This is a genomic window from Pedococcus sp., from assembly GCF_036000045.1.
In the GTDB taxonomy this organism is placed as follows: domain Bacteria; phylum Actinomycetota; class Actinomycetes; order Actinomycetales; family Dermatophilaceae; genus Pedococcus.
Genome location: NZ_DASYGF010000046.1, coordinates 1 through 57,671, shown reverse-complemented (window position 1 = coordinate 57,671; position 57,671 = coordinate 1). Strand labels below are relative to the sequence as shown.

52 protein-coding genes (1 of these 52 running past the window's edge) are annotated in these 57,671 nt (G+C 70.2%); 17 read left to right on the top strand and 35 right to left on the bottom strand.

What is annotated here, in order from left to right:
* The 3 genes in view from VGN50_RS07670 to VGN50_RS07660 are tightly spaced (at most 33 nt apart) and all read right to left on the bottom strand, a layout consistent with a single transcriptional unit that may run on beyond the window.
* A protein-coding gene (locus tag VGN50_RS07670) for a tetratricopeptide repeat protein (protein WP_327444138.1) crosses the window boundary here: on the bottom strand, positions 1-485 show its start. The gene continues 505 nt to the left of window position 1, outside the view; the window shows 485 of its 990 coding nt (coding positions 1-485); it begins with the start codon at positions 483-485; its stop codon lies beyond the left edge, outside the window.
* Between the two features lie 33 nt (positions 486-518).
* On the bottom strand, positions 519-1,508 hold the full coding sequence (locus VGN50_RS07665; RefSeq protein WP_327444137.1) for a hypothetical protein: 990 nt from the start codon (positions 1,506-1,508) through the stop codon (positions 519-521).
* The gene (locus VGN50_RS07660; protein ID WP_327444136.1) at positions 1,508-2,128 is read right to left on the bottom strand and encodes a hypothetical protein; all 621 of its coding nucleotides are present in this window, start codon (positions 2,126-2,128) and stop codon (positions 1,508-1,510) included. Before VGN50_RS07660 ends, VGN50_RS07665 begins: the two co-directional genes overlap by 1 nt.
* A gap of 171 nt (positions 2,129-2,299) precedes the next feature.
* Between VGN50_RS07660 and VGN50_RS07655 the strand changes: the two genes are divergently transcribed.
* Entirely contained in the window at positions 2,300-2,971 is a 672-nt protein-coding gene (locus tag VGN50_RS07655; RefSeq protein ID WP_327444135.1) for a TetR/AcrR family transcriptional regulator, read from the top strand.
* Here the strand turns inward: VGN50_RS07655 and VGN50_RS07650 are convergent.
* The 14 genes from VGN50_RS07650 to VGN50_RS07585 form a co-directional block, all read right to left on the bottom strand.
* Positions 2,947-4,674, bottom strand: coding sequence for an acyl-CoA mutase large subunit family protein (locus tag VGN50_RS07650; RefSeq protein ID WP_327444134.1), 1,728 nt, complete (start codon positions 4,672-4,674; stop codon positions 2,947-2,949). The genes VGN50_RS07655 and VGN50_RS07650 overlap by 25 nt on opposite strands.
* Positions 4,675-4,731: 57 nt before the next feature.
* Positions 4,732-5,247 (bottom strand): MarR family winged helix-turn-helix transcriptional regulator, encoded by a 516-nt coding sequence (locus VGN50_RS07645; RefSeq protein ID WP_327444133.1) that lies wholly within the window; start codon positions 5,245-5,247, stop codon positions 4,732-4,734.
* A 58-nt stretch (positions 5,248-5,305) separates the two neighbouring features.
* Positions 5,306-5,614 carry a thiamine-binding protein gene (locus VGN50_RS07640; protein WP_327444132.1) on the bottom strand — a complete coding sequence of 103 codons (309 nt, stop codon included), beginning with the start codon at positions 5,612-5,614 and terminating at the stop codon, positions 5,306-5,308.
* A 2-nt stretch (positions 5,615-5,616) separates the two neighbouring features.
* Entirely contained in the window at positions 5,617-6,636 is a 1,020-nt protein-coding gene (locus tag VGN50_RS07635) for a GNAT family N-acetyltransferase (RefSeq protein ID WP_327444131.1), read from the bottom strand.
* Between the two features lie 85 nt (positions 6,637-6,721).
* Entirely contained in the window at positions 6,722-8,287 is a 1,566-nt protein-coding gene (locus VGN50_RS07630; RefSeq protein WP_327444130.1) for a serine/threonine-protein kinase, read from the bottom strand.
* A 96-nt stretch (positions 8,288-8,383) separates the two neighbouring features.
* A complete protein-coding gene (meaB, locus tag VGN50_RS07625; protein WP_327444129.1) occupies positions 8,384-9,346 on the bottom strand; it encodes a methylmalonyl Co-A mutase-associated GTPase MeaB in 963 nt (320 codons plus the stop codon).
* A 3-nt stretch (positions 9,347-9,349) separates the two neighbouring features.
* Positions 9,350-10,567 (bottom strand): acetyl-CoA C-acetyltransferase, encoded by a 1,218-nt coding sequence (locus tag VGN50_RS07620; RefSeq protein WP_327444128.1) that lies wholly within the window; start codon positions 10,565-10,567, stop codon positions 9,350-9,352.
* A gap of 1,496 nt (positions 10,568-12,063) precedes the next feature.
* A complete protein-coding gene (locus VGN50_RS07615) occupies positions 12,064-12,480 on the bottom strand; it encodes a pilus assembly protein TadG-related protein (protein ID WP_327444127.1) in 417 nt (138 codons plus the stop codon).
* Positions 12,481-12,545: 65 nt separating this feature from the next.
* Positions 12,546-12,947: a pilus assembly protein gene (locus VGN50_RS07610; RefSeq protein ID WP_327444126.1), complete on the bottom strand. Its 402-nt coding sequence runs from the start codon at positions 12,945-12,947 to the stop codon at positions 12,546-12,548.
* Positions 12,948-13,024: 77 nt separating this feature from the next.
* Positions 13,025-13,420 (bottom strand): TadE family protein, encoded by a 396-nt coding sequence (locus tag VGN50_RS07605; RefSeq protein ID WP_327444125.1) that lies wholly within the window; start codon positions 13,418-13,420, stop codon positions 13,025-13,027.
* A 3-nt stretch (positions 13,421-13,423) separates the two neighbouring features.
* The gene (locus VGN50_RS07600; RefSeq protein ID WP_327444148.1) at positions 13,424-13,654 is read right to left on the bottom strand and encodes a hypothetical protein; all 231 of its coding nucleotides are present in this window, start codon (positions 13,652-13,654) and stop codon (positions 13,424-13,426) included.
* Between the two features lie 28 nt (positions 13,655-13,682).
* Complete coding sequence (locus VGN50_RS07595) at positions 13,683-14,642, bottom strand: type II secretion system F family protein (RefSeq protein WP_327444124.1); 960 nt, start codon at positions 14,640-14,642, stop codon at positions 13,683-13,685.
* Positions 14,639-15,502: a type II secretion system F family protein gene (locus VGN50_RS07590; RefSeq protein WP_327444123.1), complete on the bottom strand. Its 864-nt coding sequence runs from the start codon at positions 15,500-15,502 to the stop codon at positions 14,639-14,641. Before VGN50_RS07590 ends, VGN50_RS07595 begins: the two co-directional genes overlap by 4 nt.
* The gene (locus VGN50_RS07585) at positions 15,499-16,731 is read right to left on the bottom strand and encodes a CpaF family protein (protein ID WP_327444122.1); all 1,233 of its coding nucleotides are present in this window, start codon (positions 16,729-16,731) and stop codon (positions 15,499-15,501) included. The genes VGN50_RS07590 and VGN50_RS07585 overlap by 4 nt, the downstream gene beginning before the upstream one ends.
* A 216-nt stretch (positions 16,732-16,947) precedes the next feature.
* Here VGN50_RS07585 and VGN50_RS07580 point away from each other — a divergent pair, with 216 nt between their 5' ends.
* Together VGN50_RS07580 and VGN50_RS07575 are read left to right on the top strand one after the other, a co-directional pair.
* Positions 16,948-18,372 (top strand): sialidase family protein, encoded by a 1,425-nt coding sequence (locus VGN50_RS07580; RefSeq protein WP_327444121.1) that lies wholly within the window; start codon positions 16,948-16,950, stop codon positions 18,370-18,372.
* 144 nt (positions 18,373-18,516) lie between these two features.
* Positions 18,517-22,680: an FtsK/SpoIIIE domain-containing protein gene (locus VGN50_RS07575; protein ID WP_327444120.1), complete on the top strand. Its 4,164-nt coding sequence runs from the start codon at positions 18,517-18,519 to the stop codon at positions 22,678-22,680.
* 3 nt (positions 22,681-22,683) lie between these two features.
* Here the strand turns inward: VGN50_RS07575 and VGN50_RS07570 are convergent, their stop codons facing one another.
* On the bottom strand, positions 22,684-23,058 hold the full coding sequence (locus VGN50_RS07570) for a hypothetical protein (RefSeq protein WP_327444119.1): 375 nt from the start codon (positions 23,056-23,058) through the stop codon (positions 22,684-22,686).
* A gap of 439 nt (positions 23,059-23,497) precedes the next feature.
* Here VGN50_RS07570 and VGN50_RS07565 point away from each other — a divergent pair, with 439 nt between their 5' ends.
* A complete protein-coding gene (locus tag VGN50_RS07565; RefSeq protein ID WP_327444117.1) occupies positions 23,498-23,746 on the top strand; it encodes a WhiB family transcriptional regulator in 249 nt (82 codons plus the stop codon).
* Positions 23,747-23,819: 73 nt separating this feature from the next.
* Here the strand turns inward: VGN50_RS07565 and VGN50_RS07560 are convergent, their stop codons facing one another.
* From VGN50_RS07560 to VGN50_RS07550, 3 genes are read right to left on the bottom strand one after another with little or no spacing between them, the layout of a single operon-like run.
* Positions 23,820-25,313, bottom strand: coding sequence for a sensor histidine kinase (locus VGN50_RS07560; RefSeq protein ID WP_327444115.1), 1,494 nt, complete (start codon positions 25,311-25,313; stop codon positions 23,820-23,822).
* Between the two features lie 4 nt (positions 25,314-25,317).
* Positions 25,318-26,040 (bottom strand): MOSC domain-containing protein, encoded by a 723-nt coding sequence (locus VGN50_RS07555; protein ID WP_327444114.1) that lies wholly within the window; start codon positions 26,038-26,040, stop codon positions 25,318-25,320.
* Entirely contained in the window at positions 26,037-30,905 is a 4,869-nt protein-coding gene (locus VGN50_RS07550; protein ID WP_327444112.1) for an NAD-glutamate dehydrogenase, read from the bottom strand. Before VGN50_RS07550 ends, VGN50_RS07555 begins: the two co-directional genes overlap by 4 nt.
* Positions 30,906-31,160: 255 nt before the next feature.
* On the opposite strand from VGN50_RS07550, the gene VGN50_RS07545 reads away from it, so the two are divergent.
* From VGN50_RS07545 to VGN50_RS07520, 6 genes are all read left to right on the top strand, one after another.
* Entirely contained in the window at positions 31,161-31,316 is a 156-nt protein-coding gene (locus tag VGN50_RS07545) for a DUF6131 family protein (protein WP_327444111.1), read from the top strand.
* A 90-nt stretch (positions 31,317-31,406) separates the two neighbouring features.
* Complete coding sequence (locus tag VGN50_RS07540) at positions 31,407-31,709, top strand: hypothetical protein (protein WP_327444110.1); 303 nt, start codon at positions 31,407-31,409, stop codon at positions 31,707-31,709.
* Positions 31,706-32,245 carry a hypothetical protein gene (locus VGN50_RS07535; RefSeq protein WP_327444109.1) on the top strand — a complete coding sequence of 180 codons (540 nt, stop codon included), beginning with the start codon at positions 31,706-31,708 and terminating at the stop codon, positions 32,243-32,245. Before VGN50_RS07540 ends, VGN50_RS07535 begins: the two co-directional genes overlap by 4 nt.
* Positions 32,242-33,012 carry a 5-oxoprolinase subunit PxpA gene (locus VGN50_RS07530; RefSeq protein WP_327444108.1) on the top strand — a complete coding sequence of 257 codons (771 nt, stop codon included), beginning with the start codon at positions 32,242-32,244 and terminating at the stop codon, positions 33,010-33,012. Before VGN50_RS07535 ends, VGN50_RS07530 begins: the two co-directional genes overlap by 4 nt.
* 4 nt (positions 33,013-33,016) lie before the next feature.
* Positions 33,017-34,600, top strand: coding sequence for an urea amidolyase family protein (locus VGN50_RS07525; RefSeq protein ID WP_327444107.1), 1,584 nt, complete (start codon positions 33,017-33,019; stop codon positions 34,598-34,600).
* Between the two features lie 63 nt (positions 34,601-34,663).
* A complete protein-coding gene (locus VGN50_RS07520; protein ID WP_327444106.1) occupies positions 34,664-35,155 on the top strand; it encodes a DUF2505 domain-containing protein in 492 nt (163 codons plus the stop codon).
* A gap of 46 nt (positions 35,156-35,201) precedes the next feature.
* Here VGN50_RS07520 and pruA read toward each other — a convergent pair whose 3' ends face one another.
* The gene (gene pruA, locus VGN50_RS07515) at positions 35,202-36,839 is read right to left on the bottom strand and encodes an L-glutamate gamma-semialdehyde dehydrogenase (RefSeq protein WP_327444105.1); all 1,638 of its coding nucleotides are present in this window, start codon (positions 36,837-36,839) and stop codon (positions 35,202-35,204) included.
* A gap of 68 nt (positions 36,840-36,907) precedes the next feature.
* Here pruA and VGN50_RS07510 point away from each other — a divergent pair, with 68 nt between their 5' ends.
* On the top strand, positions 36,908-37,735 hold the full coding sequence (locus VGN50_RS07510) for an alpha/beta fold hydrolase (RefSeq protein ID WP_327444104.1): 828 nt from the start codon (positions 36,908-36,910) through the stop codon (positions 37,733-37,735).
* On the opposite strand, the gene VGN50_RS07505 is transcribed toward VGN50_RS07510, so the two are convergent.
* Genes VGN50_RS07505 through VGN50_RS07495 form a run of 3 tightly spaced genes read right to left on the bottom strand, consistent with a single transcriptional unit; the run spans position 37,722 to position 40,554 of the window.
* Positions 37,722-38,135 carry a DUF6912 family protein gene (locus VGN50_RS07505; RefSeq protein ID WP_327444103.1) on the bottom strand — a complete coding sequence of 138 codons (414 nt, stop codon included), beginning with the start codon at positions 38,133-38,135 and terminating at the stop codon, positions 37,722-37,724. The two genes, VGN50_RS07510 and VGN50_RS07505, sit on opposite strands and share 14 nt — an antisense overlap.
* Complete coding sequence (locus tag VGN50_RS07500; protein WP_327444102.1) at positions 38,132-39,133, bottom strand: patatin-like phospholipase family protein; 1,002 nt, start codon at positions 39,131-39,133, stop codon at positions 38,132-38,134. Before VGN50_RS07500 ends, VGN50_RS07505 begins: the two co-directional genes overlap by 4 nt.
* Complete coding sequence (locus VGN50_RS07495) at positions 39,130-40,554, bottom strand: wax ester/triacylglycerol synthase family O-acyltransferase (RefSeq protein WP_327444101.1); 1,425 nt, start codon at positions 40,552-40,554, stop codon at positions 39,130-39,132. Before VGN50_RS07495 ends, VGN50_RS07500 begins: the two co-directional genes overlap by 4 nt.
* Positions 40,555-40,603: 49 nt before the next feature.
* On the opposite strand from VGN50_RS07495, the gene VGN50_RS07490 reads away from it, so the two are divergent.
* Positions 40,604-41,929 (top strand): hypothetical protein, encoded by a 1,326-nt coding sequence (locus tag VGN50_RS07490; protein ID WP_327444146.1) that lies wholly within the window; start codon positions 40,604-40,606, stop codon positions 41,927-41,929.
* Here the strand turns inward: VGN50_RS07490 and VGN50_RS07485 are convergent.
* On the bottom strand, positions 41,919-43,259 hold the full coding sequence (locus tag VGN50_RS07485) for a hypothetical protein (RefSeq protein WP_327444100.1): 1,341 nt from the start codon (positions 43,257-43,259) through the stop codon (positions 41,919-41,921). The genes VGN50_RS07490 and VGN50_RS07485 overlap by 11 nt on opposite strands.
* Complete coding sequence (locus VGN50_RS07480; protein WP_327444099.1) at positions 43,256-43,930, bottom strand: hypothetical protein; 675 nt, start codon at positions 43,928-43,930, stop codon at positions 43,256-43,258. The genes VGN50_RS07485 and VGN50_RS07480 overlap by 4 nt, the downstream gene beginning before the upstream one ends.
* Positions 43,931-44,184: 254 nt before the next feature.
* Between VGN50_RS07480 and VGN50_RS07475 the strand changes: the two genes are divergently transcribed.
* Complete coding sequence (locus VGN50_RS07475) at positions 44,185-44,409, top strand: helix-turn-helix domain-containing protein (RefSeq protein WP_327444098.1); 225 nt, start codon at positions 44,185-44,187, stop codon at positions 44,407-44,409.
* Positions 44,410-44,454: 45 nt separating this feature from the next.
* On the opposite strand, the gene VGN50_RS07470 is transcribed toward VGN50_RS07475, so the two are convergent.
* Complete coding sequence (locus VGN50_RS07470; protein WP_327444097.1) at positions 44,455-45,003, bottom strand: hypothetical protein; 549 nt, start codon at positions 45,001-45,003, stop codon at positions 44,455-44,457.
* Positions 45,004-45,204: 201 nt separating this feature from the next.
* Between VGN50_RS07470 and VGN50_RS07465 the strand changes: the two genes are divergently transcribed.
* Entirely contained in the window at positions 45,205-45,939 is a 735-nt protein-coding gene (locus VGN50_RS07465) for a hypothetical protein (RefSeq protein ID WP_327444096.1), read from the top strand.
* Complete coding sequence (locus VGN50_RS07460; protein ID WP_327444095.1) at positions 45,936-46,508, top strand: Rv3235 family protein; 573 nt, start codon at positions 45,936-45,938, stop codon at positions 46,506-46,508. The genes VGN50_RS07465 and VGN50_RS07460 overlap by 4 nt, the downstream gene beginning before the upstream one ends.
* A 47-nt stretch (positions 46,509-46,555) precedes the next feature.
* Here VGN50_RS07460 and secA read toward each other — a convergent pair whose 3' ends face one another.
* The 7 genes from secA to VGN50_RS07425 all read right to left on the bottom strand — a co-directional run bounded on the left by secA (position 46,556) and on the right by VGN50_RS07425 (position 55,204).
* Positions 46,556-49,549: a preprotein translocase subunit SecA gene (secA, locus tag VGN50_RS07455; protein ID WP_327444094.1), complete on the bottom strand. Its 2,994-nt coding sequence runs from the start codon at positions 49,547-49,549 to the stop codon at positions 46,556-46,558.
* Between the two features lie 216 nt (positions 49,550-49,765).
* The gene (locus VGN50_RS07450) at positions 49,766-50,050 is read right to left on the bottom strand and encodes a GNAT family N-acetyltransferase (RefSeq protein ID WP_327444092.1); all 285 of its coding nucleotides are present in this window, start codon (positions 50,048-50,050) and stop codon (positions 49,766-49,768) included.
* Between the two features lie 8 nt (positions 50,051-50,058).
* Positions 50,059-51,420 carry an MFS transporter gene (locus VGN50_RS07445; RefSeq protein ID WP_327444091.1) on the bottom strand — a complete coding sequence of 454 codons (1,362 nt, stop codon included), beginning with the start codon at positions 51,418-51,420 and terminating at the stop codon, positions 50,059-50,061.
* A gap of 108 nt (positions 51,421-51,528) precedes the next feature.
* Complete coding sequence (locus tag VGN50_RS07440; protein ID WP_327444090.1) at positions 51,529-52,725, bottom strand: winged helix-turn-helix domain-containing protein; 1,197 nt, start codon at positions 52,723-52,725, stop codon at positions 51,529-51,531.
* Positions 52,722-53,426: a response regulator transcription factor gene (locus VGN50_RS07435; RefSeq protein WP_327444089.1), complete on the bottom strand. Its 705-nt coding sequence runs from the start codon at positions 53,424-53,426 to the stop codon at positions 52,722-52,724. Before VGN50_RS07435 ends, VGN50_RS07440 begins: the two co-directional genes overlap by 4 nt.
* Before the next feature lie 114 nt (positions 53,427-53,540).
* Positions 53,541-54,197 (bottom strand): ribosome hibernation-promoting factor, HPF/YfiA family, encoded by a 657-nt coding sequence (gene hpf / locus VGN50_RS07430; protein WP_327444088.1) that lies wholly within the window; start codon positions 54,195-54,197, stop codon positions 53,541-53,543.
* A gap of 233 nt (positions 54,198-54,430) precedes the next feature.
* The gene (locus VGN50_RS07425; RefSeq protein ID WP_327444087.1) at positions 54,431-55,204 is read right to left on the bottom strand and encodes a ComF family protein; all 774 of its coding nucleotides are present in this window, start codon (positions 55,202-55,204) and stop codon (positions 54,431-54,433) included.
* Between the two features lie 129 nt (positions 55,205-55,333).
* Between VGN50_RS07425 and VGN50_RS07420 the strand changes: the two genes are divergently transcribed.
* The gene (locus VGN50_RS07420) at positions 55,334-56,947 is read left to right on the top strand and encodes a sensor histidine kinase (protein WP_327444086.1); all 1,614 of its coding nucleotides are present in this window, start codon (positions 55,334-55,336) and stop codon (positions 56,945-56,947) included.
* Positions 56,948-57,023: 76 nt separating this feature from the next.
* Positions 57,024-57,671, top strand: a complete 648-nt coding sequence (locus VGN50_RS07415) for a response regulator transcription factor (RefSeq protein WP_327444084.1) — start codon at positions 57,024-57,026, stop codon at positions 57,669-57,671.

The following is a 57,671-nucleotide window of genomic DNA, read 5'->3' as shown; positions in this document are numbered from 1 at the left end:
AGCTCGTCGATGACCGGGCGCAGCTGCTCCGCGGGCTGCGGGCCGGCGAACAGCGGCACGGGCTGCTGCTGGATCAGCCCCATCGTCACCGGGACGGTCTGGACCTGGAAGGCGCGCAGGAGGCCGGGGTTGGCCTCGACATCGATGCTCACGACCTGCACCCGGCCGCCGTAGGCCTGCGCGACCGTCGCGACCGTGTCGAGGTAGTCACGCGACTCGGGGATCTGCGCGGCCCAGAGCACCAACAGCAGCGGCACGCTGACCGAGACGTTGACGATCTCGGAGAACGTCGCGTCGCTCGCCTCCACCACCAGGCCGGAGCGCCCCGGAACGGCGGCAGCCGACGCACCTGCAGGCGTCTGCCGGGCAGCCGAGGCGCCAGCGCCGGTAGCGGTCTGACCGGCGGCGGGCGGTCGCGACGGCGCGCCGAGCCTGGCGAGGTCGATGGCGCCACGCAGTCCAGGGGTGGTGGGCTGATCAGTCATGACGGGATTGTCCCTCACGGTCCCCCGCGGCGCTCAGGCACCCTTGGCCGACACCAGCGTCTCGTCGGCCGCGACGACGGAGGCCTGACCCTGTGGCGGCACGGCGAACACGACGGTCTCGTAGGTCTTGAGCTCGGCGCTCTGCGTGAGCGTCTTCTTCCCGACCAGCTTCTGGAACTGCGGGCTCGGCGTCAGGGACTTGCCGCCGGAGGCGAGGGTGATGTCGTCCGTCCGCTCCAGTAGTGCGAACACCAGGGCACCCCCGCCCTTGAGCGCGATGGACACGGTCTGGCTGGGCTGGGGCCGATGCGTCCGGGTCAAGGACGCCAACGCCCCGAAGGCCTTGGCCTGGGCGGCTGCGTTGGCTTGCACTCCGGTCGAGAACGGGTCGTTGGTGCTCACGTGCGCAGAGGGCTGGGGCTTCGGGTAGGCGAGGCTCGCCGCATACTCCGAGACGAGCTCCTCCGGAGCGACCGCTACCGCGCCCGGGGGCACGGACAGGGCCGAGCCGGCCGTCAGCGGGTCGAGGGCCGGCACTGTGGCGCCGGCGTGCATGGTCGCCCTCGCAGCCAGCTTGAACGGCGTGCGGACATCGGGCGACGACAGCAGGTTGAGCACCGAGGCGCCACTGGGGTCGGTGGTCTGCACGAGGATCACCCGGGGCCATCCGGTGCCTCGGGAGATGGCCAGCACCCGGGGCTGTGGGGGCACGTTCACGGGGTTCAGGCTGGCAGCGCTCGTGACGCCCAGCTGGTCCGCGGCCGTGGCCACGGTCAGCGCGCTGCCCGTCATCGACGCGGCCCGAAGCGCCTTCGCAGCGGACGCCGGCGCGCTCGTCGCGGTGCCGACATCGGTCAGCACGCGGGTCGCGATGACGTCGGCCTGCTCCGGGGACAGGGCGACAGCGGTGCGCGCGGCGCCCGGCGCGTCGTGGATACCGACGGCGGCGGCACACCCAGCGGCTGTCGACACCGCGAGGGTGACCGCGAGCGCGGCGCCGGCCTTCGTCAGGGTCGCTCGCATCAGGACTCCTTCCGCGAGGTCGGGGAGTGGGCGCGCCAGAGGCCGAACGCTCCTGCTACCAGGGCCAGCAGCCCGACTACGGCGACGAGCAGCGACTCGAGGAACCACGCCGGCCGATGCATGGTGACGGTCAGCGACGACAGCTCGGCGGAGCCGCCGTCCTGCCCGGTGACCACCACGGACTCCGGGGCGGCGGTCTGGCTGATACTGAGGCGGACGGTGCCCGCACCCCTTCCGACAGCGCGCCAGATATCTGCCGACCCGAGGGCCGGGGCCGGCCCGTGACCGGAATGCGAGGTGCGCAGCGACCAGTCGCGGAGGCGCAGGCCACTGACGGTCGTCCGCTGGGCGCCGTCCACGATGGCCTCGGCGTCCTCGGGAGTGGCCACCCCCAGGAAGAGCGGCTGCCCGTGGGCGCCCCGCGCGGCGACGGTCACCGGGCCGTCCACCCGGTTGAGGACGGACGGCTCGAGGACGACGACGCCGTCTCGCGGGGTCGTCCGGAACGACGCAGTTCCCGACACGCCGAGGTGCACGGTGAACCACGTCCCCAGGACGAGCAGCACCAGACCTGCCACGGTCAGCGCCGCGTGCAGGGCTGGTCGGGCCAGCTTGGACACAGGACAGATCCTTACGTGAGCGGGCCGGCGCGGGCGGTCTCCACGCAGCCGGCAGTCCATCCACCATGACCCAGACCGCCTCGCCAGGACAAATCTGGAGCGCATGAGAAGCGATGAGAAAGGGGTCGATGGCGACGCCCGCGGAAGCGGTCGATGGCATGATCGCCCGTGATGACTCTACGAGCGAAGTCCTCACGCACCCGCCGGCCCGGACGGCCCCGCGAGGAGGCCACCGAGCAGGCGATCACCCAGGCTGCGCGTCAGGTGCTCGCCGACAAGGGCGTGGCACGCATGTCGATGGAGGTCGTGGCCCACAAGGCCGGTGTGGCCAAAAGCACGCTCTACCGCCGGTGGCCGTCCAAGGTCGAGCTCGCGATCCACGCCGTGGCCGTGACCTTCGACACGATCGATGTCGAGGACCACGGGTCGTTGGCGGCGGACATGCGTGCGGGCATCGGCGAGGCGGCGCGGCTCATGCGCGACCCCTCGATCGGAGCCGCGTATGCCGCGCTGCTCGCCGAGTCGGCCCGCGACCCCGGCGGCGTCGGGCGCCAGGTGCGTGAGTCACTGTCGACGCGGCTCCAGGCCCTGGTGGCGACCTCGGTCGAGCGAGCCATCGGGCGCGGCGAGATCCGCGCGGAGATGGTCGACGTGGACCTGCTGGCCGACGTGGTCGTGGGCTCTGTCATGCACCGCGCGCTGGCCACGGGCGAGCCGGACGACGCCTTCGTGGACGCTCTCATCGAGCTACTGGCGGACGTCGCCTACGCGCGGCTACGCCGAGCGCAGCGTGAGGACGCTGCGCTCGACGCGGCGTCTCAGAACCGCGCCGGCTCGCGGTAGACGCCCCACTCGTCGCGCAGAGCGTCACAGATCTCGCCCAGGGTCGCCTCGGCCCGGACCGCGTCGAGCATGGCGGGCACCATGTTGTCGTCGGTGCGCGCCACCTCGACCAAGTGGCGCACTGCGGCGGCCACAGCCGCCTCGTCCCGCGCGCTGCGGCGGCCCTTGAGCGTGGCGACCTGCTCGCGCTCGACCTCGTGGCTCACGCGCAGGATCTCGAGCTCGTGGGTGATCGAGGCGGTGTGACAGTTGACGCCGACGACCTTCTTGTCGCCCTTCTCCAGCGCCACCTGGTACTGGAAGGCGGCCTCGGCGATCTCGGACATGAACCAGCCGTCCTCGATCCCGCGCAGGATGCCGGACGTCATGGGCCCGACAGCGTGGTCGACGTCGCCCTGGGCGTTGCGGGGCTTGCCCAGCTCGCCCATGGCTTTGATCGTCTCGAAGATCTTCTCGGCCTCGGCCTCGATCTGGTCGGTCAGGGCCTCGACGTACCAGCTACCGCCGAGCGGGTCGGCGACGTTGACGACGCCGGTCTCCTCCATGATGACCTGCTGGGTGCGCAGGGCGATCTCGGCGGCCTGCTCGCTGGGCAGCGCCAGCGTCTCGTCGAGCGCGTTGGTGTGCAAGGAGTTCGTGCCGCCGAGGACGGCCGCGAGGGCCTCGACGGCGGTGCGCACGACGTTGTTGTAGGGCTGCTGGGCCGTCAGGCTCACGCCGGCGGTCTGGGTGTGGAACCGCAGCCACTGGGCCTTGTCGGTCTTCGCCCCGTAGACGTCGCGCATCCACCGCGCCCAGATGCGACGGGCCGCGCGGAACTTGGCGATCTCCTCGAAGAAGTCGAGGTGGCTGTCGAAGAAGAAGGACAGGCCGGGGGCGAACTTCTCGATGTCGAGCCCCCGGGACAGGCCCAGCTCCACGTAGCCGAAGCCGTCGGCGAGGGTGAAGGCGAGCTCCTGCGCGGCCGTGGAGCCGGCCTCGCGGATGTGGTAGCCGGAGACGGACAGCGGCTTGTATGCCGGGATGTGCTCGGCGCAGTACTCCATCAGGTCGCCGATCAGGCGCAGGTGCGGCTCAGGCGCGAACAGCCACTCCTTCTGGGCGATGTACTCCTTGAAGATGTCGGTCTGCAGCGTGCCGTTGAGCACGCCCAGGTCGACGCCTTGGCGCTCGGCCGCGACGAGGTACATGCAGAAGACGGGAACTGCCGGGCCACTGATCGTCATCGACGTCGTGATGTCCTCGAGTGGGAGGTCGTTGAACAGCACCTCCATGTCCTGGGCGGAGTCGATGGCCACACCGCAGTGGCCCACCTCGCCCAGGCTCATGGGGTCGTCGGAGTCGCGACCCATGAGCGTCGGCATGTCGAACGCGACCGACAGACCGCCGCCGCCGCGCTCGAGGATCATCTTGTAGCGCTCGTTGGTCTGCACCGCGTTGCCGAAGCCGGCGAACTGACGGATCGTCCAGGTCCGTCCGCGGTAGCCCGTCGGGTACAGGCCACGGGTGAACGGGTACTCCCCCGGCCAGCCGATCCGCTCGGGGACCTCGGAGCCGTCTGCGGGACCGTAGACCGGTTCCACGTGCATCTGCGAGAGCGTGGTGAAGTCAGCATCGCGCACCTGCCCCTTGGCCTGGGCGGCGTCGTAGCGGGCCTGCCAGCGGGCGGCACCGGTCGTCTGAGAGTCAGGGCTCGAGGTCATAGGCCCGAATTTACTAGGACGTCCTAGTAAATTCCAGTCCGGCTCACGACGCGAGGCTCAGGCCTGGAAGTCGCTGGCCCCCAGCCGCACCTTGCGGAGCAGGTCGAAGAGCTGCTCGTGCTCCGCCGCGGTCAGCATGCCCAGACCGAACCTGGCGTTGACCAGGTCTGTCGTGGCCGCCTCCATCGCCTCGCGACCGGCGTCGGTGATGACCGCCAGCGTGCCGCGGCCGTCGTCGGGGTTCGGGACACGCTGCACGAAGCCCTGGGCATCAAGCCGCTGGATGATGTTGGTGGCGCTGGTGGGGTGCACCATGAGGCGCTGGCCGATCTTGCTCATCCCCAGGCGGCCGTCGCGGCTGAACGCCAACAGCACCAACGCCTCGTAGCGCGCGAACGTCAGCCCGTGGCGACCGACGATCGCGTCGTAGTCGGTGATCAGCAGCTGTTGCACGCGCATGATCGACGTGGCGCTCGCCATCGCCAGCGGTTGGGAGGTACGCCCCCAGCGACGCGTCCACAGCTGAGCCGCCCGGGTGATCGGGTCGAACGGCAGGCGGATCGGCTTCGGCACGAAGGCAGGTTAGTGGGCAGGACCACGCCGCGGCGGGACCATCTCAGCGCGGCTCGGCTTACGCCCGCTCGCGCAGCGCAGACTCCAGCCGTTCGACCTTCGCGGTGAGCTCACCGGCATACCCAGGACGGATGTCCGCCTTGAGCACGAGGCTCACGCGCGGGCCGAACTGGGCCACCGCGTCGACCGCAGACTTGACCACGGCCATGCACTCGTCCCACTCACCTTCGATGGTGGTGAACATGGCGTCGGTGCGGTTGGGCAGACCTGAGGAACGGACCACCTCGACGGCGGCAGCGACGGCAGCGCTCACCGACCCTTCGGAGTCGGCGGCAGCGGATGGGGCGACGGAGAAGGCGACGAGCATGCCTACACCGTATGCCGCCGCAGGAGGAAGGCCGGCGTCACCTCCACCGTGCGGAAGCCGAGCCGCTCGTTGATCGACACCATGTAGCCGTTCTGCTCGGCGTTGCAGGTGAGGACGCGCGTGCGCTCGGGCCCCACCCGAAGCTGGAGCTCCTTCAGCCCGCGAGCCTTGATGGCCAGACCCAGACGATGCCCCCGGTGCGCCGCGACCACGAGCGTGCCCCACTGCCAGACGTTGGGGAGGTTCTCGTCCTGGGCCGGGACCACGAGCTCGCTGTATGCCGCGACCTCACCGGTCGAGGTGAGGGCCAGCGTTGTGACCTTGCGCCGCCCCTGGCGTCGTCGTTGCTCCTCGTGGCGGCGCACGAGAGCCGGCGTCAGAGCCTCGGGTTCGAAGCTCAGGTCGCCGCCTGGGGCATCGACCGCGAGCCGGTTGTAGGCGTCACACAGGGACGGCAGCAGCTCCTCGGGGAGGGGTGCGTCGAAGGTCTCGATGCGGTAGCCGGGGTGGTGCCCAGCCGCCTCGGCGATGAAGGCGTCGAGGTCGACGTCGTCCACCGGCAGGGAGCGGGCCCTGGCGATCTCGGTGTTGGCGAGCTGGAAGCCGTTCTTCTCGGCGAACCGGCGGTACGGGTGGTCCTCGCGCCACTCGAACGGGTAGGCCGTCTCCATGGCTAGATCCGTGCGGCCGTCCGCCTGGGCGAGCGCCACGAGCTCCGCGAGCACGGCCGAGCCGATCCCCTGACGCCTGTGCTCCGGCGCCACCCAGGGCATGAGCCACGACATGTGGCGGTTGTCGGTCAGCGGCGACCAGGCTATCCCGGCGCCGACCAGCTCATCGCCGTCCACGGCGACGACAGCGTCGGTGCGCTGGGTGGGGTCCTCGTCGGTGAGCTCGACGCACATCTCCCGCAACCCCCACGTGGGCGCGTGCGGGCGCTCGAACCCCTCCGCGGCGACGCTGACGGCGTGGAACCGCGCCAGCTCGGCCTCGTCGTGGCGGTTGAGGGGGCGGATCTCCATGCGCACCACGGTAGGGACGCGGGAGCGCGTGAAGCCAATGGTTTTCGTACCGGCTTCAACCCTGGACGGGATAGGCGCCAGGCCGTCAGACCCGTGTGTCGCTGTTGATGAGGTACGGTTGGCCGCCGCTCACCAGCTCGAGCCGGTGCGTCTCGTCGCTGGTGCCGCCGGTGACCAGGTGGAAGGTCAGCTGAGCGGTCACGATCCCGGTCTTCGGGTCAGCCGTCATGCCGTGGACGTCCACCTTCGAGATCGTGCTCCAGAACCCCTCGTAGCCGGCCCGGCCGCCCGCCTGGGACTGCATCGCCGGCGTGAGCTCGGCCCACGTCTGGTCGCGCTTGTTGGCATCGGTGACGTCGCGGTAGTAGGTCTTGATGAAGTCCTGCATCTGAGCCGCGCTCTTGGGCGGCGCGGTCGTCGTGCTGGTCGTCGTGGTGGGCGGCGGCGTCGTCGTCGACGTCGTCGAGGTCGACGACGACGAGCTGGACGTGTGCGTGGTCGAGGGTGAGACCGTCTGTGTCCGTGTGCTCGTCGAGGTCACCGTGGTGGTCGTCCCGGGGGTGGGCGCCTTGCTGGCGAACCCGCCGGACAGCGCGTAGGCCAAGCCGACAATGAGCAGGAGCAGCAGGATCGCGCCGAGGACCCACCAGCCGGCCCGCGACCGCGGCTCCTGGCCGGAAGGGCCCGCCGGTGAGGAGGGCCCGCCGGGGCCGACGGGACCTGGGTCGTATTCCGAGGGTGGCACGACGGGCGGTCCGCCGAGGGCCTGCGTCGCTCCGGCATCGGGGATCACCTCGGTCGCCGCGGCTCCGGCGCCAAAGGCGGCCCCGACGGGCAACGCCATGGTGGAGTCTCCGCCGGCGATGCGGCCGAGGTACTGGGCAGCAGTCGCCATGTCCCAGCGACGGTGCACGTCCGGCTCCATCATGGCGGCGATGGCACCGCCGAGCGGCCCGGCGAGGTCCATGGGACGTGGCGCACCCGAGGCGATCGTCTGCAAGGTGGCCAGCGGGTTGGCCTGCGCCTCGTAGGCCGGCTCCCCCTCGACCGCGGAGTAGAGGGTCGCGCCCAAGGCCCATACGTCGGACGCCGGTGTCGGGTCGCCGCCACGGGCCAGCTCGGGCGAGAGGTAGCTGGGAGTCCCGGTCATGAACCCGGTCTGGGTGAGCTGGTCGTCCGCATGGGCTCGGGCGATGCCGAAGTCGCTGACCTTGGGGGTCCCGGACGAGGTGATGAGGATGTTTCCGGGCTTGACGTCACGGTGGACGATGCCGCGCTGGTGAGCCTTGGCCAAGGCGCCGGCCACGGCTGCCCCGATGGCCGCGACGCGGCGCGGCGGCAACGGGCCCTCGTCGCGGATCTGCTCGGCGAGGCTCTGGCCGTCGACGTACTCCATCACGAGCCAGTGGGCGTCGTCCTCGTCGACGATGTCGTAGACCCCGACCACATGGACGTCGTTCAGCGAGGCAGCGATCCGCGCCTCGCGCATCGCCCGGGCGGCGGCAGCAGGGTCGCCCGGCAGCGCGCCGACTCGCTTGATGGCGACCTCGCGTCCGAGCACGGTGTCGCGAGCGAGCCAGACGGTGCCCATGCCACCGCTGCCGATGGCTCGCACCACCTCATAGCGGCCGGCGATCACCTGGGGATGCACGCGTGCGTTCCTCTCGTCGGGTCGGGGATCACCCTACGACGCAGTCCCCCACCTTGGCACTCAGCCCTGCCGTGAGCCTCCCCCCGAGCGTGGCACTCAGGCCAGCGCGGCGACGATCTGGTCGGCCGCGGCATACGGGTCGGTCGTGCCGTCCACCACGGCGGCCGCGAGCTCGTCCACACCGTTGCCGTGGCGCAGGTCGCCCATCTTGGCGCGCAGCTGCTGGAGAGCGATCGACTCGATCTCGTCGCCTGCGCGAGCGACCCGGCGGTCGCGCAGGGTGCCGGACTCCTCCATCCACGACGTGTGCTTCTCGATCGCCTCGATGACCTCGTCGACGCCTTGGCCCTGTGCCGCAACGGTTTTCACCACGGGAGGACGCCAGAGGCCGGGCTCGGTGCGGTCGCCGAGAGAGATCATGTGGCGGATGTCGCGGACGGTCGCATCCGCCCCCTCGCGGTCGGCCTTGTTGACGACGAACACGTCACCGATCTCGAGGATGCCCGCCTTGGCAGCCTGGATGCCGTCGCCCATGCCCGGGGCGAGCAGCACGATGGTGGTGTCGGCCAGGCCCGCGACCTCGACCTCGGACTGCCCGACACCCACCGTCTCGATGAGGATGACCTCGCAGCCTGCGGCGTCGAGCACGCGCAGCGCCTGGGGGGTCGTCCACGACAGGCCGCCGAGGTGGCCCCGGCTGGCCATGGAGCGGATGTAGACCTCAGGGTCGAGTGCGTGGTCCTGCATGCGGACCCGGTCGCCGAGCAGCGCTCCGCCGGAGAAGGGGGAGGACGGGTCCACGGCGAGCACGCCGATGCGCTTGCCCTGGGCCCGGTATGCCGCGACGAGGGCGTTCGTCGACGTGGACTTGCCGACCCCCGGGCTACCGGTGACGCCGATGATGTGGGCGTTGCCGGTGTGGGGTGCCAGCGCAGCCATCACCTCGCGCAGGGCAGGGTGGGCGTCCTCGACCAGCGAGATGAGGCGGGCCACGGCGCGAGGCGACCCTGCCCTGGCCGACTCGACCAGGGCAGGGACATCGACGGTGCGGGGGGCCAAGCGTCAGCCGTTCTCGGAGCGGGGCACGCGCACGATCAGGGCGTCACCCTGGCCACCGCCACCGCACAGGGCGGCAGCGCCGATGCCACCCCCGCGACGCTTGAGCTCGAGCGCGAGGTGCAGGGCGATCCGGGCGCCGGACATGCCGATGGGGTGGCCCATCGCGATGGCGCCGCCGTTGACGTTGACCTTGTCGAGCTCGATGCCGAGCTCCTTGGCCGAGGCGAGGCCGACGGCGGCGAACGCCTCGTTGATCTCGACCAGGTCGAGGTCGGCCGGGGTGATGCCCTCGCGCTCGCATGCCTTGGCGATGGCGCGAGCCGGCTGCTGCTGGAGGGTCGAGTCGGGGCCGGCCACCATGCCGTGCGAGCCGATCTCGGCGAGCCAGGTCAGGCCCAGCTCCTCCGCCTTGGCCTTGCTCATCACGACCACGGCAGCGGCACCGTCGCTGATCTGGGAGGCGGAGCCGGCGGTGATGGTGCCGTCCTTGGAGAACGCCGGGCGCAGCTTGCCCAGCGTCTCGGTCGTCGTGTCGGCGCGGACGCCCTCGTCGGTCTTGAACTCGACCGGGTCACCCTTGCGCTGGGGGATGGAGACCGCGACGACCTCGTCCTCGAACAGGCCGTCCTTCCACGCCCGAGCGGCGAGCTGGTGGCTGCGCGCGGAGAACTCGTCCTGCTGCTCGCGGGTGAACTGCTGGTCACCGGAGTTCGCCTGCTCGGTGAGCAGTCCCATGGCCTGGTCGGTGAAGGCGTCCCACAGGCCGTCGAAGGCCATGTGGTCGCGCAGCGGCACATCGCCGTACTTGTAGCCCTCGCGGGACTTGGTGAGCAGGTGGGGAGCGTTGGTCATGGACTCCTGACCACCGGCGACCACCACGTCGACCTCGCCGGCTCGGATCAGCTGGTCGGCCATGGCGATGGCGTTGATGCCGGAGAGACAGACCTTGTTGATGGTCAGGGCCGGGACGGTCATAGGGATGCCCGCCTTCGCGGCCGCCTGGCGCGCAGGGATCTGGCCCGCGCCGGCCTGGAGCACCTGGCCCATGATCACGTAGTCGACCTGCTCGGGGCTGACACCGGCCTTGTCGAGCGCGCCCTTGATGGCGAAGCCGCCGAGGTCTGCGCCCGAGAAGTCCTTGAGTGAGCCGAGCAACCGGCCCATGGGCGTACGTGCGCCCGCAACGATGACTGAGACCGGTCGGTCAGGCTGTGTCGTCATGAAAATGTGCCTCCAGCGCCGTGAGTGATGTCCGTCTTGCACTCTAGTGCGGCCAGAGGCGCGTGAACCTGGCCGGGCGGGTGGCGCTGACCACAACGCAGGTATGCCGCGTGAGGCCGGCACGCTCCCCTCCCCGTTGACTTCTGGCGCGTGACAGGGCCCCGTCTCGGCGGGTGTAGTCGGCGCCCGCAGGCGGCGGTTTGGACGTGTGAACCGCCATGCCGTCCTGGTGGGCTACTTCTTCGGCCGTCGCCGTGACGGCATCCCGCTCCTGGCCGGGGTGGCGACATTTCGATCGTCGGTGGCTCCGGCCACGCTTGGGTACGCCGCGTGGCACGGTCCATGCCACGCGGCGCACCAGATTGAAATTCGTGAATCGCGGGTGGCTCGGCGGAGGGTTCAGCTTCGTTGGCGTTGCCTCGATTTCATACCGGCGAATACGCCCGCTCCAACGACCAGGACGCACATGAGAAGAAGGCCGAATTCGTCGACTGGGCGGTTCAGCCCGATCACCACAAGCACGAGAATGACAGTCACGACGAGTGAGGCCGACAGCGCCTGGAGAACCCTCTTCGTAGTCATATCATTGCCTCTGCACGATGTGATAGGTCCCGTCGAAATACACCCTGAACTGGGTGAATGGGTTGCCCGAAGCAACGCAGCCATACTTCATGACGCACTGTTCCCAGGTGGCCTGCATCGTCACCGTGTAAGCACAGGGTCCAGGAAGGTTGGCATACGCCGCGTTGTTGGTGAATCCCCGATCGTAAATTCCGGGTGCGGATCGAGGAATACTGAATGTAGCGGCCAGCCGAGCTTGACCGCGTTGCGTATGTCGCTGCCGCGAGGCGGAGCGGACCATCGGGCGATGCTGCGCCCAAACCCTCCTTGGGCATACCGGACGCTGGGTCCACAATCTGAGAGGCGACATCTGGCCTTGTCAGCAGCGCGGCCCGATCAGCCGGGCTCACTCTTCCACTGGCATTGATGCGCGCCACGACGGAGCGAACCTCTCCGTCGCTGATTGCGCCCTTGGCACTGGCCGGCGTCGAAGAAGCGAGGACGCACCAGGCAATACCCAGAATTGCGACCCACCATCGAATCCATCTCGTTGACCATCTTGATGGTCCGGCTTGCGGCAGCCTCGTTCCCATGTCGAGCCAGTGAAATCGACCCATGCTTGCCTCCCTTCGATAGGCCCGAACGAGGAAACCGCGACCATGACGCATCCCTCGTGAACTTCTTCTGTGACGAACCCCACCAAACTCGGGGACACGCTCCCTTCTGCGTGCCACCGGTCGGTTCCCCAACCAGCAACATGCCAGGCGGCAGTGCAAAAGGGGAGGGGGCATTCAGGATTGGAATACCTACTCGCGCAAGACCGGCGCCATGTGCTGCGCGGCTGAGTCTCAGAGGCGGTGAATGTCTCCCCAATACCGTTCGCCATCACGCAGAGGTGACGATGATCATCCCCACAAGAACGAGCACCGCTATGACTACAGCGCGGCTGCTCTTGCTCGAGACTCGACCGTGATCGTGACGGACCTGCCGACGGCAGCCAGGAGGGCGCCGACGAACGGCACCTCGGCTTGCCCGACGAGCCGCACGACAGCCGTCTGGCCGTCCGGACTGCCGGTGCCGGGAGCCACCTGCCAGGCCAGGATGCTCGCGGGACGGGGCTGTTGGGCGAGGTAGTCAGTCGCCGCCTGTTGAACGGTCGCCGGGCTGATGCCCACGGCCCCACCCAGGCCCCGCTGGTAGGCACCGACGTCGAAGGCGTCCGCCGCGTCCAGGGCCGCACCGTCCGCGGCGTCGAGCAGTCGCATCCGGGAGAGCTGGAGCGAGGTCACCGCCACCGTGCCGAGTATCAGCAGGATCGCGATGACCGTGAACCCGAGGGCCAGCACCGTCACCTGACCGGACTCTCCGGAGCAGCGTCGACGAGTTCCACCGTGACTGCGCCAGGCGGCGCAGCCCCTCATGGTCGACCCCGGAAACGGTCGACCACCGCCAGATGCGTCGCGGCCACCGGCACCGCCAGCGGGACCACCTCACGGGCGAACGAAGGGATGAGCGGCAGCGGCACCATGACCCGCACCGCCACCCACACGCGGCCCTCGGGACGCAGGCAGGGCGACCCGTCACACCCCACTGTCAGCTGTGCCTCGTCATCGCGGAATCCCTGGTCCGCGAATGAAATTCCCGCGGCAGCCTTCGCACGGCCCTCTGCGTCACGATCCGAGGTGGCCGTGACGAACGCCCGGCCGGCCTCCCTCGCCGCCGTCGATGCGGCATACGCGCCGGCTTGAAGACGTGACAGGGTCATGACGAGGTAGAACAGCGGCACCATCACGAGCACAGCGAGGAACACGAACTCCACCAGGGCGCTGCCCCTCTCACCCCATCGGGCGAGCCGACGCGCCCGCGGCAAGCGAAAGGCCGGACCCAGCGCCACTCTCACTGGCGCTCCAGGAAAGCTCGGCCGACCACGTCGAAATGCTGGCCCGCCCCGAGGAGACCGATGACCGGCAACGGCGCGACGACCCGGACCGAGAGCACGCGTACGCCGTCCGCCATGACCACCCGAGCGGTCACCTGCTCGCCGAAGCGGCGGGACAGCGTCGAGTCGATGAGCTGGCGAGTCCGTGCGACGCCCTCCCCCGGATCGGCATCCGCACGGGCGCCCAGCCGTGCCCCCTCGGACGCACAGGAGATCAACGTGTTCCGGACATACAGCGTCAGGCCCACCTGGAGCAGCGCCACGAACACGACAGACAGGAGCGCGCCCACCATGACGAAGTCGGCCACAGCGGAGCCCCGGTCACCCGCCTTGGCCGGCGTGAGGTGATACATGGGTCAGCGGCGCGCACTGGCGAGCGCGGCACTGAACAGCGCCGTGAGCTGCCCCTCTGCGACAGCCCACAGGGCTGCGACGAGCCCTGCGGTCATGAGAGTGACGAGGACCCAGCCGGGAACATCGCCTCGCTCGCCACGAGGCCGGAGACGCCGCATCACGTGCGTCGTGGCACAGCGGGCGGTCGTGAACGTGCGGTCCAGCTCGGACAGCGTCCGCTTCGATATGGACATGGTGGAGCCCCTCTCGTGAAACAGCCGGTCAGACGGAGAATCGAAGGAATGCGAAGCCTGGGAACACGGCGAAGAGCACGGTGACGGGCAGTACGAGGAAGACGACCGGGAGCATCATGGTGATCTCTTTGCGGCCGCCGGCCTCCATCACCGCGCGGCGCCCCGTCTCGCGAACGTCCTGAGCCTGCGAGCGCAGCACCTCGGCCAGCGGGGTACCGCGCTCGACGGCCACGACCATGCCGTCGACGAAGCGCGCCAGACTGACCAGGCCCGTGCGGTCGGCCAGTCCTCCGAGGGCGTCGGGCAGGTTCGCGCCAGCCCGCGCGTCCGCCAGACAACGACCGAGCTCGGTGGCCAGCTCGCCTTTGGCCAGCCGGCAGATCCGCTCCAGCGCGCCGACCGCCCCCTCGCCCGCGGCCACCGCCAGCGCCAGCAGCTCGGCGACCGTCGGGAACTCGGCCAGCATGCGGCGCTCGCGCATCGTGGCGTCCCGGCTCAGCCACTGGTCGCGGGCCACCACACCCGCCGCGGCGCCGCAGAGGGTGAGGATGACCGGCGGGACGAACGAGCCGGGATGGGCCAGCCACAGGATCGCGCCGACGACGACGCCCCCGACGGTCCCCACCGAGCCCCACACCACCTGCTCGGCGCGAAAGCGGTCGACATCTGGCGCCTTGCCTGCCCGCAGCAGCCGTCGGTGGACCGACGCGGCGCCACCCAACGTGCTCTCGATCCGCGCCGCCAGGCCGGTGACCAACGGCCCCACGAGCAGCGCCAAGGCATGCGTCCCACCTACCGGCCCGGTCGCGAGCAGTCGGGAGGGCCGCGGAGCATCACGCAGGTACGGCAAAAGCCGGTCGTTCAACGTCGCGCGACGGCGCCGAGGCAAGCCGGCATACGCAGTGAGCACGCCGATGGCGAACACCATGCCGATCGCCGCTCCGGGCCACGACACGGAGCGCAACGACGCCGACTCCCAGCCGCTCACCGGAGCACCCGTTCGTCCTCGGGCAGCCGCCCGAGATGGACCATGATCCGGTACGCCGCGGCCGACACCGCAGCGCCGGCAAGCAGCACCACGGTGCCGGTCCCGGTGGCATACGCCGCGATCGACTCCGGTCTGGTGCACAGCATCCCGAGCACCACCCACGGAGCTGCGACCGCCAACCGCGCAGCGTTGACGGTCCAGCCCTGACGCGTCTCGAGCTCCGCCCGGGTCCGGCCGTCCTCGCGCAGGAAGGTCGCCAACGTGCGCAACAGCCGGCCGAGGTCGCTGCCGCCGACCTCTCTGGCAATGCGGAGGGACTCGACGAGCCGGTCACCGACGGGGTCGCTGAGCCGGTCCTTGAGCCGGTCGAGGCACTCGTTGAACCTGCCCGACGCACGGTAGTCGTCTGCGAACGCCATGAAGGCCGGCCGCAGCTCCTCGGGCCCGCGCTGGCCCAGCTGGCTCAGCGCCTCGGGCAGGGCCAGGCCGGCGCGGACCCCCGACGCGATGTTGTCGACCGCGTCCGGCCACAGGTCTCGCAGGCTCGCTCGACGCCGGCGTGCGCGCATGCGGACGAGCCCGAGCGGGGCATAGCCGGCCATCAGCGCGAAGCAGGCCGCTACGGAGGGCACGTCGGTCGCGGCGAGCATGACCATTCCGACCAGGGCCGCCGCCAGCATGCTGGCGCTCAGCAAGGCGCGGGGCCCGATCGCCTCGTACCCCGCCTGAACCAGCTGGTCGCGCAGCGCGTGGCCCACCGTGAGCCGCCGCGCAGCGCCAGCCGCCGAAGGCACCCAGCAGGACCACCAGAGACAGAACAGGCCAGTACCAAGCAGGAGGCCGAGCACCACCCCGCTCATGAGCTGTAGTCCTGCGCCAAAAGGGACAGGAGGTCGAAACCCGCTCGGCGGAACCGGTCCGGATGGGGCGGGAAGCCGTCGGCCCGGGCCAGCTCCCCGTCGCGCTGGACGAAGAGGTCAGCCGTCTCGACGACATCGCCCTCGACGCGTCCGGGCACGGCCACGATCTCGCGGACGCGTCGCACGCCGTCGCGCTCGAGCGTCGCGAGCACCACCAGGTCGACCGAGGCCGCCACCGTGGGGACGACGAAACGGCTGCCGATGTTCTCTCCTGCGAGCAGGGGGAGGGTGCACATCTTGGTGATCGCCTCCCGCGCGCTGTTGGCGTGGATGGTGCACATGCCCGGTAGGCCGCTGTTCAAGGCGATCAGGAGGTCGAGGCTCTCCGCCTGCCGAACCTCGCCGACGATGATGCGTGACGGCCGCATGCGTAGGGCCTCAGTGACCAGCCTGCGCAGAGGTATCTCGCCTGTCCCCTCCAGGCTGGGCTGGCGGCACTGCATCGACGCGACGTCGCGCAGCGGGATCTTGAGCTCGAACACCTCCTCGCAGGTGACGACCCGCTCACGGGGAGGGATGGCAGCGCTGAGGCAGTTCAACAGCGTGGTCTTACCGGCCTGCGTGCCGCCCGCCACGAGGATGTTGAGACCGGCCGCCACGGCCGCGCCGAGGAAGTCGGCCGCCTGACGCGTCAGCGAGCCCACCGCCACCAGGTCGTCCAGGTGGGAGGCCTGGACGACGAACTTGCGGATGTTGACCATCCAGTGGCTGCGAGCGATGTCGGGGATGACCACGTGCAGACGCGAACCATCCGGCAGGACCGCATCGACGAACGGGCTCGAGAGGTCCACGCGCCGGCCGCTGGTCTTGAGCATGCGCTCCACCAGGTCGCGCACCTCGTCCGCAGTCAGCATGGTCATGGTCAGCTCGGCAACCCCGCCCCGGGCGACGAACACCTTGGAGGGCTCGTTGATCCAGATCTCCTCGACCTGAGGGTCGTCGAAGTAGCGCTGGAGGGGCCCGAAACCCGCCACCGTGTCGACGACGGACTTCACCGCCGCCTCCACATCAGCCAGCGCGGGCAAACCCCCATGCAGCGAGCGCTCGTCGTAGTCCGCGACGGCATCGCGCACGAGACGGTCCAGCGCCCGGGCGTCGGCAGCCGGGTCGAGACCCCCTCGACGAATCAGCTCGCGAACCTCGGCCTCGACCGTAGCAACGGCATCCATCATGAGCTCCCCCAAACCCGTGAATGCGCCTTAACTCCCCTAAACCAACGTCTCCGGGCGCATAGCAACGCTAACACCATTGGACTGGCGTTGCTTCTACCCATCCACACCGTCGCTCGACATGCTCCGGACAGATCGGGACATCTGCCGCGTAGCGGATCCGCGAGTGTGTCGTTGAGCACGTCGAGCGCACGCCCATCACCCTCTGGAGGCCCCGTGTTCCGCAGTGCTGTCTCGACCCCGCTCGTCCTGTCCGTCGCCGCGAGCGGCCTGATCGGGGCGGCACTCACCGTCCCGGCCATCGCTGCTCCGGCGCACACCACCACGCACGCCCGCACCCTCCGCAAGACGACCACGACGACGCCCAACGCGTTCGCCTCAGGGCAGCCCCAAGCCCAGAGCGTCGGCGCCGCCGGTTGCGGCACCAACACCGCGGGCGAGCCCTCCATCCACGTCTCCCGCTCGAACCTGGTCGGTCTCGGGTCCGAGGACGGAGTCGGCTCAGGCAGCGAGTTCTGGCGGAGCACCCAGGTGGGCGGCACCACGGCCGCCTCCCCCTGCGGGTTGACCTACAGCGGCCAGCCCAACGCGGTGAGCCACATCGGCGCCGCGGGCGGCGACGTCGACACCGCCTTCGCGCCAGCCCTCTCGACGGCCGGAACTCACCGCATCTACCTCGCCAGCCTCAACCTCGGCTCGGTCAACGTCGCGACCTCCAACGACGACGGCAAGACCTTCAGCCAGATCCCGGTCCAGGCCGGGCTACCGGTCGACGACCGGGAGTGGATCGCGGCATACGGAGCCGACACCAGCCTGCTCACCTTCCACGATGTGGCGACCAGCAACATCGACGTGCTGCGTTCCGACACCGGCGGCGGTCCCTACACCCAGATCGCCCAGGCGATCCCGGCCACCGACTACAAGGCCACCAACAATGAGCTCGGCAACCTGGTCATCGACCACGACAACCCGTCGACAGGCGGATTCTGGGCCTACCAGGCGTTCGTGGCGCCCTCGGCCGATCCTGGCGCGACCAGCAGCGCGCCGTACAACGAGGCGTTCCTGGCCGTGTCGCCCGACGGTGGACACACCTGGACGGACAAGCCGATCCCCTGCTCCACCGCCTTCGGGGCCAAGGGTCTGAACCACAACTTCCCCAACGTCTCCGTGGCGCCCAACGGCACCCTGTTCTACGCAGTCAGCAACGACACCTCCGTCTACGTGGCCTCGTCCACCAACCACGGCGATACGTGGAACTGCTCCGGTCCGGTCAGCACCGCCCCCCGCGCGATCTTCCCCTGGCTCGTCGCCACCAGCGCGGGCGAGGACCTCGTCTACTACGGAGAGACCGGGACAGGCGCCACCGCGACCTGGCACGTCTACTTCGCGCAGAACCTCACCCAGTCCCTGACCGGCTGGAGCACCACCCAGCTGATGCCCGTCCACACCGGAGACGTCTGCGAGGGTGGCGTCACGTGCACGGGCGGCCGCCAGCTTCTGGACGACTTCGGCGTCGACACGGACCAATCGGGCTGGGCGCACATCGCCTACTCGCACGACTCCCCTGACCTGGGCGGCTCCGGGAGCTACACCGGGTATGCCGTGCAGACCGCAGGCACGCCGGTCGGACGACCCAACTGACCGAGCGGCGCCAATGACCCTGCTGACCGGCTGACCGTGCCCGGGGCGGGTCAGGCTACGCCGCTGACGAGGAACGCCGGGGCCTCATCCACAGCTGTGGATGAGGCCCCTTCGGCCTCCCCCTGGTCCTCCTAGTGTCTCGGGATGCGACTTCGGCTGACCGTGGCCCTGCCGCCCGACTCCGCGCTGCACGAGGTGGAGGTCGAGGCCCCACAGGGAACGACCGCACGTGAGCTCGGCCGTGCTCTCGAGCTGCACTTCGCGCGCGACCACGACTTGATGCTCGCCGCTCGGGGCGTGCGGCTGGCGGGCGACGCGCCGCTCGGGTCGGCACCCTTGGTCGACGGCGCCTCGGTCGCCCTGATGCCCCGGTCCGCGGCGGGCTCGGGGCCGGCGGCAGAGACAGCGCACCGGCCACGACCCCCAGTGGTCCTGAGTGTCGCCCACGGTCCGGACGCGGGTCGCTCACACGACCTCACACCAGGCGCCCATCGGGTGGGACGCTCCTCCGAGGCGGAGGTCATCGTCGGCGACGACCGGCTTTCTCGCCTCCACCTTGAGGTCCGCTCCGATGGTGACGGCGTCACGGTGCGCGACCTCCACTCCACCAACGGCGCGCGGCTGGCCGGCGCTGCCGTCGGGACCACACCGGTCTCCTGGACCGCGGGCGCTGCCCTCACCATCGGACACACGGAGCTGGCGCTCAGGGCCGCGGTCGAGGTCCCGGCAGCCTCCCGCCCCCAGGCGGACGGCACCCGCTTGGTCAACCGTCAGCCGAGGGTCCTCCCGTCCCCCACCTCCGAAACGGTGAGCCTGCCGCAGGCTCCGGCACCAGCCTCACGTCCTCGGATCCCCTGGGTGACCACCCTGGCTCCACTGCCCCTCGCTCTCCTCATGGCGGTCTTCCTGGGCCCTGTCACTCTCGCCTTCGCCCTGATGAGCCCGATCCTGATGGTGGCCAACCTCGTCGGAGAACGCCTTTCCAGCGGTCGCCGACATGCGACCCAACAGGCCGAGTACGAGCGGAACCTCGCAGAGGCCAGAGCTCGAGTCGAGGCTCTCTGCGTGGCCGAACAGCGTTCCCGCCGCCGTGCCGCGCCCGACCCGGCCGAGATCCTGGCCATTGCGACGGGCCCGGGCGCCCGGCTCTGGGAACGCCGGCGCAACGACCCGGACGCGATGGCCGTGGCGGTCGGTACCTGTACCTCCGCAGCGGGCGTGCACGTCGTCGGACCGCCCGGCGGAGCAGCCTTCGAAACCCCCACCGTGCATGGCGTTCCATGTGTGGTCCGTGTCGATGCGGTCGGAGTGCTGTCCATCTGCGGTCCGCGAACGGCCATCATGGGGGCAGCGCGGGCTGTGTTGGGTCAGCTGCTCACCCTGCACTCACCCGTCGACCTGCGGCTGGTCGTCCTCACCGCAGGGCGGCGCGCAGAGGACTGGCAGTGGCTGAGCCGGGTGCCCCACTCGGGAGCCTCCGGCCTGGCCGCCGGCCCCGCCGCAGGTGACCTGCAGCAGGACGAGGCCCTGGTCCTGACCTTGGTGGACCAACTGGCGCGCACCGTGGAGCAGCGGGGCAACGGCGGCGAGCACGGGCCCCACATCGTGATACTCCTCGACGGTGCGGCAGCGCTGCGAACCATCCCCGGCCTGTCCACCGTCCTACAAGACGGCTCCGCCGTCGGGATCAGTGCGCTGGCGCTCGACAGCGTCGCGACGGCGCTTCCCAGCGAGACCGGAGCCCTGCTCGACCTCACGGACCCGAACGGGCCGAGCCTGCACGTGCCGGGCCACGAGCACCACCAGTTCGTCGCTGACGCGGTCGGTGCATGGTGGGCCGACCGGTTGAGCCGGGGCCTCGCACCACTGCGCGACGCCACCCCCTCGCAGGATGGCGCCCTGCCCTCGACAGTGCCCCTGCTGAGCCTGGTCCCGGGCGCTGACGACGCACAGGTGGTAGCGGCACTGTGGCAGGAGCCGCCTCGTGCCGCGGCACCCATCGGGGTGACGGCGCAGGGCCCCTGGGTTCTCGACCTCGCGGCGGACGGTCCGCATGTCCTTGTGGCAGGCACCACGGGCTCAGGCAAGTCCGAGCTGTTGCGCACTCTGGTGGTCTCGTTGGCCATGCACCACCGACCCGAGGACCTCTCGTTCGTTCTCGTGGACTACAAGGGCGGGGCAGCCTTCCGCGAGTGTGAGCGACTGCCCCACACCGCGGGCGTCGTCACCGATCTCGACGATCATCTGGCCCAACGCGCGTTGACGTCACTGAGGGCCGAGCTCAAGCGGCGTGAGCGCCTCTTCGCCTCTGTGGGCGTGACGGATTTCGCCTCGTACCAACGTCATTCGCGCTCCGGAGGGACACTCCCGCGTCTTGTGGTGATGATCGACGAGTTCCGCGCCCTGGCCGAGGAGCTACCCGCGTTCGTCGACGGCATCGTCTCGATAGCCGCCCTGGGACGCTCGCTGGGCCTGCACGTGGTTCTGGCGACGCAACGGCCGGCCGGCGTCGTGACCGCGGACATCAAGGCCAACGTCAACCTGCGGATCGCCTTGCGCGTGCGCGACGGCACCGACTCCCAGGACGTCCTCGACTCCCCCGCGGCCTCGACCCTGGACCCGGCAGTCCCGGGCCGTGGCTACGCGCGCTCGGGTGGGTCCGGGCTGGTCGGCTTCCACGCGGCTCGGCTCTCGGCGGCGGGCCAGCCGACCGGCATACGGGTCCGCGACCTGGTCTGGGGCCGGACGCAGCCGCCATGGCCCGCAGCCGAAGGCAGTGGCGATGAGGCGCCCGAGCGCATCGTCAGCGCAGTGGTCGAGGCAGCAGCGATGCTCGATGCTGCGCCGGCGCCGCCGGTCTGGCTGCCGCCTCTGCCGACGTGCGTGCCACTCGCCTCATTGCCTTCCCCGTCAGGTCCGGAGTGCTGCGTGATCGGGCTGGTCGACCGACCCGAGCTCCACGCCCAGACCCCGTTCGAGCTCGACCTCGCCATGCCCGGGCACTGGTCCTTCGTGGGCGGCGGGAGCAGCGGTCGCACGACGGCGCTGGAGACCGTCGCGCGGGCGCTCGCAAGCCGTCTGGGGGCCGACCGCCTCCATGTGTATGCCGTGTCCGGCGGCAGCCTGGTGGGGCTCACCGACCTGCCCCAGTGCGGGACCCACGTCGACGTCGTGGACCTCGGCCGGCTGGAGCGGTTGGTCGACCGGCTCGAGGCCGAGATCCGGAGCCGCCAACGCGACATGGGCTCGGAGAGAGCGCGGCTGCTGCTCCTCGTCGACGACTGGGACGTGCTCGCCAGTGGGGCCGGAGCCAGCTCACTCGACCACGCCATGCTGCTGGACCGGCTGTTGGGACTCCTTCGGCAGGGCGAGGCGCATGGGTTGACAACGGTCGTTGCCGGAGACCGTTCGCTGCTGCTCGGGCGCGTCGCCTCCGTCATCTCTCGGCGCGTGCTCCTGCGGCTCCCCGACCGTGCGGATGCGGCACTGGCCGGGCTCACCCTCACCGCCTTGACCGCGGACGCGCCGCCCGGGCGTGGGGTGCTCCGGGACGGCGCCGAGGTCCAGCTCGCCGTCGGCCCCGCCAGACCGGCCATGCGCGCGGTGCTCGGGCCGGGCGGCGGTCCCGCACGCCTCGACCCGTTGCCGACACATGTCGCGGCCCGGGACCTGCCCATACCGGACCTCGGAGCGGGACTGCCGGTTGGTCTCGGCGGCGACGCGGTGCAGCCACTGACCCTGCGTGAGGAGTCCGACGGTCGCCGCTGGCTGGTGGCCGGCGCCCGTGGCAGCGGGGTGTCCAGCGCACTGCTCCTCCTCGCGCGGGGCCTGGTGCACGCGGGACGACCCGTGACGGTCGTCGCGCCGCGTCCCGGCCCACTGGACGCGCTGCGCCACGACCGGCGGCTCGTCGGCTGGAGCGACGCACACTGCCTCACCGCTGGCGACCTGCCACGTGAGTGGCCCAGCCTCGCGGTGGTCGTCGACTGTGCGGACGAGCTCCTCGACACCCGGGCCGACGACCTGTTGCGCGATTTCAGCCGGCAGGTCGAGCGCCGGGGAGGGCTCCTGGTCGTAGGTGCGAGCGCGACCACCCTGGTGACCCAGTACCGCGGGGTGGGCACCGAGGTGGCTCGTGAGCGCACCGGCATCCTGCTCGGCCCGCGGTCGGGCCTGGAGGGGGATCTTTTCGGACTGCGGCTGCGCGCCGACCCACAGGCGCCGCCGGGCCGCGGTCACCTCGTTCGGCGTGGACGTGCCGTGACACTCCAGGTCGCACACCCAGGCACGCCCTCCGAGAGCGGGTGAGATCTAGGAACGGTCGGACCAGGGCTGACCGGTGCGAGCGCGCACGGCAGCGACCACGCCGACGAGGGCGACCAGGCCGACGGCCACGCCCACAAGGCCCCGACCTGCTTGAAGCAGGCTCCAGGCGACCGGAAGGAGGAGCACGTTCCAGACCACCGTCGGGGTGTTCGGCCAGTCGGCGCCACGCAGCCACGAGCGCGCCAGGACCGCGATCCCCACGGCCACCACGAGGATGAGGGCCGACATCGCCGCAGGGGTGGTGTCGTGGCTCCTCCCCTGCACCAGCTCCCATACGAAGTACACCGCGAAGGCCAGCAGCGTCACCGCCTCGAGGGCGCAGACAAGTGCCGCCAGGCGTCGCATCGGGTCGGCGTTCACGGCCGCCAGAGTAGTCCGCCGACCGGACGCGACGTTCACGCGCACTCCCGGGCCCCACACTCCAGACGTTGCCGTGACCTGGCGACAGTCGGCCGGCACCGCATGTGCGAATGTGACCAATCCCTCAACGTTACCGACGAGTCCACGGCGCGTAGCCCTTCAATTGGGGGGCGCGGTCTGTGAGGCTGGAACAGAAACGCGCGGCAACCCGTTGGCAGAAGTGCGCCTCCACCATAAGAATGGTCAGCGCACTGGCTCATGCTGTGTGTGGAGGTTGCACCCGTTACGATGACAGGTCGCCTCTCATCCTGAGCTGACTGAGTTCGACCGCCCGAGCAGTACAGCACGTACGCAACGAAGCGCCGTGTGCCGACGGTTCCCCATCCCGAGCCTTGGCGCATTCCTGCGAAACCCCCGCACAACAAGGAGCACGATCTTCATGGACTGGCGCGACCGCGCTGCCTGCCTCGACGAGGACCCTGAGCTGTTCTTCCCGATCGGGAACACCGGCCCAGCGATTCTCCAGATCGAGGAGGCCAAGGCTGTGTGCCGACGCTGCGAGGTCGTCGACGTCTGCCTCAAGTGGGCTATCGAGTCCGGACAGGACGCGGGCGTGTGGGGCGGTATGTCCGAGGACGAGCGCCGCGCGCTCAAGCGTCGCAACGCCCGCGCTCGCCGCGCAGGCTGACTGTCCAGGCCGGTTGACCGCGAAGGCACGCTGACCTCAAGCTGACCCCCTCGCGGTTCTCGCGAGCTGTGGCCTACGGCGCGTCCCTGCCCAGGGGTCGCAACCGCGCCACGAACCGCGCCTCGGTGCCCCGCGGGACGGCTGCCTTCCAGACGATCCGGCCCCGCAGGTCCTGCACCAGGGACTGCACGATCTGGGTGCCGAGCCCGGACCTCCCCGGTGAGAACCCATCCGGCAGACCAGCGCCGTCGTCGGTGATGGTCACGGTCAACAGCTCTTCGCCGGACTCGTCGGCGCTGCGCTCGGCATGCACGGTGATCGTGCCTCCCTCGGACTCCCCCAGCCCGTGTTCTACGGCGTTCTGGACGAGCTCGGAGAGGATCATCGCCATAGCCGTAGCGTCCTCGGCCCGCAGCAGTCCGAAGGACCCCTCGACACTCGTCCGGATCGGGTGCTCGATCTTGGCCACCTCGGTGATGGCCTGCAAGCCGCGCACGGCGATGTCGTCGAAGTTCACCGTCTCGCTGAACCCCTGGCTCAGGGTCTCGTGCACCAGGGCGATCACCCCCACCCGTCGCACCGCCTCCTCGAGCGCGACCCGACCTGCCTCGCCGGCGGGCAGCCGTCGCGCCTGCAGACGCAGCAGCGCCGCCACGGTCTGCAGGTTGTTCTTGACGCGATGGTGGATCTCGCGGATGGTCGCGTCCTTGGTGATCAGCTCCAGCTCGCGTCGCCGCAGCTCCGACACGTCGCGCAGGAGCAGCAGCGCGCCGACCCGCTGGCCGCCCTCGGTGAGGGGAATCGCGCGCATCGAGACGCTGGCGCCACGGCTGCTGACCTCGGTGCGCCAGGGCGCCCGGCCCGTGACGACCACCGCGAGGGACTCGTCGACCGGCGACTCGTCACGCAGCAAGTCTGCGACGACCTTGGCGAACAGCTCGTCCAAAACGTCACCGACATGCCCCAGCCTATGGATGGCCGACAGGGCGTTGGGGCTCGCGTACGACACGACCCCGTTGACGTCCAGCCTGATCACCCCGTCCCCCACGCGCGGCGCGCCGCGCCGCTGGCCCGTCGGCGCGGAGACGTTGGGGAACTCGCCAGCAGCGATCATCCGCGCGAGCGCGTCGGCGAGCGACTGGTAGGTCAGCTCCAGGCGGCTGGGCGTGCGCATCGCCGCGAGATTGGTATGCCGTGTCAGCACCGCCAGGGAGCGACCGTTGCGGACCACGGGGATGGCCTCCTCGCGGACCGGCATGTCGTCGCGGAAGATCGGGTCCTTCTGTCGCACGATCCGCCGGTCGAGGTAGGCCTGGTCCAACAGGGACTGCCGCCCTCGATGAGTGCGACGTCCCACCACGTCCTCGAAGAAGACCATCTGGCCGGTGGTCGGGCGAACATGGGCCACGGCGAGCCAGCCCTCCATCCCAGCGGGGACCCACAGCACCAGGTCGGCGAACGACAGGTCAGCGATCAGCTGCCAGTCACCGACGAGGAGGTGCAGCCACTCCGTCTCGGATGGCTCGAGGTCAGTGGCGACGCGAAGGACCTCCTGCAGCGTGGGCACGAAGTCAGCCTAGATGCGCAACCTCGGCGACCCGGTCCCCCACCCTGACGCGACCGGGCCTGACCACGGTCGCATAGACCCCGGCCATCAGGTCGTGGCGATGACTGATGGTTCGCAGCAGGCCCGGACGGCCGGTGAGGCCGACCTGCGCCACCCCGACCATGCGGCAGCGCTGGGTGGTCCCCGTGACCCGTACAACGGACGATCCGACCGTGAGCTCCCGGCCAACCCAGGACTCTTCGGCATAGGGGATCTCCGTGGCAAGCAGGATGTTGCCCCGTAGGTGGCGCGGGTCCACCGGACGGCCGTCACCCTCGTGACGTCCGATGTCCATCAGCGTCGCCGTCCCGACGATCGACAGTGCCGCCGCATCCTGGTGAGGGACGTCGGCCTCTCGGCGGAGAGAGACCGGCTCGCCGAAGTGGTCAGACAGAGCGTCCCCTGTCGACGGATCGTCGGCCAGGAGCTCGCGACCATCGGGCAGACGCACATGCAGGGCGGCGCCGTCGCACCGCACGGTGAGGGCGAAAACCGGGTCCATCCGGCGGAAGCGCCTCGTGTGCTTGCCGCTCGCGATCTTGCCGTGCTGGTCGTACACCGCCCATTCCCGGTCACCCACGAGTCCGCTCAGGGTGACAGCCGCCTCATCAAGCGGCTGGCCGCCCATTGACTTCACGGGAAAGCGCTGCAGCGCAACGACCTCCGGGAGGCTGGCCGCCGACCTCACGAGGTGGCCGCTCCGGAGCGGATCACCGAGCGCAGGGTGCGCAGGGCGACCGAGAGCGCGGCGATGTTCGGCTTGTCCAGCCGCTCGATGCCTGACAGCGCCGTGCGGGCCCGCGCCAGCGACTCGGCGTTGGCCTTCGCCCATTCCTCGTAGCGGTGGGCCGGCGACGCTCCTTGGGTCGACGCGTCCATGACGGAGCGCACCAGGCTCTCGAGCACGGCATACAGGTCGTCGCGCAGGGCACCGCGAGCCAAGGCGTCCCAACGGTCGTCGCGTGGCAGGTTGGTGACCCGGCTGAGCATCGCGTCGACGCCGAAACGCTCGGAGAGCAGGAAGTACAACGGGGCCACGTCGCTCGGCGGCTCACCGGTGTCGGTGGCGATGTCGACGATGTCGAGGAGCGAGAACTGGTCGAGGAGGGTCGCCGAACGCTGGGCCAGCTCGTCCGGAACACCGTGCTTCTGATAGCCAGTCACGTTGCGCTGCAAGCGCTTCAGCTCGGCGCCTTTGAGAAGCGACGGGATCTGCGGGGCGAACTCGCGGACCACCTCGCCGAACCGCGCCACCTCTCCGGCGACGTCCAGACGCGACGGTCGTGACGTGAGGAACCACCGGATCGATCGGTCGATGAGCCGCCGGAACTCCAGGTAGAGCTGGCTCTGGACGTCCGTGGACACCACCGTGTCGAGTGCCTCCACCTCGTGGACGAAGCTCGGGAGGTCGAAGATCTCACGAGCCACGACGAACGCACGCGCGATCTGCTCAGGCGTCGCCCCCGTCTCCTCCATCGCTCGGAAGGCGAAGGTGATGCCGCCGCGGTTGACCATCGAGTTGACGACCGAGTTCGTGATGATCTCGCGTCGCAGCGGGTGTCCCGCCAGGTCCTCGGCGTACTGCTCGCGCAGCGCCGAAGGGAAGTAGTCCGTGAGCGTCTGCTGGAACCAGGGGTCGTCCGGGAGCTCCGACGGGAGCAGGTCCTCCTTGAGGGCAAGCTTCGCGTAGGCGACGAGCACCGAGAACTCCGGTGACTTCAGACCGAGCCCCGCCTGCGAACGCCGCTCGATCTCGGCATCGGAGGGCAGGAACTCCAGCGAGCGGTCGAGGTCGCCCCGCTCCTCGAGCCAGTGGATGAGCCGCTGGTGCACCGGCAGCATCGGGTGCTCCTGCGCGCGCGCGTTGCCCAGTAGGACGTTCTGCTCGTAGTTGTCCCGCAGCACCTGTTGCGCGACGTCGTCGGTCATCGAGGCCAACAGGGCGTTGCGCTGCTTGAGGGTGAGGTCTCCGCCGCGAACCAGCGCGGTCAGCGGGATCTTGATGTTGACCTCGTGGTCCGAGGTGTCGACGCCGGCTGAGTTGTCGATGGCGTCGGTGTTGACGCGCACCCCGTTCAGCGAGGCCTCGATACGGCCCAGCTGCGACAGGCCGAGGTTGCCCCCCTCACCCACGACCTTGCACCGCAGCTGTATGCCGTCGACGCGGATCGCGTCGTTGGCGCGGTCGCCGACGTCCGAGCTCGTCTCGGACGTCGCCTTGACGTAGGTGCCGATGCCGCCGTTCCACAGCAGGTCGACGGGCGCCTGGAGGATGGACTTCATCAGCTCGGCCGGCGTCACTGACGTCGCGCCGGCCGACAGCCCCAGTGCCTCACGCATCTCGGGGGTGACGGTGACGGACTTCAGCGAGCGGTCGAAGACCCCGCCTCCGGGACTGATCAGCGACCGGTCGTAGTCGGCCCAGGACGACCGTGGCAGGTCGAACAGACGCTTGCGCTCCGCGAAGCTGGTCTGCGCCACGGGGCTGGGGTCGACGAAGATGTGACGGTGGTCGAAGGCGGCCACCAGTCGGATGTGCTCGGACAGCAGCATGCCGTTGCCGAAGACGTCGCCCGACATGTCACCGATGCCCACGGCGGTGAAGTCCTCGGACTGGGTGTCGACGCCCATCTCGCGGAAGTGCCGCTTCACCGACTCCCAGGCACCACGGGCGGTGATACCCATGGCCTTGTGGTCGTAGCCGGCCGAGCCACCGGAGGCGAAGGCGTCGTCGAGCCAGAAGCCGTAGGACTGGGCCACGCCGTTGGCGATGTCGGAGAAGGTCGCCGTGCCCTTGTCCGCGGCGACGACCAGATAGGGGTCGTCGACGTCGTGACGAACGACCTTGGGAGGCGGCACGATCGTCGACCCGTCGCGGTTGTCGGTGATGTCGAGCAGGCCGCAGATGAACACCTTGTAGGACGCGATGCCCTCGGCCAGCCAGGCGTCGCGGTCGACGGAGGGGTCAGGCAGCTGCTTGGCATAGAAGCCGCCCTTGGAGCCGGTGGGCACGATGACGGCGTTCTTGACCATCTGCGCCTTGACCAGCCCGAGGACCTCGGTGCGGAAGTCCTCGCGACGGTCGGACCAGCGCAGACCGCCGCGGGCGACCGGGCCGAAGCGCAGGTGGACACCCTCGACCCGCGGCGAGTAGACGAAGATCTCGAACTGCGGGCGAGGTGCCGGCAGGTCGGGCACCTGCTTGGGGTTGAGCTTGATCGAGACGTACGACTTGGGGTCGCCTGCCTCGTCGGCCTGGTAGAAGTTCGTGCGCAGGGTGGCACGGATGACCCCGAGGAACGCCCGGATGATCCGGTCGTGGTCGAGGCTCTTCACCGCGTCGAGCCCCTCGGTGACCTCGTCGCAGACCGCGTCCTCGGCGGCCTGCCGCGCGGCACCCGGCTGACCGGCATACCGAGAGGGGTCGAAGCGGGCCTCGAAGAGGGCCACCAGCCTGCCGGCCAGCGCGTGGTTGGAGGCCAGCGCGGACTCGACGTACTCCTGGGAGAACGTGGACCCGGTCTGGCGCAGGTACTTTGCGACGGTGCGCAGGATGACGACCTGACGCCAGGTCAGGCCCGCCCCGAGAACCAGGGCGTTGAACCCGTCGCTCTCGGCCCGGCCACTCCAGACCGCACCGACCGCCTCCTGGAAGAGCTCACGCAGGCGGTCTCTGCTGCCGTCGCCGGTCCAGACCTTCTCGCCCTGCACCCGCAGCCCGAAGTCGTAGACCCACAGCCGGACCCCGTCACCCCGCTCGATCTCGTAGGGGCGTTCGTCGACCACCTCGACACCCATGTGGGTGAACATCGGCAGCACCTGGGTGAGCGACAGCGGGCTGCGCCGGTAGAGCTTGAAACGCCGTTCGTTCATCGGAGCGCCCGGCTCCTGGTACATGTTCAGGCCGGTCGCGTCGTCGCTCTCGAGCGCGTCCATGTGACGGACGTCGGCGACCCCGACACGCGGGCTGAAGTCCTCCTTGTAGGCCTCGGGAAAGGCGCGCGCGTAGAGGCCGGACAGCCGCGCAGCGGCCTCCTCCCCGTGCTCGCTCCGGGCCGCCTCGCCGAGGTCCTCCTCCCAGGTGCGGGTGGCGTCGACCAGCTGCCGCTCGAGCGCGGCCTCGTCCACGTCAGGGATGGAGTCACCGGCCGGCACGCGGACGACGAAGTGCAGCATGGCGAGCACGGACTCGGACACGCGTGTCGTGAAGTCCACCGTCGCGCCCGAGAACGCTTGCCGCAGAATGGATTCCATCTTGAGCCGGACACCAGTGTTGTAACGGTCGCGAGGGATGTAGACCAGGCATGAGACGAAGCGGCCGAACCGGTCGCGACGCAGGAACAGCTTGGTCTTGCGACGCTCCTGAAGGTAGAGGACGGCCGTCGCGTTCTGGAACAGCGACTCCTCGTCCGCTTGGAACAGCTCGTCGCGCGGGTAGTTCTCGAGCACCTCGAGCAGGTCCTTGCCGGAGTGCGAGTCGGGCAGGAAGCCACTGCGCTCGAAGATGGCCGCGACCTTGTCACGCACGATCGGGATCCGGGTCACGGACTCGGTGTAGGCACTGGACGTGAAGAGCCCGAGGAAGCGCTTCTCGCCGGTCACCTGCCCCGACTCGTCGAACTGCTTGACGCTGATGTAGTCGAGGTAGGTGTTGCGGTGGACGGTGGCGCGGGTGTTCGCCTTGGTGATGATCAGCAGCTCGGTGGCACGCGCGACGGAGCGGGCCTGCTCGGACAGCTGGACGCCCTCACCGGTGGGGTCGTAGCGCAGCAGGCCCAGCCCGGTGCCGTGGCGCGCCTCCAGCCGGTCGGCGTCGGCACCGCGGTGCAGCAGGTACTCGCGGTAGCCGAGGAAGGTGAAGTGGTTGTCGGCCAGCCACTCCAGCAGTCCCTGAGCCTGCTCGACCTCTGACTGCGGTATGCCGTGCGGCGCCAGCTCGGCCAGCTCGGCAGCTACCTGAAGGCAGATTGCCTGCATCTTGGGCCAGTCCTCGACCGACTCGCGGACGTTGCCGAGGACGCGGCGCAGTCGCTCCGCGACCTCGTCGCGGGCGTGCTGGTGGCTCTCGCGGTCGATCTCCAGGTGCATCCAGGACTCACGCACCTCGCCGAACCCACCGTCGCCTGCAGCGTCCTCGAGCAGCAGCTCCTCGAGCTCGCCGGTGGCGTCGCGACGCACCCGCATGGTGGGGTGGACGACCAGATGGACCGTGCGGTCGAGGCGCAGCAGCTCGGCCGTGACGGAGTCCACCAGGAATGGCATGTCGTCGGTGACGATCTGCACCACGGTGTGGCCGCTGGCCCAGCCGTGCTCCTCGACGCTGGGGTTGAAGACGTCGACCTTGGCTGTCCCGACCGGTCGGCTCTGCGCGAGCTCTCGATGGGACAGGGCCGCTCCGAGAAGGTCCTCGGAGCCGCGAGCCATGAGGTCCTCGGTGGCGACGTGCCGGTAGTAGCTGCGCAGGAACTGCTCAGTCCCCCCACCCGGCTGGTCCGCGAGCTCCGCGGCCGATCGCAACAGTTGCTGACGGGACTGCTCCAGCGACGCAGACATGGCTGTCGACTTCATCCTCACGTGTTGTCATGCGCCCGCGGGGGCGCGGAGGGCATGTGGCGCACGACACTGTGCGCCAGTCCGAGACTAGCGCTCTCGCGCGGGGCGTCGCGCACACCCTGACGGGTCGCGGCGATGCAGCGCCTTATCGCATCCAGGCGTTGCGCCGCAACGCGTGTCGCTGCAGGTCAGACTAGGTTTTCCGGCCGGTTTGTGGTTGGTTGGTGAACACCCTCACCGGAAAAGGAGCATCACGTGATCATCCTCGGACTGATCTTGCTGATCATCGGCCTGGTGGCGAGCATCGCCATCTTGAAGACCATCGGCATCATCCTGCTCGTCATCGGCCTGATCCTCGCGCTCATCGGCATGTTGGGCAACGGCATCGGCGGCAGGAAGCACTGGTACTGACCGGTCCTGCACCGTGTTCCGGCGGCCCCCGCGGCACCCCATTGTGGGTATCGCGGGGGCCGTTCTCTTGCGCTCACTACAGTGAGCGGTATGCCGCCTGCCTCGGCCCGCTCTGCCGACCTGCGCCGTCGCGCCGAGAGCCTTGCCTCGCTCGCGGCCTGCTCCCGCACCGGAGCCGACCAGCTGCGCCTCCTCTACCCCGAGGTCGGCGACCTGCGCGTCCAGGCCGTGCTTGAGCGCGCTCTCGACGACATGCGTGATCTCCTGGCCGCCGTGGATGTCGCCGCAACGGAGCTGGCCGACGACCTCGCGGTGCTGCCCCGCCAGAACACGATCCGCGAGGACGGCGCCCGCGACCCCAGCCCGACCCCTCGGGGTCCGGTGCGCCGATGACCGAGCCCTTGCCCGGCGACCCGGCGTCCTGCTCGCACGCCGGCGGGACGATGCGTTCGCTCGCGTCCCGGCTGCGTGTCGCCGGGCGCCGCGCCCACGAGGCCGCTGCCGACTCGGCCCTCTCCGGCGAGACTGACCTGGCGAGACCGGGTGCCCCCGAGCTGCGGGTTCGGCGCCGCATGGAGGTGGTCGACCGCGCTGCCGCAGCAGCCACCCTGGAGGTCGACCGGGTCGGGCGTGCCCTGCAGGACTTCGCCACCGACCTGGCCGAGCTCCAGGGGCAGTACCAGCGCCTTGCCGGACGGGCGGCATCCGCCGGCCTGCGCGTGGTGGACGGCTCGCTGGTCCCGGCGTGGGGCGTGGCGGGTGTCGCGGACCCTCGAGCGGTCAGCACGCAAGAGGCTGTCAGGTCGTCGTTGCAGCCCGAGCTCGATGCCGTCCTACGCGGCGTAGCGCTGCGACGACAGCGGCTTCTCACGATGCTGCACGAGGGTCAGGGCCGGCTCGAGCACCACCGCGCGGTGCTACGGCGATGACGACCATCGACCTCAACGCCGACGTGGGCGAGTCGTTCGGCCGGTGGCAGCTCGGCGACGACGAGGCCATGCTGTCCGTCGTCACGAGCGCCAACGTCGCCTGCGGCTTCCACGCCGGCGACCCGTCGGTGCTGCTGTCGGTCTGCCGCCAGGCGGCGGCAGCCGGCGTCGCGGTCGGCGCGCAAGTCGGCTACCGCGACCTGGCCGGCTTCGGGCGCCGCTTCATCGATGTCGAGCCGCGCGAGCTGACCGCCGACGTCGTCTACCAGATCGGGGCCCTGGACGCGCTGGCGCGGATGGCTGGGACCCGCGTGTCCTACGTCAAGCCCCACGGCGCCCTCTACCACGCGGTGACGCGGCACGAGGCCCAGGCCGCGGCGGTGGTCGAGGCAGTGAGCGCAGTCGACTCCGGCCTGCCGCTGGTCGGTCTGCCGGGCTCCCTGGTGCTTCGCCGGGCAGCCGATGCCGGGTTGCGCACGGTCAGCGAGGCCTTCGCCGACCGCGGCTATCTGCCCGACGGCTCGCTCGTCCCACGCGCACAGGCCGGGTCGCTGCTCACCGACCCCGCTGCCGTCGCCGAGCGCATGGTCACCCTGGTGGTCGACGGATACGTCACGGCCGTCGACGGCGCCCGGGTGACCATCCAGGCCGACTCGCTCTGTGTCCACGGCGACAGCCCCGGGGCTGTCTCCATCGCCAGGGCCGTCAGCTCGGCGCTTGCCCAGGCCGGCGTGCGGCTGGCCGCCTTCACCGCTGCCGCAGACTGACGGCATGACCCTCCGCCTACTGGCCTGCGGGGAGCGCGCGTTGCTCGTGGAGTGCCTGTCGTTGGCCGCCGCCACGGACCTCCGCCTGCGGCTGACCGGTCCCTCGCGGCCAGCCGCACTCGAGGACGCCGTGCTCGGCGCTCGGAGTGTCCTTGTCGTGGCGACGGCCGCCTCCAGGCTGAACGAGCTGCGCGCGGTGGTCCAGCGGCTCGGCGGCCCCCAGCCACTGGGTGACCCGGACACCGCAGAGACCGACGATGGAGTCGAGATCACCGTGGACTATGCCGGCGCCGATCTTGACGAGGTGGCGCGGCTGACCGGCCTGACGACCGAGGAGGTCGTCAACGCCCACACCGGGACGACCTGGCGGGTGGGCTTCGCGGGATTCGCGCCCGGCTTCGCGTATCTCGTCGGCGGCGACCCTCGTCTGAGAGTCCCCCGGCGCGCCACTCCCCGGGTGCGCATCCCGGCAGGGTCAGTGGCCCTGGCCGATGGGTTCAGCGGGATCTATCCCCGCTCGAGCCCTGGTGGGTGGCAGGTGATCGGCACCACCGATACCCCGCTGTGGGACCTCACCCGCGACCCACCGGCACTGCTGACTCCGGGTCGCGAGGTCCGCTTCGCCGCGAGGCGACATGGGGAGCGAGCCCACCCGACAGGGCTATCACGTCCCAGGCCACCTCTGCCCCAGCCACCGCAGGCCGAGTCACCTAGGACCGGGCCTCCCTACGCCGAGCTCGAGGTGCTCGCCTCCCCGCGGCCCGTGCTGGTCCAGGATGCCGGGCGCCCGGGCCTCTCCCACCTGGGCGTGTCCCCCTCCGGCGCAGCCGACCACGCGGCATACCAGCTCGGGGCACGGCTGCTGGGGCAGGCAGGCGACCGGGCCGCCCTCGAGATCGTGCTGGGCGAGCTCGTGGTGCGTGCCCACGGCAGCCTCACCGCGGCTCTGACGGGGGCAGCGCTTCCGGCCGAGGTGGACGGCCGGGCGGTGGGCCATGGAGCCCCCTTCCTCGTCCGCGACGGACAGGTCCTGCGGCTCGGCCGCCCCGCGCAGGGCCTGCGTACCTATCTGTCCGTGCGCGGAGGCATCGCGGTGCCTCCGGTGCTCGGCTCGCGATCGCGCGACACCTTGGCCGCTCTGGGACCCGAGCCGGTGACACCGGGCGACCGACTGCCGGTGGGGTGGTCCGACGCGTGGCCGACGGTCGACGTCGCTCCGGTCGCACCGTTGCCCACCGGTGTGGTGGCGCTGCGTGCCACGTGGGGGCCGGACTCCGATCGGCTCGACCGACGCGAGCTGCTCTGTGCCCAGTGGACGGTGGCGCCCGACAGCGACCGCGTGGCCCTGCGGCTGGCACGGGGCGGCGGCTCGCGCCTGGGGAGCGCCTTCGCGGACACCACCGAGGTGCCCCCGGCCGGAATCGTGCGCGGCGCCATCCAGCTCCCGCCCAGCGGCCTCCCCGTCGTGTTCCTCGACGACCATCCGGTGACGGGTGGCTACCCCGTGGTCGCAGTGCTCGACGCGGCCTCGTGCGACCGTGCAGCCCAGCTCCGTCCGGGAGCGAACGTGCTGCTCACGGTGACCTGAGCGGCCGGACGAGCCAGCGGATACGCTGGCCAGGCCCCTTCGCCCCCCTGAGGAGACAGACGCATGAAGATCGCCACGACGATCGACTACGCCGCCACACCGCAGGAGGTCTTCGCGGTCCTGTCGGACGCGAAGTTCCAAGAGGCCAAGTGCGCGGCCACCGCAGCGATCCGCCACTCCGCCTCGATCAAGACCGTCGGAGACCGCACGGTCATCACGACCGAGCGCGTCCTGCCCAGCGACGACCTGCCCGACTTCGCTCGGTCGATGGTCGGTGACACCCTCAAGGTCACCGAGACCCAGGACTGGGGCCCCGCCTCCGACGACGGCAGCCGCCAGGGCACCGTCGAGATGGGCGTCACCGGCGCCCCAATCTCGCTGAAGGGCACCCTCGCGCTGCGGCCCAACGGCGACGGCACCGTCGAGACCCTCGACTCCGAGCTGAAGGCCAAGGTTCCGCTCGTCGGCGGCAAGATCGAGAAGGCTGCGGCCCATCCGATCGAGGAGGCCATCGCCATCGAGCACCAGACCGCCGTGGAGTGGCTCAAGCGCTGACCAGCCGTATGCCGCGTGGCAGCCACGCGGCATACGGCACTGCGGCTCAGCCCTCGGTGGCCATGTGCGGGTAGGCGTGCTCGGTCGGAGGGTTGAACGTCTCCTTGATCGAGCGGGCACTGGTCCAGCGCATGAGGTTCTGGGCAGCGCCGGCCTTGTCGTTGGTGCCGGACGCCCGGCCACCGCCGAACGGCTGCTGACCCACGACGGCGCCCGTCGGCTTGTCGTTGATGTAGAAGTTGCCCGCTGCGAACCGCAGCCGCGCGGTGGCGTCGGCGATGGCGACGCGGTCCTGGGCGATGATCGAGCCGGTCAGCCCATAGGGCGAGAACGACTCCATCTGGTCCAGGACACGGTCGTACTGGCGGTCGGGGTAGACGTGGACCGACAGGATCGGGCCGAAGTACTCGGTCTTGAACGACTCGTCGGCAGGGTCGTCGATCTCCAGCACCGTCGGGCGCACGAACCAACCCTCGCTGGAGTCGTAGGTGCCACCCGCGACGACGTCGACGCCGCTGCTGGCGTGGGCGCGGTCGATGGCCGCCGAGTGCTTGGCGAACGCGCGCTCGTCGATGACCGCACCCATGAAGTTGGACAGGTCAGTGACGTCACCCTGGGTCAGCCCGTTGGTGATCGAGACCAGATCGGCCTTGATCTTCTTCCACAGCGACCGGGGCACGTAGGCCCTCGATGCGGCCGAGCACTTCTGTCCCTGGTACTCGAAGGCACCGCGAATCATGGCCGTACGCAACACATCCGGGTCTGCGGACGGGTGGGCGAGGATGAAGTCCTTGCCACCGGTCTCGCCCACCAGGCGCGGGTAGCTGCGGTAGCGCGGCAGGTTCGCGCCGACCTCCTGCCACAGATGCTGGAACGTCGGCGTCGAGCCGGTGAAGTGGATGCCGGCCAGGTCCGGGTCAGCAAGGGCGACCTTGGAGACGTTCAGGCCGTCGCCGGTGACCAGGTTGATGACACCCGGCGGCAGGCCGGCTGACTCGAGCAGCGCCATGGTGAGGTGCGCCGCGAACTGCTGCGTCGGGCTCGGCTTCCAGACCACGGTGTTGCCCATCAGTGCCGGAGCGGTCGGCAGGTTGCCGGCGATCGCGGTGAAGTTGAAGGGTGTGACCGCGTAGACGAACCCCTCCAGCGGACGGTGGTCCGTGCGGTTCCAGATTCCCTTGGCGTTCAGCGGCGGCTGCTCGGCGAGGATCTGGCGCGCGAAGTGCACGTTGATCCTCCAGAAGTCGATCAGCTCGCACGCCGCGTCGATCTCCGCCTGGTAGGCGGTCTTGGACTGGCCCAGCATGGTGGCCGCGTTGAGATGCGCTCGCCACGGACCCGAGAGCAGCTCGGCCGCCTTGAGCAGGATGGCCGCGCGGTCGTCGAACGACAGCGCACGCCAGCCCGGTGCTGCGGCCTTGGCGGCGTCGACAGCCGCCTGTGCGTCGGCGACCGTCGCGTTGCGCATCGTGCCGAGGAGCTTGCGGCGCGCGTGCGGCTGACGCACCTCGATCTTCTTCCCGGCGCCCATCACGCGCTTGCCGGCGATGGTGTGAGGCAGATCGATGCTCGTACTCCCTAGCTCGACCAGTGCGACCTCGAGCGCCGCGCGCTCGGGGCTGCCCGGCGCGTAGTCCAGGACGGGCTCGTTGACGGGGACGGGTACCTGGGTGACGGCATCCATGGCTGGCGGGGCTCCTCGGGGTTGCTTCGGTAGCGGTCGCTGGACAGAGCCCACCTATGGTGTCACGTATGCCGAACGCCCTCGACGCGGCCGACCTCGCCTATCGCTGGGCGGGCCGCACCGATCCCACCGCGCCGACCCTGGTCCTCCTGCATGGGTTGGGCGACTCCGGAGACTGCTGGCCCGACGCGGTCCGTCGCTGGTCCCCGCGCTATCGCGTGGTCGGGGTGGACCTGCTGGGGCACGGCCGGTCCCCGCGGTTCACCGCAGACCAGCTGGCCTCGCCGGACCCCATGGAGGAGATGTATGCCGCGGCCCTGGACATCGTGAGGCGGGTGGCGGCCGGGCCGGTCATCCTGGTCGGGCACTCCATGGGCGGAGGCATCGCCACGGCGCTCGCCGCGCGCCATCCCGACCTCGTCCGCGCTGCAGTCCTGGAGGAGCCCGCCTGGCGCGACCCGGCGCTTCGGGTCCAGTCGCGCGAGGTGGTGGCCGAGCGCATCGCGGACTGCCGGCGCTTTGCCGAGGACCCCGACGAAGCCTTGGCCGACGGGCGACGGGAGAACCCGACCTGGCCCGACACCGAGCTGGAGCCCTGGGCCCGCGCCAAGACCGAGGTCGATGAGGCGTTCCTCGAGCTGGGGGTGGCGTCGTTCACGACACCGTGGGAGCAGCTGGTGCGCGGGATCAGGGTGCCCACGCTGGTCATCGTCGGCGCTCGGTCCACCCTGCTGGGCGCAGGCACCCGTGCCCGCGCCGACGCGTTGGCCAACCCGCAGGTGCGCATCGAGACTCTGGACGCGGGGCACTGCGTCCGTCGCGACGTGCCCGAGACCTACCATGCGCTGGTCGACCCCTGGCTGGCCGAGCACGGTGCGGTCGTCACACCAGCCTGAGGAGCTCCTCGAGCTCGGTCGCGTCGTACCAGAGCAGGTCGGCCATGCCTTCGTCGTCGGCAGACTCGTCGACGTGGAACGACACCACGAGAGACAGCGGGATCGCGGACTGGACCAGGACCGCGGCCGGGCTCTCCCCGCCCTCCTGCACCCAGGTCGGGTCGACATCGGCAGCGGCCACGACCCGCTTGCCACGCCCCGGACGAAGCACCCCGGCCGCCTCCACGGCCTCGGTCAGCGCGGCATACTCCCACGCCTCCTCGTCGCCCGTCGGGTCCGCTCGCTCGATGCGGCCGGTCACCGCAAAGGCATGCACCTGCGAGTCCCCGAGCTGGCGCTCCGAGGCAAGGCGACGCACCCCGGCGGCGTTGAGCGGTATGTAGATCCTGGTCTGGGTCATCCCACATCCTCGAAGTCGGACCGGTCCGGGAGCGGAGCCGGGTCGCGCAGCGCCTCGGCCGAGGTGCGCAGCGACGTCTGGATCACCTGAGGCCGACGCGTGACGTCCATCAGGTTGGCACCCATCGCCTCCAGGTCCTGCTCGCCCGGGCCGAGGACGGTCACGTCCGTGCCCTCGGCGTGGACGCGCCTCAGCTCGCGCAGTACCCGAAGGGTGACACGGTTGCGCCACTGTCGCTCGACCCGGGTGCGCCAGTGGCGCGGAGCGTCGCGGACGAAGCTCACCTGAGGTGCCAGGACGTAGACCTCGTCCAGGCCCTGGCCGACCATGAGGTCGAGGTTGGTGGATGACCACGCTCCTCCGTCGATGTAACGGTGGTCGCCGATGCGGATGGGCTGGTACCACCCGGGAATGGCGCACGAGGCCATGACCGCCTCGGCCAGCTCGGCCGGCGGCGTGTCGGGCCTGCCGAAGGCAGCACGCTCACCGGTGTCGAAGTCCAAGGCCACCACGGTGACGCCGTCGCGCTCGGTCCAACCCTGCGGCACCACATGACGGATGAGGGCTCCGACGGCCTCGATACTCCCACGGCCCTCCGGCAGGATGGCCGACAGGACGGCAGTAGGCGGCAGATGGCGCAGGTTGCGGGCGTTGCGGCGCAACAGCTCTCGCGACCCCAGGCCGGGGCGCGGCAGGCCAGGTCGCTCACCACCGCTGTCCTTGTCGTAGTCCCAGCTGAAGCCCGCGAGGGGGCCGGCGTCGAGGGCGCCCTCGAGCTGGTGGGTCAGCAGGTCCGCGACCGACACACCCGCGCCCAGCAGTGCAGCCAGCACCGAGCCCGCCGAGGTGCCGACGTACGCGTCGAACTCGCGCGCGTCGAGGCCCGTCTGGCTCTCCAGCGCCGTGAGCGCGCCGACCATCCACGCGGCTCCGAGCACTCCCCCACCACCGAGGACGAGGCCCCGTCGGGCCCCAGGTCCGTTGGCCGTCGTGGTCATCGCTTCGGCGAGCGCTTGCTCTCGAGCAGCTCCGCCAGCGAGTCCACGATGCTCTGGCCGAGGACGTCGAGGTCGGGCATGGAGTCCCGGTCGGCGTTGAGCCCGTAGTAGACGCCGCCGTCGTACGAGGTCAGACCGATGGACAGTGCCTGCCCCCGGGCGAGCGGGGTCACCGGATAGGTCGACAGCATCCGCGCCTCACCGGCATACAAGGTGTGCTGAGGCCCGGGCACGTTGGTGATGACGACGTTGAACAGCCGCCGCGACACCGCCGACCCGAGCCGCGCGCCCAGCGAGTGCAGCGTCGGCGGGGCGAACCCGGCGAGCCCGGCGAGCGACTCGGCACTGACGGCCTGCCCGCCCTCCATCTGCTGGCGCATCGCGAAGGCGATCTGGTGGAGGCGCATCGAGGCCCCCGGCTCACCCACCGGAAGGTCGATGAAGCAGGCGGTGAGCCGGCTGCCGAGATGGCGCGCGTCCGGGTCGTGGATGCTCACCGGGACCATGGCCCGCAGCGTGGTGCCGGAGTGGACCGTCTCGCCGCGCGTCAGCAGCCATGACCGGAAGGCGCCCGAGATCGTCGCCAGGACCACGTCGTTGATGGTGACGTCGTCGGCGTAGTTGCCACGGGTCAGGCGGCTGCGCACCTTGCGGTAGTCCTCGAGGTCGGTACCGATCATGATGTAGCGGCGTGCCTCCCCCACGGTGGCGTTGAGGGGCGAAGGCGGGGCAGGGCGGGCGGCGGTGCGCGCCACGGTCGACACGACGTCCCCGGCCGCCGTCAGCACCCGGGAGCCGATGGCCTTCACATCGATGATGCCGCCGCGGATGTTCTCGACGATCTCACTGGGGCGGCGAACGGCGTCGACCAGCGCGCCGGTCAGCAGCTCCACGTCGCTGGGCTCACGCGACGGACGCCAGGTGTCGGGCACCGTGCCCTCCGCGCCAGGGTCGCCGTCCACGATGACGTGGGCGATGTCCACGGCGTTCACCCCGTCCACCAGGGCATGGTGGGACTTGGTGACGATCGCGAAGCGGCCCTCTGCCAGGCCCTCCACGAGATAGACCTCCCACAGAGGCCGCTTGCGGTCCAGGGCCCTGGGCTGGATACGGGCGACGAACTCCTGGAGCTGCTCGTCCGAGCCCGGTCGCGGTAGTGCGGACCGACGCACGTGGTACGTCACGTCGAAGTTCTCGTCGTCCACCCACACGGGGTTCGCGACGTGACCGGGGATCTGCCTGACCCGCTGCCGGTAGCGAGGCACGAACGCGATGCGCGTTGAGATCAGCTGGACCAGACGGTCGTAGTCGAAGCCGTCGCTCGGCGGGTCGAAGACCATGACGGACCCGACGTGCATCGGGGTCGTCGTCTCTTCCAGATAGAGGAATGACGCGTCGAGGGAGTTCAGGCGGTCAGACACCCCCACATGGTGGCAGAACTCGCTCCCTAGACTCCGATTCGTGACCAAGATGACCCTCCAGCGCCTGGCGGCGCTGCCGGCTCACGGCATCGGGTCTCGCGAGGACCTCCCGCTGCCCTTCACGCTCCTGCTCATCGGTGCCGCAGCGGCACTGGTGGTGTCGTTCGTGGCGCTCGGGGTCCTGTGGAAGACACCGCGGCTGCGGCCCACCGACGGACGGCTCCTGCCCGCAGTGGTGGCACTGGCCCTTGACTCCGCACCGGTGCGGGCGCTGTTCGTCGGCCTCAGCCTGCTCGTCACCGCCTGGACGCTCCTCGCCCTGGTCGCCGGCACGGACACCGCCAACAACCCCGTGCCGTATGTCGTCTACGTGTGGCTCTGGGTCGGCCTGGCGTTCTGCTCGATGCTCTTCGGTGGGGTCTGGCGGCTGGTCAACCCTGTGCGCTGGCTGCGGCGCGGCCTGTTGGCCCTGGGGCGGGTCGACGACGACTTCGCCCTAGCGACGTATCGGGCGGGGTACTGGCCGGCAGCCGCGGGACTGCTCGCCTTCGGGTGGCTCGAGCTCATCGCTCCCAACAACGCGAACCTGTCGACCCTGCGAGTGGCCATCGCGGCATACCTGTTGGTGGACCTCATCCTGAGCCTCACCTTCGGGGGGGACTACCTGCGCACCGGCGACCCGTTCACCGCCCTGTCCTCGCTCTACGGGTCGCTCAGCCCGCTGGGGCGTCGCGCCGACGGCCGCTGGGTGCTGCGCACCCCCTTGCACGGCCCGCTGATGCTCGCAGCGCGCCCCGGGCTCCTGGCCGTCACCTCGGTCATGTTGGGGACAACGGCCTATGACGGCTTCTCCGGCGAGACCCGCTGGTACACCTTCGTGCAGTCCTCGAACGTGCCCGCGCGGATGCTCGAGACCGCCGGGCTGATGACGATGTGCCTGGTCGTGGCCTGCTCCCTGGGCGTCGCCGCGGCGCTGTCCGCGCGGTTGTCCGGGATCTCGTGGCGCGGCGTGGCCACGGCGTTCGCGCCGTCGCTGTTGCCCATCGCCGCCGGGTATCTCATCGCCCACTATTGGTCGCTGTGGGTCTGGGAGGGAACGCATGGACTGGCTGTCATGTCGGACCCACTGGGCATCGGCGCCGACTGGCTGGGCACGGCCGGCCTCGGCGCCTCGCCTGCCCTCATCGCGCCCGGCCTCGTCGCTGGCATCCAGGTGGTGTCGATCATCTCGGGACACGTGCTGGGTGTCGTGGTGGCCCACGAGCGCGCCATCTCGCTGTTTCCCCGCCGAGCGGCCGTCCTCGGCCAGGTGCCCCTGTTGGCCCTGATGGTGCTGTACACGGTGGGCGGCCTCTCGCTGCTCTTCAGCTCCTGAGCGCGCGGGCGGGCGAGCGGCGGGTTCGGCGCGCGCGGCGCGTCGCTGACTTCTCGACGCCGGCATAGCCGGCCGCGAGGGTCGCGAACGCCAAGCGGAGCTCGGACTGTGGGGCGAACTCGGCCAGCGGCAGACCGGCGAAGAGGGCGCCGTCGACGCTGGCTTGGTCCCACGGCAGGAAGGTGAGGTCCTCCAGGCCGGCAAACCTCCCGAGCACCTCGCTGATCCGTCGTTGCGGATGCGACCCGACGGACGTCGACCGGACCCGGTTGACGACCACTCTGGGCGCCGTGGCCGTGAGAGCGCGCAGGTCCTGCACCGCCCGGACGAGCCGCTGCAGACCCACCGGGTCGGCGCTGCCCACGACGACGAGGTCGTCGGCAGCCGCGAGGGTCGTGAGGGTGGCTGCGTTGCGTCGAGGTGCGAGGGTGTCGTAGGACAGCTCCTCGTCGTCCTCGATCGCGAACCCGCAGTCCACCACGACGAAAGCGGCCAGGTCGCGAGCGAGCTCGAGCACGTGTGTCATCGACGCCGCGCGCAGCTCCGTCCACCGCTCTGCCCGGGGTATGCCGGTGAGCACCCGAAGTCCCGCGCTCACCGCAGGCGCGAGTCGCGCCAGCGCGACAAGATCCAGGGCGCCCTGCTCTGAGGCCCTGGCCGCGGCGGCGAGTCCGGGCGCCTCGTCGAGGAGGCCGAGCGCCTGGGCGAGCGAGGCGCCATACGTGTCGGCGTCGACGAGCAGGGTCGCCGAGCGGCCCGCGAGCTCGGCGGCCAGGTTGAGGGCGACCGTGCTGCGGCCCGGCGCCCCCGTGGGGCCCCAGACCGCCAGCACGCGCCCCCGAGCGCCCGGTGCGGGCAGGTCGTCCCACTCGGTCGCGGGATCGTCGGGGCTGTCATGGGTGCCGAATCCAAGGTGCGCACCGATCTCAGTGGGAGCGCCGAACTCACTGAGCGCACCGGGCGGGCGGTCAGCAGCGTCCGCGCAGAGGGCATCGAGCGCGTCGTCGAGCTCGTGCGGGGCAAGCTCTGCCGTGATGACCACCGCGAGCCCGAGCTGGCGCAGTCGGCGCTCACCCGACTCGTCGTCTCGGTCGATGGCTCCCGCGACGTGCACTCCGTGAGCGGCCAGCTCCGCCAGGGCGGCCCGGTCGAGCGCACGCAGGTCGGCAGAGACCAGGGCCACCTCACCGAGGCCGGCGGCCACCGTCGCGAGGAGCTCGGCCAGGTCGGCGCAGCGCCGGACCACGGCAAAGGAGGCGGTGGCCTCGATGGCTGCCACCATGGCCGACTCCGCAGGCCCGGCGATGGCAGTGACGACTTGGCGTGTCAACGCTCGACCGTGACACTGGTGCCCGCCACGGGGACGAGCGTGATGCGAGCGCCCCGGTCGACCTGGCCGATCAGGTCCTTGACGCGCTCAGTCGGCACCATGACCTGCACGGGGTGGTCCCCCGTGGTGCTGCCGCCGAGCGCGCTGCCGTCCTCCGGAAGGCTCGAGACCGCGACTCGCCGCAGCACCAGCTCCGGGCCGGCAAAGGTGACGGCGCCCGTACCGGCCCCCGCGGCGGGGAGGTCCGCGTAGACATCGACCTCCGAGCCGACCTGGAGGGTGCTGGCCGCACCGGCGGTGACCATGAGCATCAACGGCTGCACGGCGGCCTGTGCCTGCGACCCGACCGCCGCGCGGGGCACGAGCTCACCCGCTGGCACCGCGCGAAGCACGACCTGGTGGGGTGCGAGCGCCCCGCCGGCGGCCACGTAGAGGTCGGTGAGCGCACCGAGATGCACGTCCACCCGGACCAGGTCCATCTCGGTCAGCCGTTGCCCGGGGACGAGTGCACTGCGAGCGGTGAACACCGGTGAGCGCGCGTCGGCCACGCGCATCACGGTCGAACCCAGGACCACCGACCCGAGCACCAGCACGATGCCGACGACGAGTCTGGTGTCGCGCCAGCCGGGTCGACGGAGTCTGGCGGCCAAGGGCTGCGGCAGGTCGGACACGAGTCCCCCTCTTCGTGGCGATCGATGCCGGCTCCCCCGCCGGCAGAGACATCATGGCGCACTCATCACGAGCCGGGTCGACCTCATCCACAGCGAGGCACCTCATCCACAGGTAGGGGATGCCAACTCAGCCGAACGGCTACGGATGGGACAATGGCGTACCCGCCCCATGCAGATGGACGATCATGGTAAACAGTTGGTCAAGAACATTTCTGGTGGCAGTCAAGGCACCCACAGAAGTCAGGGGTAGTTCAGTGTCCAAACGCTTCATTCAACTGTCCGAGGTCTCCGAGGTTCTCGACATCTCCTCGGCCCAGGCCTACGCCCTCGTGCGCTCCGGCGAGCTGGCTGCCATCAAGGTCGGTGGCCGAGGGCAGTGGCGGGTCGAGGTGACCGAGCTCGAGAGCTACATCCAGCGCATGTACAGCGAGACCAAGACCTTCGTGGCTGCCCATCCGTTCGGTCAGGGCACCGAGTAGCCACGAGCCAGGGGCGCTCGGGCTGCGCGCGCTCCGCGGGCCCGCTCACCGAGACGAAGCCGCTCGCACCAAGACCACCGCCGCGAAGGGCACCGCTCGGGTGCCGGTGACGTTCTCGCGGCGTCGGGGCAGGTCAGCCGGGTGCTCGCTCAGTTCGAGGAAATCTCGACCGACCCCGTCGATCGTTCCGGTCGACACGCCGCCGGACACATCGACTACGGTCACCGCGACGCGATCCCTGCTCAGCCCCCGAAGGGCGTAGCCCAAGCCGAACGACCGTCCCGGCGTGGGCACACCAGCCCCTCGCTCGAGCCCTGTGATGCCTGCTACTGCAGCGACCGGGACCAGGCACGAGCCGGTGACCACCGACAGGAGCAGCCAGCCCTGCCCGACCTCCTGGACCTGGCCGTTGAGAAGCGTCCCGTCGATGAGGACCACGCCGACGACCCGCCCGCCCTGAACGGCAAGCCGGTCAGCCAGCGCGATGGCGGCGCGCTCGCGTCTCGTGCGGTCGGCCACCTCGGCGTCGAGCTCACGCCTGACCTGCGCCTCCCACTGGGTCTCCAGGTCACTGAACAGCTCATCCCAGCGCACCGCTCCCCCCACTCCGGTTCAGCGCCCTTCCGCGCCCTCACCTTATCCCCAACCGATGATAAGGCAACCAAACCAATCCTGATATATTCCTCCGTACGTCAACGCACGTTAACAGGGGGAAACATGCGCGCGAACGCTCCTACAGGCGACCACCGGAGAGGCGGCTGGCCGGCGGCCCGACGCCAGGCCACGGTGGCCACGGTGGCCCTGACGGTGGTGGGCGCAGGGGTGGCCCTAGGCCGCAGCGCCGTCCATCAGTGGTCGATGGTCGGACGACCGGGCGCCACGCCGGACGAGGCCCTCGTCCTCGTGGCTGCGGGTCTGGCGTTGGCGCTCATCCTGTGGTTGGCACTCTCGACCGCTGCGGTGCTGCTGTCCCACGTGCCCGGACGGTGCGGCATCATGGCGGCACGGGTGGCGGATGCCTGGGCACCATCGGTGTCCCGCCGCCTGGCCGGCGCGCTGCTCGGCGTGGCCGCAGTGGGTGCGGTCGCTCCCGGAATGGCCTGCGCAGCGACTCCCACGGTGCTCACCACTGTCGCCGGCGCTCCAGGTGGGTCTGTCAACGGCGACGGTCCGGGCTTCAGCACCACGGCCCCCGTGTCGTCAGGAGAGGTGCTGGCCCCCGGTTGGCTGCCCATCCGGCCCATGGCGCGGGCCGATGCCAAGCCCGCCCTGCTGACCTCCGCGCCGCCCCCGGAGCCCGCCCAGGTGGTCGTGCGCCGCGGCGACACCCTGTGGGACCTGGCCCGTCGCGATCTCGGCCCAGATGCCACCGATGCCGAGATTGCCGAGAGCTGGCCGCGGTGGCACGCCGCGAACCGTCGCGTCATCGGGCCGGACCCCGGACGGCTCCGACCAGGACAGATCCTGCGCCGTCCGGGCCCGGACGTCCTCCACGGACACTCGAGTCCCACCACCGGAGCCCAGCGATGAGCGCGGCTGCCGGGGATGCTACGCCGAGCCGCACCGCCTTGGTGCCGCTGCACGTCCTGCCCGCGCCACGACACCGCCCCCCGGTGCTCCCCGAACCGGAGCCGCTTCCGTGGGAGCCGGGGGCGCCACGGTCCTCGCCGTTCATCCAGGATGCACTGGCCGTCGACTTCAGCCTGATGAGTGACGAGCAGCTCTTCGGGGCGCAGCCCACCAGGCGCAGCGAGCTGCCCGACCCACAGGTGTGGGCCGGACATGTCGCCCAGGGTCTGGTCGAGGTCATGGCCGGGGCCAGACCGGCCCCTCAGCTCCTGAGATGGACCACCCCCGAGGTGTATGCCGTGGTGGCGCGCAGGGCGTCGGTGTCCACCCGCCGTGGTGTGCCGGCGAGCCGCAGGGGGCCGGCGGCCAACCGCCGTGCCACGGTCCGCAGCGTTCGGGTGTGCGAGCCGGCTGACGGCGTCGCCGAAGTCTGCGCAGTCGTCGTGGACGGACCGCGGGTGCGCGCGCTGGCCATGCGCCTCGTCGGGCTCGACGGTCGATGGCGGGTCGAGGCCCTGCAGGTCGGATGACCTACAGGGCCTCGGCGCCTCACGACCTCGCGGTCAGGACCTTTGCGTCACGGCTTGCCGTGGCACATCTTGAACTTCTTGCCAGACCCACACGGGCATGGGCTGTTGCGCGAGACGCCTTCGAGCTGCTCGGGAGTCAGCGTGTCCGATCCTGTTGCGACAATGCGCTGCTCGACCTCGCCGGTCTCCCCGGGCGCCGAGTACTGCAGCTGCTGCGGCGCGCGCGCCGGCTGCTCGAGGCCCTTGGCCCGGAAAGTGGGGGACGCCTCCGCTCCCTGCTGACCCACGGATGTCGCAGTCTCGTCGTGCGAGGCATGCTCGTGGGCGGCGTGGTCATGGCCGGAGTGGTCGTGGGCGGCATGGTCTTCGGCTGACTGCTGCCGGGCCGCGACGGCCTCGGCCAGGCTGGGAGCGGCCGGCGACGTGACGACCTGCTCCTCGGCAGTGGCCTGGTCGGCACTCGACACGCCGGACCCGGCCAGCATGTCCGAGACGCTCATCGGCTGGACAGTGGGGGCCTGCGCGACCGGCTGGTCGACATCGACCTGCACGTTGAACAGGTAGCCGACCGACTCCTCCTTGATGGACTCGTTCATCGCCTCGAACAGCTGGAACCCCTCGCGCTGGTACTCCACCAGCGGGTCCCGCTGCGCCATGGCGCGCAGGCCGATGCCCTCCTGGAGGTAGTCCATCTCGTAGAGGTGCTCACGCCACTTCCGGTCCAGGACCGACAGCACGACCCGCCGCTCGACCTCGCGCATGACCTCCTCGCCCAGCTCCGCCTCACGCGCGTCGTAGGCGTGGTGGGCATCCGAGGTGAGCTGCTCGCGCAGTACCTCGGCGGTGAGACCGCCCTCCGCGGCCGCTGCCACCTCGTCCGGGGTGACCGAGACCGGATACAGGGTCTTGAGGGCGGACCACAGGCGGTCGAGATCCCAGTCGTCGGGGAAGCCCTCCTTGGTCTCGGCGTCGACATAGCCGCCGACCACGTCGTTCACGAAGTGACGGATCTGCTCGTGCAGGTCCTCGCCCTCCAGGACGCGGCGGCGCTCGTCGTAGATGACCTGGCGCTGGCGGTTCAGGACGTCGTCGTACTTGAGGACGTTCTTGCGGATCTCGAAGTTGCGGCCCTCGACCTGCCCCTGGGCGCTCTGGATCGACCGGCTCACCATCTTGGACTCGATCGGCACGTCGTCGTCCATCTTGGCGGTCGTCATGAACCGGTCGACCATGGCCGCGTTGAACAGGCGCATCAGGTCGTCCTGGAGCGACAGGTAGAAGCGAGACTCCCCCGGGTCGCCCTGGCGGCCTGAGCGACCACGCAGCTGGTTGTCGATGCGCCGCGACTCATGGCGCTCGGTGCCCAGCACGTAGAGGCCGCCCAGCTCGGTGACCTCGTCATGCTCGGCCTGAACGGCCTCCTCGGCCTTGGCGAGGGCGGCGTCCCAGGCCGCTTCGTACTCCTCCGGGGTCTCCTCCGGATCGAGCCCACGCTGCTTCAGCGTGGCCACTGCCATGAACTCGGGGTTGCCACCGAGCATGATGTCGGTGCCTCGACCGGCCATGTTGGTGGCCACGGTGACGGCGCCCTTGCGCCCGGCCTGCGCGACGATGGCGGCCTCGCGCTCGTGCTGCTTGGCGTTGAGCACCTCGTGGGGCACGCCTCGCCGGCGCAGCTGGTCGGAGAGGTACTCGCTCTTCTCGACCGAGACGGTGCCGACGAGCACCGGCTGGCCCTCGGCATGGCGCTCGACGATGTCGTCGACCACGGCGGTGAACTTCGCCTCCTCGGTGCGGTAGACGAGGTCCGGCTGGTCCTTGCGGATCATCGGCCGGTTGGTCGGGATGGGCACGACGCCCAGCTTGTAGATCGAGTAGAGCTCGGCCGCCTCGGTCATGGCCGTGCCAGTCATGCCCGAGAGCTTGTCGTACATACGGAAGTAGTTCTGCAGGGTGATCGTGGCGAGCGTCTGGTTCTCGTTCTGGATCTCGACGCCCTCCTTCGCCTCGATCGCCTGGTGCATGCCCTCGTTGTAGCGGCGCCCCGCGAGCATGCGACCCGTGTGCTCGTCGACGATGAGGATCTCGCCGTTGAGGTTGACGTAGTCCTTGTCGCGCTTGAACAGCTCTTTAGCCTTGATGGCGTTGTTGAGGTAGCCGATCAGGGGCGTGTTGACGGACTCGTAGAGGTTCTCGATGCCGAGGTAGTCCTCGACCTTGGCGATGCCCGCTTCGAGGACGCCGACCGTCTTCTTCTTCTCGTCGACCTCGTAGTCACCCTCGCCCGACTCGAGCTCGCCGCGGGTCAACAGGTCGGCGATCCGCGAGAACTCGGTGTACCACTTGGTTGCGGCGTCGGCCGGACCACTGATGATCAGAGGGGTGCGAGCCTCGTCGATGAGGATCGAGTCGACCTCGTCGACGATCGCGAAGTTGTGACCGCGCTGCACCAGCTCGTCCATGGACCAGGCCATGTTGTCGCGCAGGTAGTCGAAGCCGAACTCGTTGTTGGTGCCGTAGGTGATGTCCTTGGCGTACTCGACCCGGCGCTGCTCTGGGGTCATCGAGGCGAGGATGACGCCGGTCTCGAGCCCGAGCATCCGGTGCACGCGGCCCATCAGCTCGGACTGGTACTCCGCCAGGTAGTCGTTGACGGTGACCACGTGGACGCCCTTGCCCTCGAGCGCGTTGAGGTAGGACGGGAGGGTCGCGACGAGGGTCTTGCCCTCACCGGTCTTCATCTCGGCGACGTTGCCCAGGTGCAGGGCCGCCCCGCCCATGAGCTGGACGTCGAAGTGGCGCTTGCCGAGGGTGCGCTTGCTCGCCTCGCGGACGGCTGCGAACGCCTCGGGGAGGATGTCGTCGAGCGACTCGCCAGCGGCGAGGCGCTCACGGAAGACGTCGGTCTCGGCACGCAGCTCGGCGTCGGTGAGCTTCTCGAAGTCCTCCTCGATGGCGTTCACCTGGGCGGCGATGCCGTGGAGCTTCTTGATGATGCGGCCTTCACCGGCACGCAGCAGCTTCTCGACGATCTTGGACACGCAGCATCTCCTGAAAGGTCGCGGCCGCCTTTGCTCGAACGCCCGCTGTGGTCGGACGTTGTGCGGACACCTCTGTGCCGACGGCCCGCCCTAGGTTAGTCGAGTCCGCCCGCAGAGGGGGACGCCCCGGTCAGGCCGGGTCCCCATCCTCCACGGGCAACGCGCCGGCGTCGCCGCCGGTTCCGCGCGGCATACGCGGATGCCGGCACGGGCAGCTCAGGCGGCCAGCAGGTCCTGGTAGTCCGGATGACGCTGGATCCACCTCGCGATGAAGGGGCACTGCGCGACCACCCGCCCGCCGCGCCTTCGCACGTCATCCAGCGCCGCGCGGGCGAGCGCCCCGCCGACGCCCCGGCCCTCGAACGCGGGGTCGACCTCGGTGTGGACGAAGGCGACCGTGTCGCCCTTCAGGCGGTAGACCGCGAACCCGGCGAGCTCGCCCTGCACCGTCGCCTCGAACCGGTGCCGTTCGGGATGATCCGTGACCGAGATGTCTGACATGCCCTCACTCAAACATGAATGTCAAGGTCCTCGGCCTCGAGGCCAGCTGCCGCCGGTCGGTCCACGACGCGCTCCGGAGAGCGGGTGATCGCCAGGCAGGCGAGGGCTGCGACCAGGCACATCCCCCCTGCGGTGAGCCAGGCCGTGAAGTAGTCGCCGGTCGTGGTTCGGACCCAGCCGGCATACGAGGCGGCCACGCCCGCGCCGACCATGTGCGAGGCGAACACCCAGCCGAAGACCACGCTGGAGCGCTGGACGCCGAAGTGACGGCGGCACAAGGCGATGGTCGGGGGCACCGTGGCGACCCAGTCGAGCCCGTAGAACACGATGAAGACGAACAGGTTCGGGGCGATGGCGGGACCGAGCAGCGCTGGTACGAACAGCAGCGACAGGCCGCGCAGGCCGTAGTACCCACAGAGCAGGAACCTCGGGTCGACCTTGTCTGTCAGCCAACCCGACGCGATCGTGCCCACGAGGTCGAAGACCCCGATGAGAGCAAGCAGCCCGGCCGCCGTCGTCTCCGGCATCCCGTGGTCGTGGGCTGCCGGGATGAAGTGCGTGCCGATGAGCCCGTTCGTCGACCATCCGCACACCCAGAACGTGCCGACCAGGATCCAGAAGGTGCGTGAGCGCAGGGACTCTCGCAGGGTGCGGATGGCCATGGTCGCGGCACCTCGGCCATCCGGGGCGGAGGCCGGCGACGCCTCGGCGTCACTGTCGAGATCGACGTCGACAGCGTCCGCTCCGAGCGGCCGCAGGCCCACATCGGAGGGCCTGTCGCGGACCACGACCAGGACGAGGGGCACGAGGAGCAGCGCGGCGGCCGTCACGACGAGCGCGGCATAGCGCCAACCGGGGCCGGTCGCGAGGGCGGCGATGCCTGGCAGGAACACGAGCTGCCCCGCGGCCCCCGCCGCCGAGAAGACCCCCGTCACCAGACCCCGGCGCGACTCGACGAACCAGCGGTTGGCCACGAGGGCGCCGAGCACCAGGGCCATCGCCCCCGTTCCGACGCCCACGGCCAGTCCCCACAGCACCCAGAGCTGCCAGGCCGCCGTCATCACTACGGTCAGTCCGGAGCCCACGGCGACCAGGACCAGAGCCGACGCCACGACCCGTCGGATGCCGAACCGCTCCATGAGCGCGGCAGCGAACGGAGCAGTCAGGCCGTAGATCACGAGGTTCGCCGTCACGGCGCCCGAGGTGGTGGCGCGCGACCAGCCGAACTCGGCCTCGAGCGGCTCCAGCAACGCGCCGGTCGAGGACCGGAAGCCGGCGGCCGCGACGCCAGCCGCGAGTACGACCGCCATGACCCACCAGGCGCGGTGGATGCGGGTCGCGGCAGGCAGGGTCGCGGCAGGAAATGTCACTGTCGCAACCTATCTGCCAGGGCGGGCTCGGCGACACCGTGATCCTGACAGCGTGCGCAGAGATCCGGCCAGATCTGCCATCGGCACGTAGCGTGCCGGACCACTCGGCTAGCCGACGGTGCGGAGCCCCAGCCACTCGGCCATGAGCTCGAGCTCCTGGTCGAGGGCGGCTTTGGCCTGCGGTGGCGCCCCCGGCTCCCAGTGCACCGCCTGGACCCGCAGGACCCCACCCACCCGGTCCGCCTTGAGGTCGCAGCGAGCTACGAGCTCGTCGCCGAACAGGAACGGCAGGACGTAGTAGCCGTGGACCCGGGCGGCGGCAGGGACATAGATCTCGAGGCGGAAGTCCATGTCGAACAGCGCCGCCGTCCGCTCTCGCTGCCAGACCAGCGAGTCGAACGGGCTGAGGAGCGCCTGGGCGTGCACCGCGCGGGGGCGCCGGGCCTCCGGATGCAGGTATGCCGGGCGCCTCCAGCCCTCGATGGCTGCCGGGACCAGCTTGCCCTCCGCTACGAGGGCCTCCAGGGCGGGCCGGGCCTGGTGCGGCTTGAGCCGGAAATAGTCGCGAAGACACTGCTCGGTGCCGACACCGTGGGCCCGGGCGGCGATCATCACCAGCCGCTTGAACGCCTCGGTGTCGGGAGGTCTGGTGTCCGGATCGAGGGCGAGCGCTGCGACCGACGCGGGGAGAACGCGCTCCAGCGGGGCATAGCGTCGCTCGAACTGGGCGGTGCGACCGGACGAGCCAATGCGCCCGGCCCAGAACAGGTGCTCGAGCGCGGTCTTCGTCAGCGACCAGTTCCAACCCCACTCGTCGCGCTGCCGAGGCAGGTCGTGCTCAAGCGCTGCCTCGACCTGACGCGAGGTGAGCGGGCCACGCGCCTGGACCTCGGCCAGGACAGCGGCCACGAGCTCGGGGTGGTCGCGGGCCACCCGGCGCATGCCTCCCCAGGCGTCCTCCCGAGCCCGCCGCATCCGGAAGTCCAGCAGCGGCCACGTCGTCGGCGGGATGAGGCTGGCCTCGTGGGCCCAGTACTCCACGAGCCGGCGCGGCGCGCGGTCCCGTGCGCGGTCGAGCAACCCCCGGTCAAAGGGGCCCAGCCGCGAGAAGAACGGCAGGTAGTGACTGCGCGACAGGACGTTGACGCTGTCGATCTGCACGACCTGGACCTGGTCGATGACCCGCTGCAGGTGACGAGTCGACGCGGCCCATGCCGGCGGCCGCGGGACCCCGAAGCCCTGTGCAGCCAACGCGATCCGGCGCGCCTGCGCCCGGGAGAGGCGCACAGGGACCGGTGCGCTCATTCGTCAGGTTCGAGCAGGTTCTCGCGCACGGCATACATCGCCGCCTCCATGCGCGAGTGCAGCTGGAGCTTCTCCAGGATGTTGCGGACGTGGTTCTTCACGGTGTTCTCCGAGATGAACAGGTCGTGCGCGATCTCCTTGTTGGCCATGCCGCGTGCGACGAGTCGCAGCACCTCCAGCTCGCGATCGGTCAGCCGGGGGGCGCCGACCGCGCTGGGCCGCTCCCCCTGCCGCTTGCTCATCTGCGCGAACTCGGCCAGGAGCTTGGACGCCATGGACGGCGAGATCAGCGAGTCCCCACTGTGGACGGCCCGGACACCGGCGGCGATCTCCTCGCCGGGGACGTCCTTGAGGAGGTAGCCGTTGGCGCCCGCCTTGACCGCCTCGTAGAGGTCGGACTCCTCGTCGGACATCGTGAGCATGATGATCTTGGTCGAGGGCACGACCGCCTTGATGGTCTGACAGGCCTCGATGCCCGACGTCATCGGCATGCGGACGTCCATGAGAACGACATCCGGGAGCAGCTCGATGGTGCGGTCGACCGCCTCCTTGCCGTCGCCGGCCTCACCGACGATGTCGATGTCATCCTCTTGGGAGACCACCATCTGCAGGCCGCGGCGGTAGAGCACGTGGTCGTCGGCGATCACGACGCGGATCGGCTCCGTCGGTACCCCGTCTTGGTCGGCCCGCCCGCTGCTCACGTGCCCATACTGTCATGGCTGGGCGCGGGTGCTGGCCAGTTCGCGATCACCGGTCTCCTCCGGTCGTCCGCGTCTGACCAGCACCGTTGCCGTTCCCTCGACTGGCGTCGCCGGTCAGGACACCTGCTCGACGAGCTGGTCCGAGGCATGGTCCACGTCGAGGTGGATGACGCCGTAGGACCACCCACGACGTCGGTAGACGACGCTCGGCTGGCCGGTCTCCTGGTCGTGGTAGAGGTAGAAGTCGTGGCCCACGAGCTCCATCTCGCGGACCGCCTGGTCCAGCCCCATCGGCACGGTCGAGTGGATCTTCTCTCGGATCTCGATCGGAGAGTTGCCCTGAGTGCCGAACCGGTCCTCCTCTGATCCGACGCCGTGGACGTGGTCCTCGGTGCCGAGGCTTCCGGTCTCGACCTCGGCCATCCGGGCCGTGGCGGTGGCGACCGACTCGGGTGCCCGCCGGCCCTTGTGCACCCGCTTGCGGTCCTGCGCCCGCCTCAGACGCTCCATGAGCTTGTCCATCGCCACGTCGAGCGCTGCGTACTTGTCGTCCAGACACGCCTCGGACCGCACGACCGGCCCCTTGACATGGCAGGTGATCTCGACCCGCTCGCAGGCCTTGGCCTGCCGCTTGTTGGGCTCGTGGCTGACCACGACATCGACCCGCTGCACCCGCGGCGCGAGCTGGGGAATCTTCGCCAGCTTCTCGTCGAGGTGGGCCCGGAATCGATCTGAGACCTGCAGGTGGCGTCCAGTGACGACAATCTCCACGGTGTCCTCCATGGTTTCGATGGGTGCGCAAGGGCGGGCTGGCAAGACCCAGGTCAGCTGCGGCACCACCCCTCTGAGATGAGGGGCCGGGGGCTCGCTCCCTGCCACCGGGCGCCATCCGGACCGCGTCCGGGGCGCCCTGGAGTCGTGGGCTTCACGAGGGCCAGGGGGGCCATAGACCGACGGTAGACCACCCCCGTTCATTGCGACAGCGGGGCCCTGTGCGCGGCGCGTCACGGGCGGGCGGCTGAAGCCCTTGCCCGACGCTGGGTCGCGCAGATGGTGGCCGCCATGACCTCGCGGGCGCCCCCGGACCGCAACGCCCGCGCCGCCTCCACGAGGGTGGCCCCGGTCGTGAGGACGTCATCGACGAGGATGCAGGCCGCGCCGGCGACCAGCATCTCGGACCGGCCTCGCACCTGCATCGAGTGCTCGAGGTTGACCGCTCGTCGGGCGGCGCTCAGGCCCGCCTGGTCCTCGACCCGACGCCGCGGGCGCAGCACAGCAACGGGGCGGACCTCCGCCGTGGTGAAACCTGCACAGGCCGCGCGCGCCAGCGCCTCCAACGGAGCGTCGCCACGCCGCCGGCGGGCGGCGCGCGACGTCGGGACCGGGACCACGAGCACCGGGCCTCCGTCGCGCAGATGGTGCGCCAGTGGCGGCTGCCCCAGCGCCGCCTGGAGGCTGACGGCGAGGATCTCCCCCAACACTGGCCGGCAGTCCCGTCGCCCGTCGTCCTTGTAGGCACTCACGGTGCGCGACAGAGCACCGTCGTAGCGCCCGGCCGAGAACGTCACAGGCAGGCCCGTCGGAGCTGGGTTGGGCGCCACCGGTCGGGGGCCATCCGCCCACAGACAGGCACGCATGTCGGCCAGGCAGGGCGGACACAGACGCTCGTCGGCCGCCCCGCACGAGGCACAGCTCATCGGCAAGGCCAGGTCGGCGAGTGCGGACACAGCCGCCACTGCACGCAGCACCAACGCCGGCCACGGGACGACAACCCCCATGGGTCCACGCTGAGCGCTCGGGGGTGTCGATGACGATTCGGGCCGCACAGGGTTGTGCACGGGACTAGTGTTTGCAGCGGGCCTGTGGATCGATGCTGGACGCCGGGGACCATGAGACGGGAGGCGAACATGCGCTGGCTGCCCAGCCTTGCCATGGCAACGCGGCTACGCCTCGGCATGGCGGTCGTCACCGCCCTGTTCGCCGCGGCCGACCACCGCCTGGTCACGGCCCTCCCCTGGATCCTGCTCGTGACGACACTCGACCTGACCGCGACTGCCCTGGACCGAGGCGGTGAGGGTGTCACCAGGCGTCGGCAGATCGAGCTGCTGGGCCTGGTCTGCGTCGCCGCCCTCGTCGCGGGAGCGGCGATGGGCTACGTGTCCTCCTGGTCCAAGCTCCTGATCCTCATCCCCGCCTTTCACGCCGGCCAGGAGTTCGGACGGCGTGGTGCGCTCTCCGTCTTCGCCGTGGGGTTGGTGTCGGCCGTGCCCGTCTCGTGGTGGGCGAACACGCTCGACCAGTCCCAGCTCCAGCGCATCCTGGTGGCGTGCCTCCTGGCTCTGGTCTTCGGGCTGCTCGGTGCCTGGTCGCACCGGCTCGAGGACGAGCCCGTTCCGGTCGACCCCAACGTGGCGGCCGAGGCAGGGCTCCTCCTGCGCCGGCTGCACGAGCTCGCCGAGACGCTCGACACCGGGTTCGACGCCCCGGGCTCGGCTGAGATGGCACTGCAGGACCTGGCCAACCGCATGAGGGCGGCACGCAGCGCCGTGCTGGTCGGCTACGGCGACAACCCGGCGGTGCCTCTGGCGATCCGTGGAGCGGACCGCACCCCCTGGCCAGACCCCATGGACGAGGGCTCGGTGCTGTCCAAGTCCTGGCACGAGGGCGTCTCCACGCTCACGGAGTGGTCGGGCGATATCGTGGCCAGATCGATGATCATCGTGCCGCTCAACGACGACAAGGGAAAGCGGTTGGGGCTGCTGGTCGCCGACCGGCCCCTGGTCACGCCGTTCACGGTCGATGACCTTGCCGCAGCCGAGGAGGTCGCGCGGCAGCACTCCGCCCACATCGACCTGTCGGTGCTTTTCGCCGGCCTGCGCGAGCGGGCCGGGCTCGAGGAGCGAGAGCGGCTCGCCCGAGAGATGCACGACGGCATCGCCCAGGAGATGGTGGCTCTCGGGTTCGGTCTCGACGCTCTCAGACGGGTGGCCCGAGACCAGGCATCGCCCCTCGCGGAGGGTCTCGACGACCTGCGCACGGACGTCTCCCGGGTGCTGGCCGACCTCCGGCTGCACATCGCCGACCTGCGCATCGCCGTGCGCCCCGACACCGGGTTGGGGGCGATGATCGGAGCCCGGCTACAGAACTTCGGCTCCAGCTCTGGGGTCAGCACCCGGATCCAGCTGAGCGAGACGGGGTTCCGGCTGCCGGCTCACACCGAGGTGTTGATCTACCGCCTGTTCCTGCAGGTACTGTCCGACGCGAGACACTCCCTCAACTCGACCACAGTGGAAGTACGGCTCAATGTCGCGGCGCCCCGCGTCGAGCTGTGGATGGCCCATGACGGCACCAGCGCCCTGGGGCCGCGGGACTTCGCGGCCAACCCGCTGAACGGCCTGGGGGCCGAGATCGTCGTGACCCCCTACGCTGGCGATGGCGTGGCCGTCCGCATGCGCATGCGAGCCCGCGGCGCAGCACCATCGGCCACGCTGTCTCATGAAAGGATCCCCCAGCCGTCATGACCATACTTATCGGGCCCTGCTCCTCGGCCTTCCGGGCCTCACTCCTTCGTCGCTCGTGTCCTCAGGCGGTCGTCGCATGACCATCAACGTCGTGGTGATCGACGATCACACTCTGGTCCGCGAAGCCGTCTGCCGCATGATCGACAGCGAGCCCGATCTTTCCGTCGTCGGTCAGGCCGGTGGCATCGCCGAGGGACGCACGGTGCTCGCCCACAACCTGATCCATGTCCTGGTGGTCGACGTCTCGATGCCGGACGGGTCGGGCCTGGTGCTCGCCCGTGCCGCGCGCGAGGCATCGCCGCGCCTGGGAATCGTCGTGCTGACAATGCACAACGACGACGAGACCCTGCTCGAGGCTCTGGACCTGGGCGCCTCGGCCCTCGTCCTCAAGTCAGCGCCCTCGGACGAGGTCATCGCGGCCGTGCGCCGAGCGGCCGTCGCTCCGGACGCGTTCATGGCGACCGGGCTCGCGGAGGCGTTGCGGCGCCGCGACTCCAACGACAAGCCGAGGCTGACACCGCGGGAGTCCGAGGTCCTGGAGCGGCTCGTCGCCGGTGACTCGATCGCCGCGGTGGCCAAGCGCCTCTACATGAGCGAGTCCACCGTCAAGACCCACGTCTCCAAGGTCTACGAGAAGCTCGGCGCCCACAACCGCGCGTCTGCCGTGATGGCTGCGCTGAGGCTCGGCCTGGTCAAGTCGGAGACCGTCGGCCACCTGCGCTGA

Coding starts and splice junctions, on each gene's coding strand:
- VGN50_RS07665 (WP_327444137.1), bottom strand. CDS start 1,508: ATGCGAGCGACCCTGACGAAGGCCGGCGCCGCGCTCGCGGTCACCCTC.
- VGN50_RS07655 (WP_327444135.1), top strand. CDS start 2,300: ATGACTCTACGAGCGAAGTCCTCACGCACCCGCCGGCCCGGACGGCCC.
- VGN50_RS07650 (WP_327444134.1), bottom strand. CDS start 4,674: ATGACCTCGAGCCCTGACTCTCAGACGACCGGTGCCGCCCGCTGGCAG.
- VGN50_RS07640 (WP_327444132.1), bottom strand. CDS start 5,614: ATGCTCGTCGCCTTCTCCGTCGCCCCATCCGCTGCCGCCGACTCCGAA.
- VGN50_RS07635 (WP_327444131.1), bottom strand. CDS start 6,636: ATGGAGATCCGCCCCCTCAACCGCCACGACGAGGCCGAGCTGGCGCGG.
- VGN50_RS07620 (WP_327444128.1), bottom strand. CDS start 10,567: ATGACGACACAGCCTGACCGACCGGTCTCAGTCATCGTTGCGGGCGCA.
- VGN50_RS07605 (WP_327444125.1), bottom strand. CDS start 13,420: ATGTATCACCTCACGCCGGCCAAGGCGGGTGACCGGGGCTCCGCTGTG.
- VGN50_RS07600 (WP_327444148.1), bottom strand. CDS start 13,654: ATGTCCATATCGAAGCGGACGCTGTCCGAGCTGGACCGCACGTTCACG.
- VGN50_RS07590 (WP_327444123.1), bottom strand. CDS start 15,502: ATGAGCGGGGTGGTGCTCGGCCTCCTGCTTGGTACTGGCCTGTTCTGT.
- VGN50_RS07585 (WP_327444122.1), bottom strand. CDS start 16,731: ATGGATGCCGTTGCTACGGTCGAGGCCGAGGTTCGCGAGCTGATTCGT.
- VGN50_RS07575 (WP_327444120.1), top strand. CDS start 18,517: ATGCGACTTCGGCTGACCGTGGCCCTGCCGCCCGACTCCGCGCTGCAC.
- VGN50_RS07565 (WP_327444117.1), top strand. CDS start 23,498: ATGGACTGGCGCGACCGCGCTGCCTGCCTCGACGAGGACCCTGAGCTG.
- VGN50_RS07550 (WP_327444112.1), bottom strand. CDS start 30,905: ATGTCTGCGTCGCTGGAGCAGTCCCGTCAGCAACTGTTGCGATCGGCC.
- VGN50_RS07540 (WP_327444110.1), top strand. CDS start 31,407: ATGCCGCCTGCCTCGGCCCGCTCTGCCGACCTGCGCCGTCGCGCCGAG.
- VGN50_RS07535 (WP_327444109.1), top strand. CDS start 31,706: ATGACCGAGCCCTTGCCCGGCGACCCGGCGTCCTGCTCGCACGCCGGC.
- VGN50_RS07530 (WP_327444108.1), top strand. CDS start 32,242: ATGACGACCATCGACCTCAACGCCGACGTGGGCGAGTCGTTCGGCCGG.
- VGN50_RS07525 (WP_327444107.1), top strand. CDS start 33,017: ATGACCCTCCGCCTACTGGCCTGCGGGGAGCGCGCGTTGCTCGTGGAG.
- VGN50_RS07520 (WP_327444106.1), top strand. CDS start 34,664: ATGAAGATCGCCACGACGATCGACTACGCCGCCACACCGCAGGAGGTC.
- pruA (WP_327444105.1), bottom strand. CDS start 36,839: ATGGATGCCGTCACCCAGGTACCCGTCCCCGTCAACGAGCCCGTCCTG.
- VGN50_RS07510 (WP_327444104.1), top strand. CDS start 36,908: ATGCCGAACGCCCTCGACGCGGCCGACCTCGCCTATCGCTGGGCGGGC.
- VGN50_RS07505 (WP_327444103.1), bottom strand. CDS start 38,135: ATGACCCAGACCAGGATCTACATACCGCTCAACGCCGCCGGGGTGCGT.
- VGN50_RS07500 (WP_327444102.1), bottom strand. CDS start 39,133: ATGACCACGACGGCCAACGGACCTGGGGCCCGACGGGGCCTCGTCCTC.
- VGN50_RS07490 (WP_327444146.1), top strand. CDS start 40,604: ATGACCCTCCAGCGCCTGGCGGCGCTGCCGGCTCACGGCATCGGGTCT.
- VGN50_RS07460 (WP_327444095.1), top strand. CDS start 45,936: ATGAGCGCGGCTGCCGGGGATGCTACGCCGAGCCGCACCGCCTTGGTG.
- VGN50_RS07450 (WP_327444092.1), bottom strand. CDS start 50,050: ATGTCAGACATCTCGGTCACGGATCATCCCGAACGGCACCGGTTCGAG.
- VGN50_RS07440 (WP_327444090.1), bottom strand. CDS start 52,725: ATGAGCGCACCGGTCCCTGTGCGCCTCTCCCGGGCGCAGGCGCGCCGG.
- VGN50_RS07425 (WP_327444087.1), bottom strand. CDS start 55,204: ATGGGGGTTGTCGTCCCGTGGCCGGCGTTGGTGCTGCGTGCAGTGGCG.
- VGN50_RS07420 (WP_327444086.1), top strand. CDS start 55,334: ATGCGCTGGCTGCCCAGCCTTGCCATGGCAACGCGGCTACGCCTCGGC.
- VGN50_RS07415 (WP_327444084.1), top strand. CDS start 57,024: ATGACCATCAACGTCGTGGTGATCGACGATCACACTCTGGTCCGCGAA.